Source organism: Tabrizicola sp., from assembly GCF_030694085.1.
Lineage (GTDB): Bacteria > Pseudomonadota > Alphaproteobacteria > Rhodobacterales > Rhodobacteraceae > Tabrizicola.
In genome coordinates this window covers 275968-329988 of the sequence record NZ_JAUXZE010000035.1, presented here as the reverse complement: position 1 = coordinate 329988, position 54021 = coordinate 275968, and the positions used below count along the sequence as shown (strand labels likewise).

Sequence of the window (54021 nt, the reverse complement as noted above, 5' to 3'; positions counted from 1 at the left end):
TTGCCCTCATCGAACAGGTGCTGAAGGCGCTGGCCGGGGGCGCCAAGTGAACGACCTGACCGCCACCCCTTCGGTCGACGGACTGGGCTGCCACGCGGGTGCGGGGCAGATGGCGGAAGCTGCGCGGGCGGCTGGCAATTCGGAAATCCTGGACCAATATGCGGCGGACTATCCGCAAGGGCCGCATGACAAGCCGCAATCCATGTGCCCGGCCTTCGGGTCGCTGCGTGTCGGCCTGCGGATGCGGCGGGTGGCGACGGTTCTCTCGGGTTCGGCCTGCTGCGTCTATGGCCTTACCTTTGTGTCGCATTTCTACGGTGCCCGCCGGTCAGTTGGTTATGTGCCCTTCAACTCGGAGTCGCTGGTGACCGGCAAGCTCTTCGAGGACATCCGCGACGCGGTGCATGAACTTGCCGACCCGGATCGTTATGATGCGGTGGTGGTGACGAACCTGTGTGTGCCGACGGCAAGCGGCGTGCCGCTGCGGCTGTTGCCCAAGGAAATCAACGGTGTGCGGATCATCGGCATCGACGTGCCGGGCTTTGGTGTCCCGACCCATGCCGAAGCGAAGGACGTGCTGGCTGGTGCCATGCTGGCCTATGCCCGGGCTGAAATTCAGGCGGGTCCCGTTGCGGCCCCGGCGCAAGGACGCAGCGACCGGCCGACCGTGACCCTGCTGGGTGAGATGTTCCCGGCTGATCCCATGATGATCGGCGCGATGCTGGCCCCGATGGGTCTGGCCGCGGGTCCCGTTGTGCCGTGCCGCGAATGGCGTGAGCTTTATGCGGCGCTGGATAGTGGCGTCGTGGCGGCGATCCATCCGTTCTATACCGCCTCGATCCGTGAGTTCCAGGCGGCTGGCCGCACCATCGTCGGTTCGGCCCCCGTGGGCCATGACGGCACGATGGAGTGGCTTGCGGCGATTGGGGCGGCTTACAACGTGGCACCCGATCTGATTGCAGCGGCGCAGAATGCGTTTGGTCCGGCGATCAAGGGGGCCCTTGCGGCCAACCCGATCAAGGGGCGGATCACGCTTTCGGGCTATGAAGGGTCCGAACTTCTCGTCGCGCGGCTTTTGATCGAGAGCGGCGCGGATGTGCCTTATGTCGGCACGGCTTGCGCGAAGAATGAATGGTCGGCGGCCGACCGCGCCTGGCTGGAAGCCAAGGGCTGCGTGGTGAAATACCGTGCAAGCCTGGAGGATGACCTTGCCGCGATGGAGGCGTTCAAGCCGGACCTCGCCGTCGGGACGACTCCGGTCGTGCAGAAGGCCAAGGAGCGGGGGGTCCCATCCCTCTATTTCACCAACCTGATTTCCGCGCGGCCCCTGATGGGACCGGCGGGGGCAGGGTCGCTGGCGCAGGTCGTCAATGCGGCGATGGGCAACAAGACCCGGATGGAGGGCATGAAGGCCTTCTTTGAAGGCGTCGGAACCGGCGATACCTCGGGCATCTGGGAAGGTGCGCCGAACCTGCGCCCCGATTTCCGGGCGATCCATCAGAAGAAACTCGACAAGGCGGCGAAGGCTGCCAAGGCGGAGGAGATGATATGACGCTCCGCCAGTTCCACCCGCGCCAAATTCCTTCGAAGGAATTTGCAAATCTTTTCGAAAAGATTTGCGGCCCCCGGCTGGCGGAGGTTGCGCCATGCTGATCCAGGACCATGACCGGGCAGGCGGCTACTGGGGGGCGATCTATGCCTTCTGTGCCGTGAAGGGCCTGCAGGTCGTCATCGACGGACCCGTCGGGTGTGAAAACCTGCCGGTGACCTCGGTGCTGCACTACACCGACGCCTTGCCGCCGCATGAGTTGCCCATCGTGGTGACCGGGCTTGGCGAAGGCGAGATGACGTCGGGCACCGAAGCCTCGATGGCGCGGGCCTGGAAGACTTTGGACCCGGCTTTGCCTGCGGTGGTGGTCACTGGAAGCATTGCCGAGATGATCGGCGGGGGCGTCACCCCTGCTGGCACCAACATCCAGCGCTTCCTGCCGCGCACCATCGACGAAGACCAATGGCAGTGCGCCGACCGGGCAATGACCTGGATCTTCACCGAATTCGGGATGACCAAGGGGCGGATGCCACCCGAGACGGCTCGTCCCGAAGGCTCGAAGCCGCGCGTCAATATTCTGGGGCCAATGTATGGCACCTTCAACATGGCGAGCGATCTGCACGAGATCCGCCGTCTGGTCGAAGGCATCGGGGCCGAGATCAACATGGTGATGCCGCTTGGAGCGCACATCGCCGAAATGCGGAACCTGGTGAACGCCGACGTCAACGTGGTGATGTACCGCGAGTTTGGCCGGGGCCTCGCCGAATGTCTGGGCAAGCCGTATCTGCAAGCGCCGATGGGCCTGGAGTCGACGACCCTGTTCCTGCGCACGCTGGGCGAGATGCTGGGGCTGGACCCCGAGCCGTTCATCGAGCGGGAAAAACATTCGACGCTGAAGCCCTTGTGGGACCTCTGGCGGTCCGTCACGCAGGATTTCTTCGCGACGGCCAGCTTCGCCATCGTCGCGAACGAGACCTACACGCGCGGCATCCGCAAGTTTCTGGAAGACGACCTTGGCCTGCCCTGCGCCTTTGCGGTGCCGCGGCTGGCGGGCAAGAAGACCAACAACGAAGCCGTCCGCGCGATGATGAAGCAGCACCGGCCGCTGATCGTGATGGGGTCGATCAACGAGAAGATGTATCTGGCGGAACTGAAGGGTGGGCATGGCCCGGCCCCCAGTTTCATCCCCGCCAGCTTCCCCGGCGCCGCGATCCGTCGCGCCACGGGGACGCCGTTCATGGGCTACGCCGGTGCGGTCTATCTGTTGCAGGAAGTCTGCAACGGGCTGTTCGACGCCTTGTTCCACATCCTGCCCCTGGGGTCGGACATGGACAGCGCCTCGGCCACGCCCACGACCCTGCGCCGTGACATGCCCTGGGACACCGACGCGCAGCTGGCGCTGGACCGTATCCTGCAGCAGCACCCGGTGCTGACCCGCATTTCCGCTGCCCGCACGTTGCGGGATGCGGCCGAAAAGACCGCGCTCGACCACGGGGCCGAGCGGGTCATCCTGGAATTCGTCGAACCTCTGGCAGGCGGAAGCCCGGCAGCGGTTGAAAGGGGAGAGAGACCATGAGTGACCAGAGCTACATCAGCCACGTCCATCTCAAGTCGCCGCCAAAGCGCACGCCGAAGGCGGAATACGCCACCTACTTCGGGCTGATCCTGATCCTCGCGCTGCCGGTGCAGTGCCTGGTCTGGCTCGGCTCGGCTCTCCGCCACATGCACCTTCCGGCGCAAGGCCCCCTGGCGCGCGCGCTGCGCGACGCCGAGGAGATCACGCCCTCGATCTTCCGCCCCTGAAAGGCGGAGACTTACGACCTGACGAGGTGCGCCCGCCCGTCCGGTGAAGCCTTCGGGGAGGGCGGGGGAAACCCCGGCCTTTCCGGACCAGACGGAGCAGCAGTCCGCTGTCCCGTGAACCCAGCCGCAGGGTATGCGGCGTCAGTCAACCCCTTCGGAGGATAACATGGCTGATAAATCTGACCTGAGTTTCACAGGTCTCACCGACGAGCAGGCGCAAGAACTGCATTCCGTCTACATGAGCGGGCTTTGGCTGTTCACAGTCATCGCCGTGGTTGCTCACTTGGCGGTCTACATCTGGCGTCCGTGGTTCTGAGGAGGAACGAGAAATGTCCAAGTTCTACAAAATCTGGCTGATCTTCGATCCTCGTCGCGTCTTCGTGGCACAGGGCGTGTTCCTGTTCCTCCTGGCGGCAATGATCCACCTCGTGCTGCTCAGCACGCCGGCCTACAACTGGTTCGACATCGCGGCTGCCAAGCATGGCTACACCGCGACTGCCGCTGCCAGCGAATAAGGTCCTACATATCGTCGGGGGCGGCGCAGCGATCTGCCCGCCGCCCCTGGCAACCTGACGTCTGACACACATCCGGCACGCCACCGCCAGCGCCCGACGGCGGCATTGACCGGTAAAAAAGCGAGAGGGAAGCATGGCACTGCTCAGCTTCGAACGGAAATACCGCGTGCCTGGCGGCACGCTGATCGGGGGCAACCTATTCGACTTCTGGGTCGGCCCCTTCTACGTCGGGTTCTTCGGGGTCCTGACCTTCTTCTTCGCAGCTCTTGGCACCATGCTGATCCTTTACGGCGCCGTGCTGCAGGGGACCTGGAATCCCTGGCTGATCTCGATCAACCCGCCGCCCGTGGAAATGGGCATGGCGATGGCACCGCTGCGCGAAGGCGGGCTCTGGCAGATCATCACGATCTGCGCGATCGGAGCTTTCGTGGCCTGGGCGCTTCGGGAAGTCGAGATCTGCCGCAAGCTTGGCATCGGGTATCATGTGCCCTTCGCCTTCGGTGTCGCGATCTTTGCCTATGTGACCCTGGTGGTGATCCGCCCGGCGCTGATGGGCTCATGGGGATACGCATTCCCCTACGGGATCTGGACGCACCTCGATTGGGTGTCAAACACCGGCTACACCTACGGCAACTTCCACTACAACCCGGCGCACATGATCGCGGTGAGCTTCTTCTTCACCAACGCGCTGGCGCTTGCCCTGCATGGCGCTTTGATCCTGTCGGCGGCCAACCCTGAAAAGGGCAAGGAAATGCGCACGCCGGATCACGAGGACACCTACTTCCGTGACCTTATCGGCTATTCGGTCGGCACGCTGGGCATCCACCGCCTGGGCCTTCTGCTGGCGCTGAACGCCGGGTTCTGGTCGGCGATCTGTATCGTGATCTCGGGCACGATCTGGTTCGACCAGTGGGTCGTCTGGTGGGACTGGTGGCTGCAGCTGCCCTGGTGGGCTGGCATCGAGGGAGGCGTAAATGGCTGAGTATCAGAACATCTTCACCCAAGTTCAGGTCCGTGGCGCCCCCGAAATGGGGCTGACCGAAGAGGTCGAGCTGTCGAACCGCACGACGGGGGCCAGCTTCTCGAACCTGGCTGGCTGGTTCGGAAATGCCCAGCTTGGGCCCGTCTACCTGGGCACGATGGGGGTGATCTCGCTGGCCGCAGGGGCAGCCTGGTTCTTCACCGTCGGCATCTGGTACTGGTTCCAGGCGGGCTTCAACCCGGCCGTGTTCCTGCGCGACCTGTTCTGGTTCAGCCTGGAGCCACCGGCCGAGGAATACGGCTTGGGCTTCGCGCCTCTGGCCGAGGGGGGCGTCTGGATCATCGCCAGCTTCTTCCTTCTGGTCAGCGTCTGCGCCTGGTGGGTCCGCACCTACCTTCGGGCGCAGGCCCTGGGGATGGGCAAGCACGTCAGCTGGGCCTTCGCTTCGGCGATCTGGCTGTTTCTGGTGCTGGGCCTCTTCCGTCCGATCCTGATGGGCAGCTGGAGCCACGCCGTGCCTTACGGCATCTTCAGTCACCTCGACTGGACCAACAACTTCTCGCTGCAATACGGCAACCTGTTCTACAACCCGTTCCACGCGCTGAGCATCGTCTTCCTCTACGGGTCGGCACTGCTTTTCGCGATGCACGGGGCGACGATCCTGGCCGTCAGCCGCTTTGGCGGCGACCGGGAGCTTGAGCAGATCGCCGACCGTGGCACCGCGTCCGAACGGGCGGCTCTCTTCTGGCGCTGGACCATGGGGTTCAATGCGACGATGGAAGGGATCCACCGCTGGGCTTGGTGGTTTGCCGTACTGGTCACGCTGACCGGCGGCATCGGCATCCTGCTGACCGGCACGGTCGTCGACAACTGGTACGTCTGGGCACAGGAGCACGGCTACGCGCCGTTGCAATAAGGGGAGGTCGAGATGCCGAACGACTATTTCGAAGAAACCAAGCAGACCAACCTTGTCTTCTGGAGCCTGGGACAGATGCTGAAGGGCGCCGGTTACGCCGCTGCCTTCGTCATCGCGATCTCTCTGGCCTTGTGGGCGATCTACCTGGTCGGTCTGCTTCTGCCTGAGGAAAGCCGCCAGACTCCATCGCCCTACGGGGCGCTGGAAGCCCCCTATGTGGCCGAAGGTCACGACCTGGCCTGAGACAGTCGGGCCCGCGGCGGTGCTTCGGGCCCAGCATGCCGATCCTGACCCTCCCACGGGTCAGGATGTCGGGACCTCCGGGCCCCGGTTCCCTTCCTGTCTGACGACAGGCACTTGTGCCGTGTGGCTTCAACCCACACGGCACCCTTTGCCCGAAAGGAGCAAACCATGACCGCGCCCGGTTCCAATTCCATCTTTGCCGAAAAACCGATGCTTGACCGTGTCGTCAGTCCCGCCGACCTGCGGGCGCTTGCGGACCACGACTTGCCCCAGCTGGCGGACGAGTTGCGCCGCGAGGTGATCGAGGTGGTCAGCCAGACCGGCGGGCATCTTGGATCCTCGCTGGGTGTGGTCGAACTGACCGTGGCGCTGCATGCGGTCTTCGACACCCCCCGTGACAAGCTGATCTGGGACGTGGGCCACCAATGCTATCCGCACAAGATCCTGACCGGCCGCCGTCACCGGATGCTGACCCTGCGTCAGGCCGAGGGCATCAGCGGTTTCACCAAGCGGTCGGAAAGCGACTACGACCCGTTCGGGGCGGCACATTCCTCGACCTCGATCAGCGCGGCCCTGGGCTTTGCGATGGCCCGGGAACTGGGACAGCCCGTCGGCGATACCGTGGCGGTCATCGGTGATGGCGCGATCACCGCAGGCATGGCCTATGAGGCGATGAACCACGCGGGCCACCTGGGCAAGCGGCTGTTCGTGATCCTGAACGACAACGACATGTCGATCGCCCCGCCCGTTGGCGCGATGCAGACCTATCTGAATTCCATCGCCGGCAAGGGGCCGCTGGCCACCCTGAAGGCGATTGCCGAGGGGTTGGAGGACCATCTGCCCTTCCCGCTGCGCGAAGGGGCACGGCGCGCGCGTGAGATGGTCAGCGACCGCCCGGGCGGCGTGACCCTGTTCGAAAAGCTGGGCTTTTCCTACTTTGGCCCGGTCAACGGTCATGACGTGCCGATGCTGCTGCATGCTCTGCGGTCGATGCGGGCGCATGCCGAGGGGCCGGTGCTGCTGCATGTGGTGACCAAGAAGGGCAACGGTTATGGCCCGGCGGAAGGCGCGGACGACAAGTATCATGGCGTGGCGAAGTTCGACATCGCCTCGGGCAAACAGCACAAGACGCCGGCCAACGCTCCGAACTACACTGCGGTCTTCGGCCAGACCCTGACGGACGAGGCCGCGCGCGATCCGCGCATCGTGGCGATCACCGCAGCGATGCCGGGGGGCACCGGCCTTGATACGATGCAAAAGCGCTTTCCGGCGCGGGTCTTCGACGTGGGCATCGCGGAACAGCACGGCGTGACCTTTGCCGCCGGTCTGGCGGCTGGGGGGATGCGGCCCTTCTGTGCGATCTATTCCAGCTTCCTGCAACGCGGCTATGACCAGATCATCCATGACGTCGCCCTGCAGAATCTGCCGGTGCGCTTTGCCATCGACCGGGCGGGCCTGGTCGGGCAGGACGGTGCCACCCATGCCGGCGCGTTCGACGTGATGTTCCTGGCAAACCTGCCGAACATGACAGTCATGGCGGCCGGGGACGAGGCCGACCTTGTCCACATGATCGCCACTGCCGCCGTTCACGACCACGGTCCCATCGCGCTGCGCTATCCGCGAGGCGAGGGGATGGGCGTGCCGATGCCAGACCGGGGCGTCCCGCTGGAAATCGGCAAGGGCCGGACCTTACGCGAGGGCACCGATGTCGCCATCCTGTCCTTCGGCGCGCAACTGTCCGAAGCGCTGGCTGCCGCGATCATCCTGGAGGCTGAGGGGATTTCAGTCACCGTCGCGGATGCGCGCTTTGCCAAGCCCCTGGACACTGCACTGATCGACCGGCTGTACCGCGAACACCGTAGCCTGATCACCGTAGAGCAGGGGTCCACCGGCGGATTCGGGGCGATGGTCCTGCATCATCTGGCGATGAGCGGACAGCTGGATCGCGGCGCTCCGGTGCGGACGATGACCCTGCCGGACCGCTTCATCGACCAGGCCAGCCCGACTCAGATGTATGCCTGGGCCGGTCTGGCCGCCGCGGATATTGCCGCAATGACACGGGGAACGCTGGGCACGGCGGCAACGGCACAGGTTGTCAGATTGCGCTGACAGTCGATGTTCGGTTGGTCCAAAAAAGCTGCATAAGTGTAAACTTCTCGCACCATTCCGTGCAGACCGTGTTATGGTCGCGCTCGGAATGCGTTCGGGAGGACGGCAGCAGTGAAGTTCCAGCAGGTCTACGCCGTTGTAGACAGCGAATTCCGACTGCTTTGGGTGGGCGGAGAATGGGATGAGTTCGCACTGCAGAATGCGGCTCAGCATGCGCTTGCGAACCATGTCCTTTCCACCTCACTGTTGGCACATATCGCCGGGGACGAGACGCGAAGGCTGACGGCGCGGCTGGTCGAGACGGTGCTTCAGACCAAGCGCCCGGTGCGGGTCCAGTATCGGTGCGATTCGCCCAGCATGGCCCGGTCCTACCAGCTGACGATCCAGCCGATGAAGGACGAACGCGCCCTGATGGTGCACGATCTGAAGGACGCCTGGCACTTTTCGCCCCCCCTGAACATCTGGCACTACGATCCCAATGCGCGGGACTGCAAGTGCAGCTTCTGCGGCGACATCCGCTTTGGCGGCGCGCCGGATTGGACCAGCTGCGACGACATCGGCGATCGGCACCCAACCCATGTGGTCTACGAAGTCTGCACCAGATGTCAGGACACCGTGGCCGAGGCGGTCAGACTGGTGCTGGAGGGAAATGCGTTCACTCCTGCACTGGACAGCGAGGAGGTCCCCGCCTCCGGTCAGTCCAGAGACCAAAGGGAATAAAGATCGGGTCCCAGCACCTGGGTTTCGCGCAAGACCGGGCGGGACGCATCGGCAAGTGCGGCAAGGCACAGCTCTCCCAGGGCAGGACGGCCGTCGGCGCCGATCAGGACGGCCCCGGTGAAAAGCGCAAGCTCGTCCGCCAGTCCCGCCTTGACCAATCCGGCCGCAAGGGTGCCACCACCCTCGCCAAGAACGCGCGTGATACCCTTCCAGGCCAGGGCCGACAGGGCTGCAGCAAGATCCAGCCCCCCTTCGCCCTCGGCAACCTCGATCAGCGTCGCACCCGTTGCGGCCCAGGCCGCCCGGCGCGCTTGTTCGGCCAAGGGACCATGCACCAGCCAGACCGGACCTGCGCTGCTGGATCGCCCGAGACGACTGTCGGGATCGTGGCGGAGGAGCCGGTCCAGAACGATGCGAACGGGTTGGCGCTGTGCGCCCAGGTCGCGGACCGTCAGGTCGGGATCATCTGTCAGCGCCGTACCCGAGCCCACCATGACCGCATCATGGGCCAGCCGTAGCGCATGGACCTTGCGGCGGGATTGCGGCCCGGTGATCCAGCGGGATTCACCGCTGGAGGTGGCAATGCGGCCGTCCAGCGTGGCTGCGAGTTTCAGGGTGACGAAGGGTAGCCCACGGGCCACCCGCTTCAGGAAACCGGCGTTAAGGCGCGAGGCTTCGGCCCTCATGACGCCCTCGGTCACCGCGATCCCGGCGGCGCGCAGCATCTGATGCCCTTTGCCCGAGACGCGTGGGTCGGGGTCGGTCAACGCGGTGACGACACAAGCCACACCGGACGCGATCAGCGCCTCGGCGCAAGGGGGGGTGTGACCGTGGTGGGCGCAGGGCTCTAGCGTGACGTAGGCCGTCGCGCCCTTGGCCGCCGTGCCTGCCTGCTGCAAGGCGCGAACCTCGGCATGCGGACGGCCGCCGGGTTGCGTCCAGCCGCGCCCGACCACCAGACCATCCTTGACCAGCACGCAGCCCACCGCAGGGTTCGGCCAGACATTGCCAAGGCCCCGCGCCGCAAGGCGCAGGGCATGGGCCATGTAAGCCGCGTCGGTCACTCTTCGTGGGTCGCGCCGGGCCGCAGCTCGGAGACGAAACCGTCGAAATCGTCCGCGGTCTGGAAGTTCTTGTAGACGCTGGCAAAGCGCACGTAGGCCACGGTGTCGATCCGCGCCAGGCTTTCCATGACGATCTCGCCGATGGTCTTCGACGGGATGTCGGTATCGCCAAGGCTTTCCAGCCGCCGCACGATCCCGCTGATCATCTGGTCGATGCGTTCTGGGTCGATGGGGCGTTTCTGCATCGCGATGCGGATCGAGCGTTCCAGTTTCGACCGATCGAAATCCTCACGCTTGCCCGAGGACTTGATGACGACCAGATCACGCAGCTGGACGCGTTCATAGGTGGTGAAGCGGCCGCCGCAGGCCGGACAGAAGCGGCGGCGTCGGATCGAGACGTGATCCTCCGCAGGCCGCGAGTCCTTCACTTGCGTGTCGATGTTGCCGCAGAATGGGCAGCGCATCGGCCCCCTCCTTGCTTTATTGTTATACCTGCCTCAAGGCCGGGTGTGTTCCCCGGTTTCCCCCACTGACTATAGGAGAGGGGCGCGGATTTGGGGAAGGCATATATTTGCGCCCCAGAATATGGGGCCGGAACTGTGGCGGGCGGGACTCAGCCCCGGCACGTCTTGAACCCCGACACCCCGGATGCGTAGATGCTCGCAGCGAGGGTGGGGCTGCGAAACGCCCGCACAAGGCAAGGGGCGTGATTTGGCAAGTATCGCACTGTGTGGCATCGTTCGAAACGAGATACGGTCGGTTGTGGAGTGGTTGGCGCATTACAAGGCGCTGGGGTTCACCGACTTCGTCATTTACGACAACGACAGCACGGATGGGACCAGCGAGGTCTTGCAGGTGCTTGACAACGCAGGCGAAATCCTGCGACTTGGCTGGCCGCACACAGTTGGCGCGCGACCACAGCGGCTGGCGTATGAGCATATGCGGAAGCACGCTGCCGTGGACTGGATCGCCTATTTCGATGCAGATGAGTTTCTGTTGTTGCGGCAGGACGACAGCATAGCGGACTTTCTTGGCAGGTTCGGCGATGACGTGAACGCGATTGCGATCAACTGGGTTGTCTTCAACAGTGGCGGGCAGGACCAGTATCGCGCGCTGCCGGTCATTGAGCGATTTACCGAATCCCTGCGGCGTCGCGACCCCTACAACCGCAGCATGAAGTCGATCGGCCGCCGCGAGAAACTGGCCGGGACGGGCATCCACCGCCTTGAGGTTGCCGAAGGGCGTTATGTCACGCCTTCTGGCCGCGATGCGCAGTTCTCGACCGGCCAGATCATGCGGTCAATCGACGTCGAGGTGGCGGTGCTGCATCACTACATGGTCAAGTCGCTGGAAGAGTTCGAGGAAAAGCGCAATCGCGGCCACGCCAATTCGCAGGATCCCGAACGCAAGCGCACCAAGCTGGACACCCGCTTCGCCGAGGCGAACGCTCCTGGCAGACGCAACACCGACATGCTGGCCTGGTCGGGCCGGATGCGGGCCGAGGCGATGCGCCTGCGTGGAATTCTGCTGGCGGCTGGCCTGTCCTATCCGGTCTGGCCCTTCGTCGAGGATGCGGGCTAGGCGGAAAATCCGCGTGAAAATCGTCATGCCCGTGTTACGATTCCGTGCATGTGGTTGCGACTCATCCCTTTCCTGGTTCTGGTGACCCCAGCCTTGGCTGAAAGCCCGATTGCCGAGGTGATCTGCGTCCCCCGAGCCGAGCTTGTCCAGCGGCTGTCCGGGGCCCAGGTGTCGGGGTCAGGCCTGCGCGACGCCGAGACGGTGCTGGAGGTCTGGACCAGAGCCTCGGGCGACTGGACGCTGGTGCAAAGCTACGCCAACGGCACCGCCTGCATCCTGGCGATGGGTGAGGCGTGGGAGGCGGTGATCCCTCCGCCCGCCTAGTTGCAGAGGCCCCAGGTGCGGCTATCCATGTCCCAGCACTGTCCGATCCCCGCCTTCAGGTCGTTCAGCCCATCCATCGGCGTGGCGGTGCCGCGGTTGCAGCTGAGTTCGGCCACGATCGCGTCGCCTTTCAAGACACGCACCCCACCCGATCGCGGTTCGGTCGCCTCCGGGTCGCGTTCCACGCTGGTCCAGACCTCGTAAGTGTAGCCGTCATTCTGGAACACCACCGTCTCCCACATGCTGCTCCCGATGCCGGGCCAGGGGGTGAAGTCGACGGTTTCCAGGCGCTCGTTCAGGAAAAGCTCGGGCTTGCCCTGGGGGCCGTAGGCGTAGGTCAGCATGCCTTTCCAATAGCAGACCTCCAGAGTCTTGGTTCCGATCTGGCAGGAGAAGGCCTCGTCGCCCTGGCAGGCGGCGTGCGCAGGGGCGGCGGCGAGAAGGGCGAGGAGAAGGGCTGTGCGCATGGGGACCTCCGGGTCTGGAGGGAGTTTGCGGCGGAGGAGTGGCCGACACAAGGCCAGGATTCCGGCCTGCTGCGGTGCTGGGGCATCTGGTTGCCGGCGCAACGTTGGCGCGCCGGGCAAAGGACAGAGCGGAAACTAGGCCCCTTCGTTTCCATCGGCCGACTTGATCAGCTCAAGCCAGAGAAGAGCTGTCCCCGCATCCGCGATGCGCAAGGTGATTTCGCCACTGTTGGTCAGGCGGGCATCAGGGAAGGTCGCCATCACCATGTCCGGCGTGATCTTGCCTTTGCGTAGCTCGGGCTTGCGAATGTAGGCTAAAACCCACTTCTCGTCGGGAACTACGGAAAAGCAGAACTCTTCGTTCCGCTTGATCCGCAGACTGTTGAGAAAGCCCTGCTCGTGCGCGGCCACAGAGAAATCCCCTGACGTCGAAAACCCCTCGACGATCACGTCAAAGGCAGCTTTCGCGTCAGCGGAGGCGATTTCGTCGCGCAGGTCGGCGATGTTCAAGACCTGCTCGCTCACTGATCCAGGAAGCTGCGCAGTTTGCGCGACCGGCTGGGGTGCTTCAGCTTGCGCAGCGCTTTGGCCTCGATCTGGCGGATGCGTTCGCGGGTGACGCTGAACTGCTGGCCGACTTCCTCAAGCGTGTGGTCGGTGTTCATGCCGATGCCGAAGCGCATCCGCAGGACGCGCTCCTCACGCGGCGTCAGGGACGCCAGAACCCGCGTCGTCGTTTCCTTCAGGTTCTCCTGAATCGCGGAATCCAACGGCAGGATCGCGTTCTTGTCCTCGATGAAGTCGCCAAGCTGCGAATCTTCCTCGTCGCCGATGGGCGTCTCCAGCGAGATCGGTTCCTTGGCGATCTTCATCACCTTGCGGACCTTTTCCAGCGGCATCTGGAGTTTCTCGGCCAGTTCTTCGGGCGTCGGTTCGCGGCCGATTTCGTGCAGCATCTGGCGGCCGGTGCGGACCAGCTTGTTGATCGTCTCGATCATGTGCACGGGAATACGGATCGTGCGGGCCTGATCGGCGATGGACCGGGTGATCGCCTGGCGAATCCACCAGGTCGCGTAGGTCGAGAACTTGTAGCCGCGGCGGTATTCGAACTTGTCAACGGCTTTCATCAGGCCGATGTTGCCTTCCTGAATAAGATCAAGGAATTGCAGGCCCCGGTTCGTGTATTTCTTGGCGATGGAGATCACCAGACGCAGGTTCGCCTCGACCATTTCCTTCTTGGCCTGACGCGCCTCTTTCTCGCCCTTCTGGACCTGGTTCACGATCCGGCGGAATTCGCTGATGTCGACACCGATGTACTGGCCGACCTGCGCCATTTCCGTTCGCAGCTCTTCGACCTTATCGCGTGACCGTTCGATCAGCGCCTGCCAGCCCCGCCCGGCCTTCTGCGCCATCCGGTCCAGCCAGGACGGGTCAAGCTCATACCCCTGGTATTCCTGGATGAATTCCTGACGGTTGATCCGCGCGGCGTCGGCCAGCTTCACCATGCCCGAGTTGATCGACATGATCCGCTTGTTGATGCCGTAAAGCTGGTCGATCAGCGCCTCGATCCGGGAGTTGTTCAGGTGCAGCTCGTTGACCAGCAGCACGATTTCAGACCGCAACTTCTGATAGGCCGCCTCGTCGGTGGTCGAGAAGCGGTGGGTCGAGGACAGCGTCGCGTCCATCCGAAGCTGCTGCATGTCAGCCAGCTTGTCGTAGTCGCGCGCGATCAGGTCCAGCGTTTCCAGCACTCGCGGTTTCAGCGCGGCCTCCATCGCGGCCAGCGACATGTTCGAGGCTTCGTCGTCCTCGTCCTCGTCCATCTCGGCCAGGATCGGGTTGCCGTCGGCGTCCAGTTCCGGCTCGGCGCTGTTGGCCCGGCGGGGTGCAGCTTCGCCAACGCCGACTTCGTCCAGAGCCGCCCCGTCCAGCTCGCCCTCTTCGCCGTCCAGAGACCGCCCGAAGGTGGCTTCCAGATCGATCACGTCGCGCAGAAGGATTTCCTCAGACAGAAGTTCGTCACGCCAGATGATGATGGCCTGGAAGGTCAGCGGGCTTTCGCAAAGCCCCGCGATCATGGTGTTGCGGCCGGCCTCGATCCGCTTGGCGATGGCGATTTCACCCTCGCGCGACAGCAGTTCGACGCTGCCCATCTCGCGCAGGTACATCCGTACCGGGTCGTCGGTCCGGTCCAGCGTTTCCGTCGTGGTGCCTGCAACCGCGATCTCGCGGCTGGTTGAGGTTTCGACCAGCTCGCCCGCCGGGGCTTCGCCTTCCTCGACTTCTTCGTCTTCGATGATGTTGATGCCCATCTCGGACAGCATCGACATCACGTCTTCGATCTGCTCGGACGACACCTGTTCGGGCGGCAGGACCGTATTCAACTGGTCATAAGTGATGTAGCCACGCTCTTTCGCGTCGGCGATCATCTTCTTGACCGCCGCCTGGCTCATGTCGAGCGAGACGTCCGCATCGTCGGTGTCCGGCTTGGCGTCGTCGGTGTCCTTGAGGGCCATGGGGTCTCCATAAGGCGAATCGGCAGGGATGCGAATCGAGTCGGGGCTGTTCGAATCAATAACGCGAATCAGGCCGGGGGAAAGGCCGAATCAGCGGTTTTTCTTGACCCAGACCTGGCTATCGATCAGGGATTGCAGATGTCTTGACAGTGCGGTGCGGTCTTCGCCCAAGTCCGAGCTGTCTCTCGCGCCGCCTTTTTCCGACCGATGGCGGGCTTCGGCGGCTTGGCTCAGCCGCCAGGTCAGGCCCTCGTCGGGCAGGCCGTCCATATCCTCCATCGCATCTTCAATCTCGCGGCGCGCGCCCCGGCGGGCTTCCAGCTTGGCCAGTTCCTCGGCCAGGCAGAGGGCGGCAAGCCCGTCATCGTCACGGTTGCGCACCGGGGGGGCGATGGCGACATGGGGACGCGACAGAAGCGCGTCAAGGGCAGCGGGCGCGGATTGTTCGATACGGTGGTGCAGGTCGGGCCAGTCGGCCCCGCTCAGGATCATCTGGCGCAGGGTGTCGTGATCCTCGCCGGTCAGGTCCAGCCGTTCCAGCGCGGATTCAAAGCGGTGGATCAGCGCCGGGTGCAGGATGCAGGTCGCCAGGATCACCGCTTCGCGCAGGATCTCGTCGACCGGCCCCGAGCCTTGTGCAAGAAGCGAGGACCGGGTCGAGGCCAGCGCGCCGCCGGGGGGCGCATACTTGCCGCGACCACGGAAGGGACCGGGCTGGAACGGGCGGGTCTGGCCGGTGCCGAACAGCTCCAGCCGCAGACGCTTCATCTCCTCGGCGTAGTGGCTTCGGATCGAGGCATCGGCGATGCGCGCCAGGTGCCCGCGCAGGGTCTTGTCCAGCGAGGCGCGGCGTTCGGGGCTGTCGAAGATACGGCCTTCGGTCTCGCGCTGCCACAGAAGCTGGACCATCGGTTTCGCCTGGTCGATCACCGCCTGCATCGCCGGCGCCCCTTGCGCTTTCAGCAGGTCGTCCGGGTCCATGCCGCCGGGCAGGATCGCAAAGCGCAGCGCCTTTCCGGCTTCGAGCAGCGGCAGGGCAAGGTCGATCACCCGCTGTGCGGCCTTGAGGCCCGCGTTGTCCCCATCCAGCGCCACGATGGGTTCATCCGCGATGCGCCAGATCATGCGCAACTGCTCTTCGGTGACGGCCGTCCCGAGGGGGGCGATGGCGGCCGTGAACCCGGCCTCGGACAGGGCAATCACGTCCATGTAGCCTTCGGCCACGATCAGAGGCTTGCCCTTGCCCGCCGCCTCGCGCGCGGGGGAATGGTTGAACAGGCTGCGCCCCTTGTCGAAGAGCTCGGTCTCGGGGCCGTTCAGGTACTTTGCCTGCGCATTCGGGTCCAGGCTGCGCCCGCCAAGGCTGATCGGGCGGCCGCGTGCGTCGTTGATCGGAAAGATGATGCGCGCGCGAAAGCGGTCGTAAAGGCTGCCGTCATCGCCCTTGGCGATCAGGCCCGAGGCGACCATCAGGTCGGGTGAGACGCCCTTGGCGGCGAGGGCGTCCTTCAGCGCGTGGCGGCTGTTCGGGGCCCAGCCGATGTCCCAGCGGTCCCAGGCGGCTTCGGTCAACCGGCGTTTCTGGCCAAGGTAGGTCCGCGCCTCGGCCCCGGCGCTGGTCTTCAACTGCAGGCGGTAGAACTTCACCGCCTCGTCCATCACCTGCTGCAGAAGCGTCCGCCGGTCGGCGCGTTCAGCGGCCTTGGGGTCGCGGGCGGGCATCTGCATGCCCCCTTCGCGCGCCAGGATCTCGACCGCTTCCATGAAGCCCAGGTTCTCTGATTCCTTGACGAAGGTGACGGCGTCGCCCTTCGCGTGGCAACCGAAGCAGTAGTAGAACCCCTTGCGGTCATCGACGTGGAAGCTGGCGGATTTTTCCTGATGGAACGGGCAGGGCGCCCAGAAATCGCCCTTTGCCATGTTCGATTTGCGCATGTCCCATGTGACTTTCCGTCCGACAATGGAGGAAAGCGTGACGCGGGTGCGAAGCTCGTCGAGGAATCCGTTCGGCAGGGACATGGGTCCGCTTATATCAGATCGCGCGCGCTGTGCAGCCCCCGGGGGCGCTTCGCCCCCCGGACCCCCAAAGGATACTTGTGGACAGATGAAATCAGCAGGGGGTCAAAGGCCAAGCCGGTCCCGCATCGCATACCAGGTCATCGCGGTAACGAGGAGCGGCCAGCGCAGGGCCGCGCCACCGGGGAAGCGGTGTTGCGGCAAGCTGGCCATCAGGTCAAAGCGCTCCATCCGGCCCGCGGTCGCCTCGGCCATCAGCTTGCCCGCCAGCGTCGCCATCGCGACCCCGTGGCCAGAGTAGCCGGAGGCCGACAGGACGTTCTGGCCAGGACGGGTAAAGCAGGGCATCCGGTTGACGGTGATCGCCAAGGTGCCGCCCCAGGCGTAGTCGATCCGGGTCTTGGCCAGTTGCGGGTAGACCTGCAGCATGGGTTTCGAGACAGTCTTGATGATTTCGGGAAACCGGTAGCCGTAGCTTTCCCCGCCGCCGAAGAGGAGGCGGTTGTCTTCGGAAAGCCGCCAGTAGTTCACGACAAAGCGGGTGTCGGCGACGGCGACGGGTTCGGACAGAAGGTCGCGCGCCGCTTCACCCAATGGTTCAGTTGCGACGATGAAGTTGTTGATCGGCATGACTTTTGCCGAAACCTTGGGGGACAGTTGACCAAGGTAGCCGTTGCCCGCCAGAACGACCGTGGCGCAATCGACATGGCCCGAGGGCGTGCGGACCACGGGGCGGGGTCCGGGTTCCACGCGGTGCACTTCGGACAATTCATGGATGCGCACACCGGCCTTCGCCGCCGCCTGAGCCAAGCCGATGGCGTAGTTCAGCGGATGCAGGTGGCCCGCGTCGCGGTCAATCTCGCCGCCGACATATTCGGTCGATCCGATCAGGCGGCGGATGCCGGTTCGGTCAAGCGATTCAAGGTGCTGGTAGCCATAGTCGCGGCGCAGCTTTTCGGCGTAAGCGTGGGTGTCGCGGACCTCGGCCTCGGACCGGCAGGCGTGGGCGATGCCGGGGTGGAAGGTCACCGGCATGGCGTGGTCGCGGACCAGTGACTTGACCAGGGTCTTGGCCTCTTCGGCCAGGTCCCAAAGGCGGCGCGCATTTTCGCGGCCCACCGCCTTCTCGATCCAGACCTGATCCTGCCGCTGCCCGCTGCCGACTTGCCCACCGTTGCGGCCCGAGGCCCCGAAGCCGACGCGGTGCGCTTCCAGCAGGACCACGTCAAAGCCCTTTTGCGCCAGATGCAGCGCGGCGGACAGGCCGGTGTAGCCGCCGCCCACCACGCAGACGTCAGCCTTCGTCGCGCCTTTCAGGATGGGAAAGCGGTCCAAGGGCGCAGCGGTCGCGGCATAGTAGCTGGCGGGATATTCACCCCGCCGGTCGTTGATGTGCAGCAGGTTCATCAGACGTTGAGCAGGAGATGCTCCCGCTCCCACGGGCTGATGACCTGCAGGAACTCCTTGTATTCGTTCCGCTTGACCGAGTCGTAGACCCTGACGAAGTCCTGGCCCATCACCTCTTTCAGCGCCTCGTCCTCGTCCAGAAGGTCCAGCGCGTCGCCCAGGTTGACCGGGATGTCCTCGCTGTCGATGTAGGCCGAGCCGGTGAATTCCGGCCGTGCCTGCGTCTTTTTCATCAGACCCAGATAGCCGCAGGCAAGCGTCGAGGCGATGCCCAGGTAGGGGTTGCAGTCCATACCGGGCAGGCGGTTTTCCACCCGGCGTCCGGCTGAACTGGAAATCGGGATACGCAAGCCCGTGGTGCGGTTGTCGCGGCCCCATTCCAGGTTGATCGGGGCGGCGAAGTCGGGGACGTAGCGGCGGTAGCTGTTCACATAGGGCGCAAACAGGGCCACGGCCGCGCCAAGATGCTTCTGCAACCCGCCGATGAAGTGCATGAAGGCTTCCGTCTCCACGCCTTTCGGTCCCGCGAAAATGTTCTTCCCGGTCTTCGTGTCCACGACCGAGGTGTGGATATGCATCGCGCTGCCCGGTTCCCCGGCGATGGGCTTGGCCATGAAGGTGGCAAAGCAGTCGTGGCGCAGCGCCGCCTCGCGGATCATGCGCTTGAAGAAGAAGACGTCGTCGGCCAGACGCACCGGGTCGCCGTGGGCGAGGTTAAGCTCGATCTGCCCCGCGCCGCCTTCCTGCAGGATGCCGTCGATCTCCAACCCCTGCGCCTCGGCATAGTCGTAGATGTCGTCGATGACCTTGCCGTATTCATCGACTGCGGACATCGAATAGGCCTGCTTGCCTGCTGCCCGGCGACCGGAGCGGCCCATCGGCGGCAGGATCGGCTGGTTCGGGTCGATGTTGCGGGCGGTCAGGAAGAATTCCATCTCGGGCGCGACAACGGGCCGCCAACCTTGGGCGGCATAAAGGTCGACGATCCGGCGCAGGACGTTGCGGGGGCTGAACGCAATGAGGTTCCCCTGCTGGTCCTTCGCGTCATGGATCACCTGCAGCGTCACATCCGCCGTCCAGGGAGCGGCGGTGGCGGTGGACCAGTCGGGTTCAAGCACCATGTCGGGTTCGGTAAAGGCGTCGAACGGGTTGTCTGCCCATTCGCCGGTGATCGTCTGCAGGAAGATCGAATTCGGCAGGAAATAGCTGGTCTGCTTGCCGAATTTGGCGGCAGGCATCGCCTTGCCCCGCGCCACCCCGGCGATGTCGCCGATGATGCATTCCACTTCGTCTACCCGGCGGTTGCCGATGTAGTCGCGCGCTGCCTCGGGCAGCTGGTCGGTCCATTTGGACATAAGGTCACACGTCTTTGGGGGGTGGCCCCCGCACCGTCAGGCGCGGAGCTTCTCGGCCCCAGTTTTCGTAGGTCGGGTCAGAAAGAATTCCGCGATCCGGTCGGCCATCGAAGGGCTGTCGAGGGCCGTGTCGAGCCTTTGGGTGGCATCGGCAAGAAGCGCGTCGGGGACCAGACCCGGCCCCCGGTGCTGGATCAGCCCCGCCATGAACTCCTTGCGGAATTCGGGGTGGGGCTGGACGGTGAACATGCGGTCGTCGTAAAGCAGCGCCGCGTTGTCGCACATGGCGGTGGAGGCGAGGACCTTCGCCATCTCGGGCTTCTTCACCACCTGGTCCTGGTGCCAGGCGTTCAAGGTATAGCTCTGGTCGCCAAAGTCGTATTCGGTCGGCCCCACCGTCCAGCCGCCTGCATATTTCTCGACCTTCCCACCCATCGCCTGCGCGATGATCTGGTGGCCAAAGCAGATGCCGACGACGGGGACGTGCTGGGCATAGGCCCGGCGGATGAAATCCTCCAGCGGCGGAATCCAGTCATGCGGTTCATAGGCCCCAAAACGCGAGCCGGTGATCAGCCAGCCGTCGCAGTCGTGCACGTCCGCGGGAAAGTCGTTGTGCAGCACCGCCCAGCGACGGAAGGTCAGGCCCTTGCCGGCCAGAAGCGTCTCGAAGAAATCCGGGTAGTCGCCCTGGTCGCGCAGCGCGTCGGGGCTTTCGCCGGTTTGAAGGATGCCGATCTGCATGGGGATGTCCCTGGGCTTCGTCTGCATGAGTTGGGCGCAAGGCCCCCCTTTGGTCAAGGGGGGCAGGCTTACACGGTGTCGAGGTAAAGCTCGACCCGCTCTTCCGGCGACAGTTCCGCGATATAGTGCAGTTCCTGCCGCTTGGTCTGCACCAGGTTGCGGATCAACTCCTTGGGCAGGAAGCGATACAGCGTGTCGGAATGTTCGAACGCGTCGATCGCTGCTTCCCAGGTGGCGGGAATCTGCGGCAGGTCCATCGCATAGGCGTTGCCGGTGACGGCGGGCGGCGGCTCCATCTCGTCCTCAAGGCCGGTGAGGGCGGCACCCAGGATCGCTGCCAGCATCAGGTAGGGGTTCACGTCCCCGCCCGCGACGCGATGCTCGATCCGGCGCGCGGCCGGGTTGCCGGCGGGGATGCGGATTGCCGCGGTGCGGTTCTCATACCCCCAGGAAATCGCGGTCGGCGCGTGCTTGTCGGGCACCAGACGTTCGTAGCTGTTGGAATGGGGTGCAAAGAGCAGCGTGGAATCGTGCATCGCATTCAGGCAGCCTGCGACGGCGTGGCGCAGTTGTGCGGTGCCCTTGGGGCCGCCAGAGTCGAAGATGTTGTCGCCCTTCGCGTCGATCACCGAGAAATGCGTGTGCAGGCCCGAGCCGGAGTATTCGGCATAGGGTTTGGCCATGAAGCTGGCGGCAAAGCCGTGGCGGCGGGCCAGGCCCTTGACCAGCATCTTGAAAAGCCAGGCATCATCGGCGGCCCTGAGCGGGTCGTCGCAGTGCATCAGGTTGACCTCGAACTGGCCAAGACCCGTCTCCGAGGTGGTGGTGTCTGCCGGAATGTCCATCGCTTCACAGGCGTCGTAGAGGTCGGTGAAGAAGGTGTCGAAGGCGTCCAGCGCGCGGATAGACAGCGTCTCGGCCGCCTTGCGGCGCTTGCCGCTGCGCGGGCTTGCGGGAACCTGCATGGTCTTGCCGCTGTCGTCGATCAGGAAGAACTCTAGTTCCATCGCGCAAACCGGGGTCAGGCCCTTTGCCTTGTACCGCTGGACCACAGAGTTCAGCGCGTGGCGCGGGTCGCCTTCATAAGGTGTTCCGTTCTCGCGGAACATCCAGATCGGCAGAAGGGCCGTCGGTGCCTCCAGCCAGGGCATCGGCATGAAGCCGCGCTCGGTGGGTTTCAACACGCCGTCGGCATCGCCCTGTTCAAAGACCAGCGGGCTGTCGTCGATATCCTCGCCCCAGATGTCCAGGTTCAGGACCGAGAAGGGAAAGCGGGTTCCGCTTTTCACCACATTCTCGGCAAATCGGGCGGGGACGCGCTTGCCGCGCGCCTGCCCGTTCAGGTCGACGGCGGCCACACGAATGGTCCGCACGTCGGGGTGCTTTCTCAGCCAGTCCTTCATCATGTCGTCACGAGGTAAAGGCACGACCCCCGCGCCCGCGACCCGAAGGCCGCCCTCTGCGCAGGATGGGACCATGCCCTTGGTCCTTCCCCTGGTTTCGATCTCCTCTCCCACGCGGGCCTTGTTTTCGGCGTTTCCACGGGGTCCGGGCGGGTGCCCGAATAATTTGATCAAAAGTAGCCTACTACCGGATCAACTGCGGACGCAAGCGGATTCTGCTGCGGATGTTCGAAGGCAGGTGCCGGTTCAGGTGCCGGTTCACCCGGCCGTAGAAGAAAGTGACGGCCAGAGTCAGCAGGATGAAATAGAAGGCGACGATGGGATAGGGGATGAACGGGTTGAAGGTCTTGTCGGCGAAATAGTTCGCGTAATAAAGCGCATCGCCCTTCTGCTGGAAGGCCGGGAAGCCGCTGAAGAAGACCAGCGTTGTCGCGTGGAACAGGAAGATCGCCTCGTTCGTGTAGGCGGGCCAGCCCAGCCGCAGCATGGTCGGCCATTCGATACGGATGAACTTCTTCCAGCCGGTCAGGCCATAGGCCTCGGCCGCCTCGAGATCGCCCTTGGGGATCGACTTCAGCGCGCCGTGAAAGATCTCGGCCGAATAGGCGGCGGTGTTCAGGAACAGGACCAGAAGCGCACCGGCCCAGGCCCGCGTGGTCCAGGCGGTGTTGAGATGGATGCCCAGGATGTCCACCCCGCCCTTCGGCAGCAGGACCAGCGCCTCGTAGGCCAGGAAGAACTGAATGAACAAGGGCGAGCCGCGGAAGATGAAGACGAACCACTCGGCCGGCTTGCGGATCAGCGGGTTCCGGGCGGTCCTGGCCAGTGCGACGGCATTGGCCAGGAAGAACCCGGCGATCAGCGCCAGCAGCCCGAAGTAGAGGTTCCAGAGCATCCCCGACCCGATCAGGGTGAACTGCTGGCAGAGCGTGAAGTCCGACCGGGGCAGAAGGTTCTCGCCGATCCCGATGGACCGCAAGCCGTAGGCCTGGATGGTTTCCCAGCAGGTCATGCTCATGCTGCCGTCTCCCGGCTGGGCCAAATTCCTTCGAAGGAATTTGCAAAAGTCTTCGAAGACTTTTGGCCCTTCATGCCCGCGCCCTCCGCAAGGCTTCGCCGCCCGCCGTGGCCTGGCCGTGGCTTAGCTTTTTCGTCAGCCGCGAGATTCCGATCTCGGATATCCTGGTGAAGACCAGATAGAAGACCATCAGCCCGATGAAATACCACAGGCGCCAGTCGCCGTGCGGGTATTCATAGGCCTGGGTCTTGGACCCGCCCAGTTCCCGCGCGTAGTAGACGATGTCCTTGACGCCCAGAAGGAACAGCAGCGGCGTGGCCTTGATCAGGATCATCCAGAGGTTCCCCAGGCCCGGAAGCGCATAGACCCACATCTGCGGGATCAGCACGCGACGGAACACTTGCCCGCGCGACATACCGTAAGCCTCGGCCGTTTCCAATTGCGCCCGCGGCACCGCGTTCATCGCGCCGAAGATCACGTTCGCCACGAAGGCGCCGAAGACGATGGCAAAGGTCACCACCGCCAGCATGAAGCCGTAAGCCTGATGCCAGAAGGCCGAGGATTTCCCCAGCGGGACCTTGGCCTCGGGGCAGACCCGGAACTCCAGCCCCTGCCAGGGCCAGGCGTGGCTTTCGCAGACGATCAGGCTTTTCGAATATTCGATGACCTGGTCCAGCGCGATGACGAAGAAGAGAAAGAAGATGATGTCGGGCACGCCGCGCACCATCCAGATGTAGATCTTGCCCAGCCAGCTGACCGGCGCGAGATGCGACCGGGCGGCGGTTGCGCCCACAAAGCCCATGGCAAGGGCCGCAGGCGCGGTGATGGCCAGCAGCAAGAGGACGGTCAGGAAGGACCAGTAGAACAGGACATGCTTGGCCGAGGTCAGGTAGCAGGCGGCCCAGATCAGGCCCTCGATGGCTTTCGGATCGGCGCAGGCTTCGAACATTCGCGGGTCCCGTCATGAAGGGGGCGGGCCCGAAGGCCCGCCCGGGTCAGGCTCAGCAGCCTTCCTTGCCGTCGTCGCCCCAGGTCTTCGCCTCGGGTCCGAAGTATTCCGGCCGGGCGATCATCGCGTCCAGCGTGCCGTCGCACTTCATCGACTTGATCGCCGCGTCGAACTTGCCGCGCAGGTCGTCGTCGCTGTCGCGGAAGCCAAGGCCCACGCCGCCACCGATCGCCTCTTCGCGTTCAAGCAGGACCAGACTTCCGCCCGATTCATTGGCCATCGGCACCAGATAGTCCTTGTCGGCCAGCACCGCGACCGCTTCGCCGTTCTTGACCGCAGCCACGGTTTCCTCGGGCGTTGCATATTCGACCAGCGTCATCCCGTTCTCGGCCACGAACGAGGCCTGGATCGTGCCGGTCTGCGCCGCGACCGGGCCGGACATCAGGTCGGTGTCCGCCGACAGCGCGAGATAGGCAGACGAGGCCGGGGGAAGATAGCCCTGGCTGAAGTCGATGACTTCCTCGCGCTCGTCGGTGATGCTCATCCCCGCGATGATCACATCGTAGTTGCCGGACTGCAGGTTCGGAATGATCGAATCCCAGTCGTTCGTGACCCACTCGCAGGTCAGGCCCGCGCGGTTGCACAGCTCGTCGCCGAACTCGCGCTCGAAACCGGCGACCTCGCCGGCGTCGTTGATGAAGTTGTAGGGCGGGTAGGCGCCCTCGGTCCCCAGGCGCACGATGTCCTGCGCTTGGGCCGCCCCGGCCATGGTCACCAGGGCGGTCGCGATCAGCAGTCGTTTCATCCTTTGTCTCCCTTAACGTCGGATGGGTTGGTGGTTCATTCGAACCAGCGTGCTTCCAGGCTTGCAAGCGTTCCGTCGCGACGCATCGCGTCGAGGGCGCCATTCAGCGTGTCCAGAAGGTCGGTGTTGCCCTTGCAGACGGCCATTGCCACGCCATCATCCGGGATCATCTCGGAGTAAACATAGTCCAGCCCCTTCGCCGCGACGAAGGCATGTATGTCGGACCGGGTCTGGAACGGACCAAGGGCCAGATCGACCTCGCCCTCTGCCAGCGCAGCCAGCACCTGCGGCTCGGTCGGATACGACGTGTGGCGGTAGCCCATCCGCCGCAGATGCGCCTCATGCACCGTCCCTGACTGCACCCCCACCAGCGCCACCGCTGGCACGGGCGCGCCCGGCGGACCGATGTACCACTCCTCGGGATCGGTGCCGTGATAGGTCTGGCTGAAATCCACCAGCGCCCGGCGGTCGTCCGTCACCGCCATCCCGCCCAGCACCACGTCGAAACGTCCCGACATCACCCCCGGGATCAGCTGGTCAAAGTTCGCCAGTTCCCAGTCGCAACGCAAGGCGGCACGGGTGCAGACCTCGTCCATCAGGTCCTTCTCGAAGCCGGTGATGAGGCCCGTGGCATCAAGGTAAGTGTATTCGGGAAAGGGCGCGTCCGTTCCGATGGTCACCGGCTCGGAGGAGGCCAGGACCAGTCCGGTCACGGCCGCCGCGATCGCGCCCAGGCAGACCATCAGGCCGCCGTCGCCGAGAGGAACCCGCGCAACCGTTCGCTGCGGGGATTGCCGAACAGGCTTTCCGGCGGGCCCTGCTCTTCAATCTTGCCCTTGTGCAGGAAGATCACGTGGTCCGAGCAATCCGCCGCCAGCTTCATGTCATGGGTGACCAGAAGCATCGTCCGCCCCTCGTCGGCCAGCGCCTTGATCACGCGGACGACCTCCTGCTCCAGTTCGGGGTCCAGCGCGCTGGTCGGCTCGTCGAACAAAAGCGCGCGCGGCTCCATGCACAAGGCGCGGGCAATCGCCGCCCGCTGCTGCTGGCCGCCCGACAATTGCGCCGGCCAGGCGTCGGCCTTGTCGCCGATCCCGACCTTGGCCAAATAGTGCCGCGCCTTTTCCTCGACCTCTTTCGGGTCGCGCTTCAGGACGGTGACGGGGGCTTCCATCACGTTCTGCAGGATGGTCAGGTGGGACCACAAGTTGAACTGCTGGAACACCATCGACAGGTTGGTGCGGATGCGGGTTACCTGGTCGCGGTCGGCCGGGTGGCGGTTATGCCCTTCGCCCTTCCAGCGCACGGCCTCGCCTTCAAAGCGGACCTCGCCCTGCTGGCTTTCCTCCAGAAGGTTGCAGCAGCGCAGCAGGGTCGATTTCCCCGACCCGGAGGATCCGATCAGCGACACGACATGCCCGCGCGGCGCGACCAGGTCGACGCCCTTCAGCACCTCGAGCGGACCATAGCTCTTGTGCAGGTCGCGGATCTCGATGACCGGGGTGTCGGCGCTGGGGTCGGGCATGGGGTACACGTCTGAAGCGATTTGGTCAGGCAGTAGGGAGCAGAATTTGCGTCAATGCAACGGCGATTTGGCCGGTTGGCATGCCCTTCGCCGGTGATTTGATCACATTGGCACGGCAATCTGCTCGGGTGCGGGTGGATTGGGCACGGCGAGGTAGTCCGCGACCGGCAGCCGGACGAAGCCTTTCAGACGCAGGGTGTCACGGTGCACCGGGTCCAGCGCCGCGATGGCTTCGCTGACCGCGTCGAAGATCGGTTGCGGGTCGCGCCCTTGCGCGGTGATGTAGGGCAATCCCGGTGTCGGATCGGTCAGGCCGACAACGCGCAGGGCGGCGGCCTCGGGATCGACGGTCTGCAGCAGCGCATGGGTCACCGCATCCAGTGCCGCGATGTCGGCCCGACCCTCGGCCACAGCCTTCGCCGACAGACGGTGTCCCCCGGTCTGGACGACGGGCACCAGCCGGATCCCAAGCCTGGCCGCATGGGTCTGCGGCGCGGCCCAGCCGGATTGCGACAGAGGCTCGTTATAGGCAAACCGCGCTGCGTCGAACTCGACAAGGGTCCGGCGTGGATCGTCCGCGCGGGCCACGAAAACCGACCGGTAATGGCCCGGAGCACAGCCCTCCACCCCGTAGTCCGGCGTCCCGACATAGGTCACCTGACCGTGCAGCCGGGCGCGGAACGGATAGCCGCAGGTCTGCGACAGCAGCAGGTCGGGCGACTGCCATGCATCCCAATAGGCATGTTCACCCCGGATCAAGGCCTCGGGTGCCGCGATCCCGCGACCGCGCAAGCCGGTGCGGATCAACGCCCAGAGCCGGTCGTTCGCGGCCTGCGCCGGCCCGAAGTCGTACATCGCCAGGCTGGCGATCATTCCTGTTCCGCCTTCTGCCGCGCCAGCGCCGAATCCACGTCCGTCAGCCCCAGAAGGCTTGCCACCAGCCGCATCAGCCGATCCTCATGCGCCTCGCGCAGACCATCCGCCAGCGCCACCGACCAAAGCGCGGTCATCAGTTCGGCCCGGTCCTCCAGCGGGACCGCGTCCTTTAGCGCGCGGGTAAAGCGGACGGTGTCCGGTGCCTCGTGCTCCAACTCCTCGGCTTCGGTCCGCAGCTTCGCCGTGGCAAAGGGGTCAAGGCCGTAACGGCGCGACAGAACTCGGTCGATACGCTCCACCTCCTCGACGGCGTAAAGCCCGTCGGTGCGGGCGATGCGGACCAGAAGCGTCGCCAGTGCCAGCTGGGCGTCGGGTTCGGGAAGGCGGGCGGGTTCGGGGGCCAGAAGCCGGCGGAGAAGATCGATCATGCGGTGAACCTAGGGCTTCATTGCAGGCTTGGAAAGTCGGGCAAACCGGGATGTGAGCGCCTGAAGCTCCTCGGCCAGCCCATAAGGCGGGTTGACGACGAAAAGGCCCGACCCTTCCATCCGGTGCCCCTCGCGCACGGGCGGGAAGCGGACCTCGTGGCGCAGACCCTCGGGGAACGCGGTTTCCAGAGCCTTCAGCATCGGGCCATGCGCACCGCCCTTCAGGATTGGATACCACAGGATCAGGATGCCCACGTTCCACTTGCGTTGGATGTTCGCCATGTGGCGGGGGATCGTTTCGTAATCCGCCTTCACCTCGTAGGACGGGTCGATCAGCATCAACCCGCGCCGCGGAGTGGGGGGCGTCAGGGCCAGCGCCAGTTCGAACCCGTCCTGCTGGTGGACATGCGCGCCCCAGTCCTTTGCGACCGCTTTCAGATGGGTGGCCTCCTGGGGATGCAGTTCAGCCAGATGAAGGCTATCCGTCTCGCGCAGCCCCAGCGCCGCGATCAGGGGCGATCCGGGATAGGCCATCGGCCCATAGGTCGCCCGCGCCTCGTCCAGCCGGTGCCGGTAGGGGTGGTCGGGCGGGAACAGCCTCTCGGCCAGCGCGATCCCCGCCGCCGCCTCGCCCGTCTTGACCGCCTCATCGGCCCCCAGGTCATAGACCCCGCGCCCGGCATGGGTCTCGATATAGGTCAGCGGCTTGTCCTTGCGGGTCAGATAATCCAGCACCCAGGCCAGTGCGGCGTGCTTCTGCACGTCGGCCAGGTTTCCGGCATGGTAGAGATGCTGGTAGGAAAGCATGGTCCTGCCTACCCGCCCCGCCGCCCCGCTGCAACCGGGTTGAACCCGCTGCGTTGTAGGCGTAGCACCGGGGAAAACCGATTGGGACAGTCATGGAAATCTTCACCTACGAGGGCATGATCGCCCTGTTGCAGGTCATCGGCATCGACCTGGTGCTTGCCGGCGACAATGCCATCGTGATCGGCCTGGCCGCTGCGGGCCTGCCAAAAGAGCAGCGGGCGAAGGCCATCCTGGTCGGCATCGCGGCCGCCACGATCATGCGCATCGGTTTCGCACTGGTCACCACCCAGCTCCTTGCCATCGTCGGGTTGCTGCTGGCTGGCGGTATCCTGCTGCTTTGGGTCTGCTGGAAGATGTGGCAGGAGCTGCGTGCCGGGGCCCATGAGCATGACATCGAGGCCGTCGAGGCGCTGACGAACGTCGACATCGACAAGGATGGCGCCATCGCGGACGACGCGCCGAGGAAGACCTTCCGGCAGGCTGCGACGCAGATCGTGGTGGCGGATGTGTCGATGTCGCTCGACAACGTGCTGGCCGTGGCGGGGGCGGCGAAAGACCACCCCACCGTGCTGATCATCGGCCTGGTCCTGTCGATCGCGATGATGGGGCTGGCTGCAAGCTATATCGCCAACCTGCTGAACAAGTACCGCTGGATCGCCTACATTGGCCTTCTGATCATCCTCTACGTCGCGCTGAAGATGATGTGGGAGGGCTGGCACGAGGTCGAGCCGGTCCTGCTGGGGGCGCTGGGCTGACCACGGAGGACAGCCTTGCCACACCTAGAAAGATCAATGGCTTGGCTGTGGGCGTTCAGGTGGTGTTTACCAAGGGTCGGGGCCGCAAAGGCCTCGGCCCTTTGCCTTCGGGGTGGGGAAGCCCCACCTTGCCAGAGCTCCGCCTGGCCGTCAGGCTTGACGGACCACTTGCCGGAGGCCCGCCGATGCTTCGCCTTACGCTTGCCACCGCACTTGCGCTGCACCCGTCCCTGACCCTGGCCTGCGCCCGACCCGAGCCGCCGCGCTTCGACGGCGGGTCGACAAGCGGCGTCTCGGTCTCGGTCGGGCAGATGGCCGATTTGGTCTGGGTGCCGCTGGTGCTGGACGGACTGCCCATCGCAGCGGAGGCGGGGCTCTGGCTGCAGGTCAGCTTCGATGGTCGCGTCGACGGCGGGACCGGCTGCAACCGCTTTACCGGCATTGCAGAGCTTGACGCGGGGGTGATGGAGTTTGGCCCGCTTGCTGTCACCGAAATGGCCTGCGCCGACCCCGCAGCGATGAGGCGAGAGGCGGCCTACTTGGGGGCCTTGGCGGAGGTGGGCGGCTTCGTCGTCAGCGCCGACGGGATGTGGTTGACCCGCGAGGACGGGTCGGTTGCGATGTGTCTGTGGTGAGCGGCGTCAGCCTGCCCTGAATAAGTATGGCGCGCCCCAGCAGGGACGCGCCACCTAAGAAATTTCCGTGCGGATCAGCACTGCTCGTTGTTGCAGGGGGTTGTTTCAACGTCCTTGCCGGTCGTCGTGCCCGTGACTTCGCGGGTGCTTTCGGAGACGGTCTCCGTGCTGGTGCCCATCAGTTCTTCCGAGGTCGAGGTTTCCACGTCGACGACAACGATGTCTTCGGGCTGTCCTTCGGGAGCCTGGTTCACGCTTTGCGAGCGGCCGGGATCGATGTCGTAGATGTCGGTCGTGGTGGTGGTGGTCTTCTTGGTTTCGGTGACGAGGTAGGTCTCGGTGGTCTTCACCGTCTCGGTGCCCGTCGTGGTGTAGACATCATAGGTGACCAGATAGGTCGTCTGAAGGTTGCACTCTTTGCCTTTTCCACAGCCAACCAGCTTCGTCGACTCGACGACGCGATCCGTTTCGACGGTGGTCTTGGTCACCGAAACGACAACCGGCTCTCCTGTCGTGACGTCCGTCACGGTGGTCTGCGAGGTCGAAGTCTGAACGTCCACGGTGGTTCCACCAACCTGATCTTCAGTTCCGTTGCCGCCGCCGGCGTTGGACTTGATCCCGGTCTTGCCCGCGTTCAGGGGCTTGGTCTTTTCGGCGAAGGCCATGTCCGCCGAGGTAAACGAGACGCCGAGTGCAAGCACGGCGAAAAGCGCGGTTAGTTTGAATTTGGATTTCATTCTGCTTCCTGTAACTTCTGGTCCGTCACAGGGCATGTGGTCACAAGAAATAGTCAAAATTTTGTTAAACGCAGTGCAATTTCTATTCGCTTGAGGCCAAGCAGCGATGATTTGCATCCTGAAGAAGATGAATTGGATAATTGAACAACTTTGGGTTGCAACTCAAAACCCGCGAATGGCGTGAATTGCAGTCTTGATCGGAGGGGCAAGGAAAAACCTAGACCAACCTCGACACCTCGACCGCCGCCCTGACGAAATCTGCGAACAGGGGATGCGGCGCGAAGGGCTTCGACTTCAACTCGGGATGGAACTGGACGCCGATGAACCAGGGGTGGTCCTTGACCTCGACGATCTCGGGCAGCTTGCCGTCGGGGGACATGCCAGAGAAGATCAGCCCGCATTTTTCCAGTTGGTCGCGGTACTGGATGTCGACCTCATAGCGGTGGCGGTGGCGTTCCTCGATCACGGTCGTGCCGTAGATGCGGGCGACGGCCGAGCCTTCTTTCAGGTTCGCGGTATAGGCGCCAAGCCGCATCGTGCCGCCCTTGGCGTCGTCGGCCTTGCGGCGCACGGTGTGGTTGCCCTGGACCCATTCCTTGAGGTGATAGACGACCGGGGTGAATCGCTTTTCGCCGGCCTCGTGGTCGAACTCCTCGGACCCGGCATCCTTGAGGCCGACAAGGTTGCGGCTGGCCTCGATCACGGCCATCTGCATGCCCAGACAGATGCCCAGGTAGGGGATCTTCTTTTCGCGCGCGAAGGTCGCGGCGCGGATCTTGCCTTCGGTTCCACGCTCGCCAAAGCCGCCGGGAACAAGGATGGCATGGAAGTTCTGCAGGTAGGGGGCGGGGTCTTCGCGTTCGAAAATCTCGGCGTCGATCCATTCGGCGCGGACTTTCGTCCGGTTCGCCATGCCGCCGTGGGTCAGCGCCTCGGCGATGGATTTGTAGGCGTCTTCCAACTGGGTGTACTTGCCGACGATGGCAACGCGGACCTCGCCTTCCGGGTGGGTCATGCGGTCCATGACATCCTCCCAGCGGGCAAGGTTGGGTTTTGGCGCAGGCGTAATGCCGAAGGCGTCCAGCACCGCCTGGTCGAGGCCCGCGTGGTGGTAGGCCAGCGGGGCCTGGTAGATCGTCTTCAGATCATAGGCGGGGATGACGTGCTCTTTGCGGACGTTGCAGAAGAGGGCGATCTTTTCGCGCTCACGGTCCGGGATCGGGTGTTCGCTGCGGCAGACCAGGACGTCCGGGGCAAGGCCGATGGACTGGAGTTCCTTGACGCTGTGCTGGGTGGGCTTGGTCTTCAGCTCTCCGCTGGCGGCGAGGTAGGGCAGCAGCGTCAGGTGCATCAGGATCGACTGGCCGCGCGGGCGTTCATGGATGAACTGGCGGATGGCTTCGAAGAAGGGCAGCCCCTCGATGTCGCCGACGGTGCCGCCGATCTCGCAGAGCATGAAGTCGACCTCGTCGTCGCCGATGCGCAGGAAGTCCTTGATCTCGTTGGTGACGTGGGGGATGACCTGGATGGTTTTGCCCAGGTAGTCTCCGCGGCGTTCCTTTTCCAGCACGTTGGAATAGATCCGGCCGGAGGAAATGCTGTCGGTCGTGCGGGCGGAAACGCCGGTGAAACGTTCGTAGTGGCCAAGATCGAGGTCGGTCTCGGCGCCGTCGTCGGTCACGAAGACCTCGCCGTGCTCGAAGGGCGACATCGTGCCGGGATCGACGTTCAGGTAGGGGTCAAGCTTGCGCAGGCGGACAGTGTAGCCGCGGGCTTGCAGAAGTGCGCCCAACGCGGCGGAGGCGAGGCCCTTGCCGAGGGAGGAGACTACGCCGCCGGTAATGAAGATGTAACGCGCCAAGGCGGACTCCCGTGATTGAGACGGCGATTCGGGTAGGGTGGAATCGCGGCACCACGGGAGTCGAGGTATAACGACTCCCGCAGGGGTTCGCAACGCCTCACGCTAGATCATGCGGGCATTGCCTGGGATCGGGGCAATCTGTTGTGGATCAGGGATTGGTGGCCGGCGCCGGCTCGTCCGCGCGGGGCGGGGTCGCGGGGGCGTCGGTCGCGGTGCCGGGCAGCGTCAGGTCGGTGCCGGCGAGGCCGCCGCCAGGGGCGGGCGTCTCGGTAGGTGGCTCGGTCACGGTGTTGGTGGTGGTGGCTGCATTGTCCACAACCGAGCCACTTTCGCGGCCCCGTGTGGCAAGGATGGTCAGCGTGATCGACGTGATGATGAAGGCCACAGCGAAGAGCCAGGTCAACTTGGTCATGGCGGTGGCCGCGCCGCGGGCCGACATGGTCCCCCCGCCGCCGCCGCCGATGCCAAGGCCGCCACCCTCGGAGCGCTGCAAGAGCACCACGCCAATGAGGAGAAGCGCGAGGATCAGGTGGATGGTGAGGATGACGTTTTCCATTGGGCTTCCCGAACGCTGACGCGCCTATCTAGGCGGAAGGGGCCCCGGGTGCAAGGGTGTGGCGCAAGGGTTCGCGCACGGGTTCGCGGACGGGGAAGCCGCCTCGGGGGGCATCGAGCCCCCGCTTGGCGGCGCTGCCGCGGACGGTGGCCGGGGCGGGATCGCGTGTGGAGTGCGCTGGAGCCTCCGGCGGGGATATTTTGGCAAAGATGAAAGCGGGATCAGCCTTCGTGCACGGCAGAAAGCTTGTTGCCGTCGGGGTCACGGACGAAGGCGGCAAAGAAGGCGGGGCCGTAGGGTCGCAGGCCGGGGGCGCCTTCATCCGTGCCACCGTGGGCGAGGGCTGCCGCGTGGAAGGCGGTGACGGCCTGCTGGTCTGGAGCGATAAGCGCGGGCATCGAGCCGTTGCCGATCGTGGCTGGCTTGCCGTCGAACGGGAGCGTGACCCAGAGCCGTGTGCGGGTGTCGTCGGCCAGCCCGTAGCCGACCTCGGTCGCTTCGGTGGCGCGACGGATCAAGCCCAGGGGCGCGAGCGCCGCGTCGTAGAAGCGGGTGGCGCGGGCAAGGTCGTTGGTGCCGAGGGTGAGGTAGAGGAAGGTCTCAGCCATCGACTTCGTCCGTGGTCTGCTGGCCCGACAGGCGCTGGCGCAGGATCGACCAGCTCATGCCGACGCCGAGGATCAGCGAGAGGACGAGAAGGCCGAGCCAGGTGTTCAGCGCCGAATTGTCGAGGCCGAGGAGCCCCCAGTCCGTCAGCACCCAAAGCCCGGCGGCGAAGACTGCAGCGATGACGGCGGCCCCCAGGACGCCGATCGAGCGCAACGTGGCGACCAGGTAAACCATCGCCGCGACGGCAAGGATCAGTCCAAGGAAGACGATCAGCGGCGTCTGCTGCCCCCAGGCCGCGCGCGCCCAGGTGACGTAGTTCCATGACGTCGGATTGAAGATCGCGGCGAGGAGGAGGAAGGCACCAAGCCAGCGGAGGAGGAAGCCCATGGTCATGCCCTTCGAAGTTGTCGTCAGTCCATGCTAGCCTTGAAGCGATGGTCAGGCCAAGGGGGCTGAATGGACGCGCTGTATCAGGACCCCGCACTGGCGGCGTTCTATGACTGGGACAACCCCTGGCCTGCGGATTTCGACTGGTTCCTGTCGCTGGTCGAAGGGGCGGGATCGGTGCTGGATCTGGGCTGCGGGACCGGCATCTTCGCGGCGGCGCTCGCGGCGCGGGGGGCCGAGGTTGTCGGCGTCGATCCGGCGGCGGCGATGCTGGAGGTGGCGCGGGCGTGCCATGCGCCGGTGACATGGATCGAGGCCCGGGCGCAGGGGCTGGACCTGGGGCGGCAGTTCGACGCGGTGGTGATGACCGGGCATGCGTTCCAGACGCTTCTGACGCCGGAGGATCGGGCGACCTGCCTGGCGACCATCGCCCGGCATCTGGTGCCGGGGGGGCGGTTCTTCCTGGACAGCCGCAACCCCGAAGCGCGCGCGTGGGAAAGCTGGACGCCAGAGGTCACGCGCGAGGTGCGGGCGCATCCCAGGTTCGGGCTGGTCGAGCGCTGGAACGACGCGGCCGAGACCGGCGTGCCGGGGGTGGTCGAGTATCAGACGCACTACCGGCTGGAGGACGGGCGGCATTTCGCGGCACGGTCCCGGATCGCATTTCCGGGCCTTGACGCCCTGTCCCGGGCGATTGCTGCGGCGGGGCTGGCTGTGGACCAATGGTATGGCGATGCCGCGGGCGGGCCGTTGCGGCCCGGTTGCGCCGATTTCATCCCGCTGGGTCGGCTGGCGGATTGACCGTCCATCGCCCCGGACGGCACGACGCGGCGGCCGGGTGATTTGCAGGGTTTCCCCCCCGCCTGCCGGTCGCTATACCCGGCGTGGTTTGACGCGTGACTCGGGGGAATGAATGGCCAACGTCGTCGTGGTGGGCGCCCAGTGGGGCGATGAAGGCAAGGGCAAGCTGGTCGACTGGCTCTCCGAGCGCGCCGACGTGATCGCGCGGTTCCAGGGCGGGCACAATGCCGGGCACACGCTGGTCATCGGGAACACGGTCTACAAGCTGTCGCTTTTGCCCAGTGGCATCGTGCGCGGCGGTAAGTTGTCGGTCATCGGCAACGGCGTGGTGGTGGACCCCTGGCATCTGGTGGCCGAGATCGAGAAGCTGCGCGGCCAGGGGGTCGAGATCAGTCCCGAGAACCTGATGCTCGCCGAAAACGCGTCGCTGATCCTGCCGATCCACGGTGAGCTGGATCGGGGCCGCGAGGCGCAGACGACTGTGGCGAAGATCGGCACGACGGGGCGCGGGATCGGTCCTGCCTACGAGGACAAGGTCGGCCGCCGGGCGATCCGGGTCGCGGATCTGTTCGATGCGGCAACGCTGGACACCCGGATCGGGCGGCTGCTGACGCATCACAACGCGTTGCGGGCCGGACTGGGGCTGGAGCCGGTGGACCCTGTTGCGCTGAAAGCATCGCTTCTGGAGATCGCACCGAAGATCAAGCCCTATGCCGGGCCGGTCTGGAAAGTGCTGAACGAGGCGCGGCGGGCGGGCAAGCGGATCCTGTTCGAAGGCGCGCAAGGGTCGCTGCTGGACATCGACTACGGGACCTATCCCTACGTCACCTCGTCGAACACCATCGCCGGGCAGGCGGCGACCGGGACGGGGGTGGGGCCGACAGCCATCGACTTCGTGCTTGGGATCGTCAAGGCCTATACGACGCGGGTCGGCGAAGGCCCGTTCCCGGCCGAGCTGCACGACGAAGACGGGCAACGGCTGGGTGAGCGGGGTCATGAGTTCGGCACTGTCACCGGGCGCAAGCGTCGTTGCGGCTGGTTCGATGCGGTGCTGGTGCGGCAAACCTGTGCCACCAGTGGCGTGTCGGGCATCGCGCTGACCAAGCTGGACGTGCTGGACGGGTTCAAGACGCTGAAGATCTGCGTCGGCTATGATCTGGACGGCAAGCGGATGGATTATCTGCCCATCGCGGCGGACGAACAGGCGCGCTGCACGCCGATCTATGAGGAAATGGAAGGCTGGTCGGAAACGACCGCCGGTGCGCGCAGCTGGGCGCAATTGCCGGGGGCGGCGATCAAGTATGTGCGGCGGATCGAAGAGTTGATCCAGTGCCCGGTCGCGCTACTTTCCACATCGCCCGAGCGGGATGACACCATCCTGGTGACCGACCCCTTCGCGGACTGATGACGCGGCGCGACGTGTCACTGCGCTCTCTCCTTCCAGGGGGGGGCGCTGGAAAGGATGGACAATGCCACTTAGCTACAAGGCCCGCAGGCGCTGGGCGCTGGTGATCCTGCTGATCGGGCTGCCGCTGTACGTGGTGGCGGCAGTAAACGTGATCGATCTTTTCGAGCGGCCTTCGGTGCTGATGGAACTGGCGGTCTATGTGGCCCTGGGCTTCCTCTGGATAATGCCGTTCCGCTTTGTGTTCCGGGGGATCGGCCAGGCTGACCCGGATGCGGAAAAGACGAATGGGCAGGGCCCATCCGTCTGAAATTGCTGAAAAAGGCTTCGAAAAACGCTCAGGACAGGCGGCGTGCCTCGGCCAGGTAGGGCGAGTTGTCGGCCAGGCAGTAGTGGCCGCGGGTGACCTTCTCGATCCGGCCGGTCCGCAGAAGCGTGCCGAAGCTGCGCAATCCGTCCTCGCGGCTGACCGACTTGCCACCGGCCGAGGCCATCATCCGCCGCATCAGCTGCGGACGGGTGAACTGGCTGCGGTTCTCGACGCAGGTGGCGTAGGCCGCGGCGGCTTCCAGCATCTCGGCCATCGAGCGCGCGCCGACCATCTCGGCGAAGGAGGCAAGACCGGCTTCGTTGATTTCCTTGGCGTCCTCGGCCAGATCCTCGTCTTCCTCGGTCTCGGCAGCGGTGCCGTAAGACGGCTTTTCCAGGACCAGGTTGCGGGCGGGCAGGCTGGAGCTGGCAACGGCTGCGCCGGCGCCGATTGCGCCCGACAGGCGTCCGGTGCGCAGCGCAACCATCGGCTGCCCGTCCGAGTGGCCAATCCCCGGGGACGTCGGCGCCGACTGCGGGGCGGCTGCCGGAGCAGGGGCGGCAGTCGGGGTCGCAGTCGGAGCGAGAGCGACGGCAGGGCCAACGCGGTCAATGCGCTGCTCAGAGACCAGGACCAGCGGTGGCGGGCTGATCATGCCGGGGCGGATGGTGCCGGGGCGCGGGTCCGCAGAGGGTCGGATCGTCACCGATTTGCGCCGCGTCGGCTTCACCTCGGGCTCGGGCTGCAGGTCGGTCTCGGGCGGGGGCTGGATCGCCTCGGCCAGATCATCGCGATAGGGGTCAAGGTTGGCGTCCGCCTTTGGCGCCTCGTAGTCGATGTCGGCGCGGTCGGCTTCGGTCGCGACCACAGCGGCTTTCAGGCGCGACAGAGCCTCGTGGCGGCGACGGTTTTCCACGTCGGCCATCACTTCGTCGGCCTGCTGCATCAGTCGGGCGACTTCGTTCGCTTCTTCGCCCTGGTCAAGGACCCGGGTGGCGCTTGCATCACGGGCATCCTGGCTGGGATGGATGCGCACGACGCGGGAATTGACCCGGCGCGAGCGGGCACCGGACTTGCCGGGCAGGTCTGCGGGCGCTTCCGCCTCTGCTGCGGGAGCGTCGGCAAGAGCGACCTCGTCAGCAAGCTCTTCGGGAAGAACGTCGGTTGATACATCCAGGCTGACGGATTCGGGCAGCGGGTCCTGCAGGGCGGCATCGGCCAAGTCCAGCGCTACGGGTTGGTCTTCCGGCAGGGTTTCGTCAAGTGAAGCGGCCAGGCTGGTTTCGTCGAAGACGGTGCCGTCGAGCTGGGCCAGAAGGGCGACATCTTCGGATGTGAAGTCGGATTCAACAGGATGATCTGGCAGGGTCGCAAGCGCGGCATCATCCAGGTCGTCCACGATCGAAAGGGCCGGAGCGGCCGCTTCGACCACGGGATCGACAGCCAGGGCCACCAGATCCTCGTCCTCTTCGACCGGAAGCGGGGCTTCGTCGATCAGCGCAGCACCGTCTGCCGCCAGGGGCATAGCCGCGTCGGCGTCGGCATCGACGTCGGCAAAGCGGGCGTCGTCAGCAGGTGCGTCGGTCTCGGCCTCTGCGGCCTCGCTGGTCCAGGGGTCGGTCGGATCGGCAGCAAACGCGACCGTATCCTCCACGGCAACCTCTGCCGCAGAAGCGGGCAGCGGGTCCGACGAAGGGTCCGAAGAAATCAGGGCGCCCAGGCGCTCGGCAACGTCGCCAGCGTCATTCGGGCTGGTTTCGGCAAGAGCCGCTTCGGCGGTTTCGGCAGCGTTAAGGGGGGCCGAAACTTCGGGATCGGCGCGGAACGGCGCTTCGGCCAGCGGGACCGAGGGGTTCACGGCACGGCGGATGCGGGCAAGCTTGGCCGCAACACCGTCGGGGATCACATCGGTCAGCGAGGGTGCGGGGGCTTCGGTCTCTTGCGGCTCGGGCTCTACCGGCGGGGCGGGGCGGCGCAGCACGGGATTGATCTGGATGCGTGGGGCGGGACCTTCGACCGCGTCAGCGCTGTTGAGACGCGCGGCGTCGTCCAGCTTGCCGGCGGCAAGACGCGCGACCTCACGTTCGGCCAGGCGGTGCAGCATGGCGGCATCCGGTGGCGGCGGTTCGGCCCCGAAGTGGCGATCCTGCGCGGCAAGGTCGCGGAAGTATTCGGCAATCGCCTTCATCGTGTCGAAAGGATCATCGAACCCCTCCAGCGTGCAGCTGAAGGTCCCGTATGAAACGGTCAGGATCTTGCTTTCACTGGTCATCGCTGGACAGCCTTTCGCCTTGCTCGCTACTACATACTACTCCGAGACGGTCCTAATGCATGGACAGACAGGGGTAATTTGATGGATTGATTGTGGCCGGACCCCAGGAATCCTGCCTTAATTGGATACAGTCTTACATGAATTCGCCGATTGTCCAGTCAACCCACGGTGTAACCCTGGCCGGGGGTGGACCGTTTTCCGCACGTGACCTTAAGCTTGCACTGGCGCGTGCGCCCCTGGTCGTGGCGGCCGACAGCGGGGCGGACCGCCTGCTGCGCTTTGGCGTCGCGCCCCAGGCCGTGATCGGCGACATGGATTCGATCTCGGCTGCGGCGCGGGCCGAGATTCCCTTGGAACGTCAGTATCTTGTGCCAGAGCAGGCGACAACCGACTTTGACAAGGCGCTGCGGTCCATAGACGCGCCGCTGATCCTGGCGCTGGGCTTTGCCGGTGCGCGGCTGGACCACGGACTTGCGGCGTTTTCCACCCTTGTCGCGCGGGCAGACCGCGGCTGCATCCTGATCGGCCCGCAGGACCTTGCCTTCGCGGCTCCGCCCCGCCTGACGCTGACCGTCGCCCCCGGAGAGCCGGTGTCACTGTTTCCGATGTCGCAGGTCACCGGGCGCAGCGCGGGCCTGGAATGGCCGATCGAGGGAATCAGTTTCGCCCCGGACGGGATGATCGGCACCTCGAACCGCGCGGTGGCGCGGCGGGTGGTGCTGGAGTTCGACCGGCGCGGGATGCTGGTGATCCTGCCGCGCCGCAGGCTGGACGCGGCAATCAGAGCGCTTCGGGAAGCACGGTGACCGGGGCGGACCGCTTGGCCCGGGCGGCCAGCCGCTCGCGGTGGATGATGTAGAGGCCGGAGGAGACGATGACGGCGATCCCGGCCCAAGTCATCGCATTGGGGAAGTCGTCGAAGATCAGGTAGCCCAGGATCACGGCGGTCACGATCTCGAAGTAATGCAGCGGCGCAAGCGTCGCGGAGGGTGCGAATTTCAGCGCATATGTCATGCACATGTGGCTGACCGCAGCCCAGAACCCGACCATGAACAGCCAGAGCCAGTTCCAGCCCTGCGGCCAGATCGGGTCCAGCGACACGATCCCGGACCCATCGGCCAGGACCATCACCGGCAGGCACAAGAGAAGCCCGGTCCAGGAGGTGTGGAACTGCATGGTGACGGGGTGCATCCAGCCGGAAATGGCCCGTGTGACCAGCATGTAGAGCGCGAAGAGGACGGCGGTGGCCAGGGGCCAGAGCGCCACGAGGCCGAAGGCGGCGAGCGAAGGCTGGATCACCAGAAGCGCGCCGCAGAAGCCCACGACGCAGGCCGCGATCCGGCGGGGGCCGACCTGGTCGCCGAAGATGATACTGCCGAGAATCAGCAGGATGAACGGCTCGACGAAGACGATGGCCAGGGCGTCGGCGATGGGCATGACCTGGATGCCCGACACGAAGGCATAGGTCGAAACGAGAAGGAGGGCGGCACGCAGCGTGGTGTAGCCCAGCGCCCGGGCGTCCAACCGGACGGAGAGGCGCATCAGCAGGACAACGGGCAGCATCAGCGCGGTCTGCACGACGAAGCGGGCGGCGGTGACCTGGCCGACCGGCACGCCATTCTCGGCGGCCAGTTTCGCGCCCACGTCCAGCAACGGCGCAAGTGCGCAGAAGACGAGCATCAGCAGGACGCCCTGAAGGGTCGTGTCGCGGGTCATGCGGCAGGGCTAGCCTGTGGCGAGGGCGGATGCCTGCCTGAAAGCGACATCGCCCGGGTTCGGGCGGTTTTCAGATTGAGCGCTGACGCGCAAGTCTTTTGTCTCGCCCATTGCGCGTGAAGGACGCGCAAAGGGCTCGGGCGTGCGCGCCGCGCGGGGATATTTGTGCAAATGTGAAAGGCTTGTCAGCAGTTCGGCACGTTCACGGCAAGGCCGCCGAGCGAGGTTTCCTTGTATTTCTCATGCATGTCGCGGCCGGTCTGGCGCATGGTTTCGATGCAGACGTCAAGGGAGACGAGGTGCTGGCCGTCGCCGCGCAAGCTGAGGCTGGCGGCGGAGACGGCCTTGATCGCGCCAAGGCCGTTCCTCTCGATGCACGGCACCTGGACCAGGCCCTTGACCGGGTCGCAGGTCATGCCAAGGTGATGTTCCAGCGCGATTTCGGCCGCGTTTTCCACCTGTTCCGGCGTGCCGCCCAGCACGGCGGCCAATCCTGCGGCGGCCATTGCGGCGGCCGATCCGACCTCGGCCTGGCAGCCACATTCGGCGCCGGAGATGCTGGCGTTATGCTTGCAAAGCCCGCCGATGGCCGAGGCGGTGAGGAGGAAATCGGCGACCTTGGCCTGGGATGCGCCCGGCACATGGTCGAGGTAATAGCGGATCACGGCAGGGACCACGCCAGCGGCGCCGTTGGTGGGGGCGGTGACGACCTGGCCACCGGCGGCGTTTTCTTCGTTCACCGCCATCGCGTACAACGACATCCAGTCGTTGATCGTGTGCGGAGGCGTCAGGTTCAGCCCGCGTTCGGCCAGAAGCGCGTCGTGGATGCCCTTGGCCCGCCGGCGCACCTTCAGCCCGCCGGGCAGGATGCCCTCGCCCAGCATCCCGCGCGAGATGCAGTCGTTCATCACCTGCCAGATGCGGTTTATTCCGGCCTCCAGCTCGGTATTGGTGCGGAACTTCACCTCGTTGGCGCGCTTCATCTGGGCGATGGTCAGACCGGATTTCTGCGCCATTTCCAGCATTTCTGCCGCCGTCTCGAACGGGTAGGGCACGTCGGCCCTGGCCTTCGACCTGGCGCCCCCGGCCTCGGCCAGTTCCGCCTCGGTCAGCACGAAGCCGCCGCCGATGGAATAGTAGGTCTCGGTCAAGATCACGTCGCCTTGGGCATCCGTGGCCCTCAGGATCATCCCGTTGGCGTGGCCGGGCAGCGCCGGGCCGTAGTCGAAGACCAGGTCACGGCCAGGATCGAAGGCCAGGGGGCCAAGGCCGGGGGCCTCGATCACCTGCGTTTCCTTGATCTTCGCCAGCGCCGCATCGGCCCTATCGGCGTCGTAGGTGGCGGGTTCGAACCCGGCGAGGCCGAGGATCGTCGCGCGGTCCGTGGCATGGCCGACCCCGGTGAAGGCCAGCGATCCGTGCAGCGAGGCCTTCAGCCCGCGGAAATTGAAGGGCGAGGCGCGCATCGTGTCAAGGAAGCGGGCGGCGGCGACCATTGGGCCCATCGTGTGGGACGAGGATGGGCCGATGCCGACCTTGAACATGTCGAAAACTGAGAGGAACATCAGGTACCTGGATGAGTGAAAGGGGTGAGGCCGAGGCCGTCCGAGGCCGCAACACGCTGTGCTGCGGGCAGCGTTTCATGCGCGGCAAGGACGGCTTTGAGGTGCGGGAAATGGTCGAGGTCGATACCGTAGGGTGCGGGCGGCAGAAGGATCAGCCAGCGCACCAGCATCCCGATGTAGTAGCCCAGCACACCGGGATGATCCGGCGACAGCCAGCGCGGGGCCTGGGTCGCGATCATCGCCTCGATCAGCCCCAGCCGCGCGACGATCTGGTCGTGGGCGGCGGCCTGGGCGGCGGCCGAGTTCGCCTCTCCGGCCGGACGGTGCGGGTAGAACATCGCCAGGGCCGCCTGGTGCAGCGCGTTCGAGGTGAAAAAGAGCCAGGACAGGAACGGCCCCCGATCAGGGGCGGTCGGTCCGGGGCCAAGCCGCCCGGTCCGGTCCACCAGCCACAAGAGGATCGCCGCCGTCTCGAACATCGGGCCTTCGTCGGTTTCCAGCGCCGGGATCAGCCCGACCGGGTTCACCCGGCGGTATTCGGGTGACGCCAGCGTCCCGCCGTCGATGTCGACGATGGCAAGCGTGTGCGGCAGTTCCAGCTCTTCCAGCGCGAAGCGGACGATGGTCGAGGCGAAGTCGGGTGCATGGTGCAGGGTCAGGGTCACAGGACACTTCCTTCCGGCGGGTTCGGAAGTTCGGGACGGGTAAAGGGATGCGGACCCAACCCCTCGGCCCGGGCGATGACCCGGGTCTCGACGCGGGCCTCTTGCGCGCGGGCCAAAGCCGCCAGCGTCGGGAAGTCGGCCATGTCCAGCCAGCGCGACCCGTCGACCGGGTAAAGTGCGGCCCAACGGGTCAGAACCAATATGTAAACACCCAATGGCCGCCCAGGGGCGAACAGCTTCGGCAGCGCGCTTGCCGCCGCATCGAGAAGTGCGAAATGGCGCTTTATTCGGGCCGACACGATTTCATAATGCGCGCGATGGCCGTCGGCTGGGGCATATAGGTGCGGGTAGAAAATCTGGCGCAGCTCGGCTTGGACGGTGTTCGACAGGAAGAAGAGCCATTTCAGGAAGACCGGGCGGTCGGAGTCTGCCGGAGCGGGACCAAGCCGATGCGTATCCACCAGCCACAGAATGATCGCGCCGGTTTCCGAGATCGGGCCGTTCGGGGTCTCCAGCGTCGGGATCAGCCCGGTCGGATTCAGCGCCCGGTAAGCCGCGCTGTCCTGCTGCCGCGTCGCCCGGTCGACCAGCGCCGTTCGATAGGGAATGCCCGCCCCGTCCAGCACCAGTCGGATGATCAGCGAGGCGTTGTCGGGGGCGTAGTGCAGCGTGTACATCGTCGGTCCTCTGACGGAAGCCTTGCGCAAGTCTAGCGTCGCCGCAGGGCGAAAAGCGACTCCTTCTCGGCCCTTTGTCGTCCGGTTGTGCCGCCGGGTCGCCGGAAGATCCCGGTCGTGGTTAACCAGCCGTCAACCATTTCCCCGCCAGACTGTCGCGCGACATCCGAAGGAGGGGATTGATGGCACGGGCACTGGTGATCCTGGCACTTCTGGTCTGGCCGCTTGCGGCGATGGCGCAAGAGACTGCGACCGAAGCGACGGCGCTGCAGAAGGCGATGCAGAAGGACCCCGAACGGTTTGCGGGCCGGGTGACCGACCTCATTGCGGGCTTCGGCGGGCCCGAGGGGCTGACGCTGGCGGGGATCGACGAACATATCGCGCTGGAACGCGCTGCGGCGCGGGCCTCGGCCCTGCGGCGCTTCCTGGCGATGGACCTTGATGCCGACGGGACCGTCACCCGGTCTGAGCTGCAGGTCAGCCAGCGTGCCGCCAGTTCTGACGCCCGTGGTCGGATGGAGCGGCAGTTCCTTGCGGCGGATGCGGATGGCGACGGCCGGGTCGATGTGGCCGAACTGGCGGCACAGGGCCGACTTGCCGGCCTGCGCGCGCTGGGCGAAGACGAGGCCGGGTTCCTGCGCGGGCTCATGTCGCTGGATGCCGATGGCAACGGTGCGCTGACCGGGGCCGAGGTTGCAAAAGCCGTAGTAGGGCAAGAGGGGGCGGGACCGGAAAAGGCCGACTAGCGCAACGGTCTGTCGCCATTCAAGCCTCTCGCCCTTTCTGGCCGATTGCGCTATTCGGGGTTGGAAAAACAGGGGGACTGTCATGGCTGCAGAGCTTTCGCCGATCGATCAGGCCAAGTTCGTCGCCGCGCGCAGGTCAGTGGATTTCGTCGAGGACGGAATGAAGCTGGGGCTTGGCACCGGATCGACTGCGGCCTGGATGGTGCGCTGCCTGGCCGAACGGGTGCGGGACGAAGGCTTGCAGGTGACTTGCGTTGCGACCTCGGCGAGGACTGCGGATCTGGCGCGCGGTGTCGGTCTGAAGGTGGTGGGCCTGGACGAGACCCGGTGGCTTGACCTGACCATCGACGGCGCGGATGAGTTCGACCAGAACCTCAACCTCATCAAGGGCGGTGGTGCCGCGCTGTTGCAGGAAAAGATCGTGGCAACGGCCAGCGACCGGATGATCGTGATCGCCGACGCGGCCAAGGAAGTGGCCCAGCTTGGGGCCTACCCATTGCCGGTCGAGGTGATCCCCTTCGGCTGGCAGACGACCAAGGCCCTGATTGAAGAGACGCTTTACAGCCTGGACGTGATGGCCCGCGATGTGGCGTTGCGGATGGCCAAGGATGTACCGCTGATCACCGACGAGGGGCATTACATTCTGGACCTCAACCTCAAGCGGATCGGCAATCCCCGGCAACTTGCGCTGGTGCTGAACCAGATCCCCGGGGTGGTCGAGAACGGACTTTTCATCGACATCTGCGACGTGGTGGTCATCGGCCACGGTGACGGGCGGGTGACGGTGCGCGACATCAACTCGGGCAAGGTCGAGACCGGGTCGGTCGACATCACCGAAAGCCGCAACATCTTTGCCGATCTGGACTAGTCGCCTCCGGCTCGGTAACGCAAAAGCGCGCCTTTAGGTCTTTCGTCCCGGCGCGGGACGGAATAGCTCTGTCGCACGGCAATGGCACAGGGGCCTGGCATGACGTTCGACTATGATCTCTTCGTCATCGGCGGTGGCTCCGGCGGTGTGCGGGCGGCGCGGATCGCTTCGGGCGAGTATGGCGCGAAGGTTGGTCTGGCCGAGGAAAGCCGGATGGGCGGCACCTGCGTCATCCGGGGCTGCGTGCCGAAGAAGCTGATGGTCTTCGCGTCGGCCTATCCCGAAGCCATCGCCGAGGCGCGCGAATATGGCTGGGACGTGACGGCAGGCGGTTTCGACTGGACCCATTTCCGCACCCGGCTTGAGACTGAACTGGACCGCCTGGAAGGCGCCTACCGGAATACACTGAAGTCCGCGGGCGTCATCATCCACGACGAACGCGCGGTGATCGTCGATGCGCACCGCGTCCGCCTGGCTTCGGGGGCTGAATTCACCACAAAGCACATCCTGGTCGCCACCGGCGGCTGGCCCTTCGTGCCGGATTTCCCTGGGCGCGAGCTTGCCATCACCTCGAACGAGATGTTCCACCTGCCGGTGCTGCCAAAGCGGGCGCTGGTGGTGGGGGGCGGCTACATCGCCAGCGAATTCGCCTGCATCCTGAAAGGCTTGGGCGTCGAAGTCAGCCAGTACTACCGGGGAGCGCAGATTTTGCGCGGCTTTGACGACGAAGCACGGGGCCACGTGGCCAACGCCATGCGGCAAAGCGGGGTGGACCTGCACTGCGGCACCGACGTGATGCGGCTGGAGAAGACGGCGCCGGGCATCCGCGCCGTCGCCACCGACGGGACCGAGCGCGAATTTGACATGGTGCTCTACGCCACCGGCCGGCGGCCCAACACCGCCGGCCTGGGGCTGGAGGCGCTGGGCCTGACGCTTGGCCGCAACGGCGAGATCCCGGTGGACAAGTTCAGCCAGACTGCCGTCCCGTCGGTCTTTGCCGTCGGCGACGTGACCGGTCGGGTGAACCTGACCCCCGTCGCGATCCGCGAGGGGCACGCCTTCGCCGACACCGTCTTCGGCGCCAAGCCGACCGCCTTCGACCATACGCTCGTCGCCTCGGCCATTTTCACCCAGCCCGAGATGGGCAGCGTGGGTCTGTCCGAGGAAGCCGCGAAGGAGCAGGAGCCGATCGAGGTCTACTCCACCGCCTTTCGTCCGATGCGGACGCTCTTTGCGGGCAAGCAGGACCGGGTGCTGATGAAACTCATCGTCAGCCAGTCCAGCCGCAAGGTCCTGGGTTGCCACATCGTCGCACCCGAAGCGGGCGAAATGATCCAGCTTGCGGCCATCGCGATCGGCATGGGCGCCACCAAAGAGGATTTTGACCGCACTTGCGCGGTCCATCCCACGATGGCCGAAGAGCTGGTCACGATGCGAAAACCGGTCAGAACGGCCTGACATCTGGCTTGGATGGGTTGATTTCCGGCTGGATATGACCAGCTTAGGGCAAAGGTAAGAACAAGGGGTTTTCTTAAATGGCAGGAAGTGGCGGTCCCTGGGGCGGCGGTGGCGGCTCGGGTGGAGACGGCAACAGGGGCGATAAAGACGACGAGGACCGCCGCGGCGGTCGTCGTGGCGAGCCTGGACCCCAGATCCCCGAGATCGACCAGTTGATGAAACGCGGCCAGGAACAGCTGCGCGTCCTGATGGGCGGACGCGGCAACCGTGGCACCAGTGGTCCCGGCGGCGATCCCGGCGGACCGGTCTTCACCAAGCAAAGCCTGGGCCTTGGCGTTCTGGCGCTGATCGCCGTGTGGTCGTTCATGTCCTTCTACACCGTCCGGCCGGAAGAACGCTCGGTCGAGCTTTTCCTTGGCGAAAGCTCTGGCGTGGGCAATCCCGGACTGAACTTCGCGCCCTGGCCCGTCGTGACCTACGAGAAGGTCCAGGTCACCGGCGAACGCACGACCGAGATCGGCACCCGTGCTGGCAGCAACGACGTCGGGCTGATGCTGACGCGCGACCAGAACATCGTCGACATCGGCTTCCAGGTGGTCTGGAACATCTCGGACCCCGAGAAGTACCTGTTCAACCTCGTCGACCCGGAAGAGGCGATCCGCGCCGTCAGCGAAAGCGCGATGCGCGACATCATCGCCAGATCCGAGCTTTCGCCGATCCTGAACCGCGACCGGGGCGTCATCGCCGCGGACCTGCGGACGGCGGTGCAGTCAACGCTGGACAGCTACAACGCCGGGATCACCGTGATCCGGGTCAACCTGCAAAGCGCCCAGCCCCCGCGTGAGGTGATCGACGCCTTCCGCGCCGTGCAGGCCGCCCAGCAGGAACGCGACCGGCTTGAGAAAGAGGCCGACGCCTATGCCAACCAGGTCACCGCCGGTGCCCGAGGCGAGGCCGCGCGGCTGCTGGAAGCTGCCGAAGGTTATCGCGCCCAGGCGGTGAACAGCGCCCAGGGTGAATCGGCGCGGTTCCTGTCGATCTACAACGAATACGTGAAGGCGCCCGAAGTGACCCGGCGGCGGCTTTACATCGAAACGATGGAACGGGTGATGGGGGGCATGAACAAGGTGATCCTTGACGGCGTCTCGGGCGGTGAAGCGGGGCAGGGCGTCGTGCCCTTCCTGCCGCTGAACGAGCTTGGGCGGACGACGCCCGGCCAGGGTGCCGCTACGACCGGGGGGACCAACTGATGCGTGCGATATACATCATTCCGGCCTTCGTGGTCCTTCTGGTGCTGATCCTGTCCTCGGTCTTCATCGTGGACGAACGCAAGCGCGCGCTTGTGCTTCAGTTCGGCCAGGTCATGCAGGTCAAGGAAGACCCCGGTCTTGGGTTCAAGATCCCGCTGGTGCAGGACGTGGTCCTGTATGAGGACCGCATCCTGGGCCTGCAAACCCAGCCGATCGAAGTGACCCTTCTGTCCGACCGCCGCCTGGTGGTCGACGCTTTCGCCCGCTGGCGCATCGTCAACCTGATCGAGTTCCGCCAGTCCGTCGGCACCGCCGGCGAGGACCGCGCCCAGCAGCTTCTGGGCAACATCCTGTCGCAGGCGATCCCGGAAGTCCTGGGTAACGCCACGCAGGAACAGGTGCTGAGCCAGGACCGTGCCGGGCTGATGAACCAGATCCTGACCATCGCCAAGCGTGAAGGTTCGGCATTGGGCATCGACGTGATCGACGTGCGCCTGACGCGCACCGACCTGCCCGAGCAGAACCTGGAAGCCACCTTTGCCCGAATGCGTTCCGAACGCGACCGCGAAGCCGCGGACGAACGGGCGCGCGGCGGCGAAGCGGCGCAGCGGGTGCGGGCCTCGGCCGACCGGACGGTCATCGAGCTGACCTCGGACGCCCGGCGTCAGGCCGAAGTGATCCGCGGTGAGGCCGATGCCGAACGGAACCGCATCCTGGCCGAAGCCTATGGGCAGGACCCGGAGTTCTTCGCCTTTACCCGGTCGCTCACGGCCTACGAGGTCAGCCTTCAAGGCGGAAACTCGTCCATCGTGATGCAGCCGGACAGTGAGTTCTTCGACTACCTGCGGTCCGATGCCGGACGTCCCAGCGGCGCCTCGGTCGGCCCGACGACGGCGGCCCCTGCGGCTGACGCGTCAGCTCCAGCGGTAGCTCCGTCGGACGTCGTTCCGGCGGAACCGGCGGCGGAAGAGGCTCCGGCCAATCCGTGAGCCATCTGGTCCTGGCACTGGGACTGGTTCTTGCAATCGAGGGGCTGGTGCTTGCACTGGCCCCTCGGCGGATCGAAGATGCTCTGCGGTTTCTGGCCAGCCTTGGCCTGGACCAGCGCCGGATGATCGGGCTTGCCTCTCTGGCTTTCGGGGTCGCGCTGGTCTGGCTGGCCCGGGTTTGATGACATATTCCTTCACATCACCTTGATACACCGCGACTGGGTTTGCATTGCTTTCGGCGTTCCCTAACTGTTTCTTCAGTTCCGACACGGCAGGGAGGATCCCCGATGCCGTTGCCGCCACATCCGCCGCCATATCCGATTGAACAGGAGTTCGCATCGTGCCCGACCTCACCCCGTCCATCCGCAACGCCCTGCGGTCCAGCACGCTTCTTGCGCTGGTCCTGGGATTTGGTCTCAGCGTCGCGCCCATCCATGAGGCGCAAGCCTTTGGCGCCCCGGAAAGCTTTGCCGAACTGGCGCAAAAGATCAGTCCGGCCGTCGTGAACATCACCACTTCGGCAATGGTCGCCGCCCCCACCAATGGGGCGCCGATGGTGCCCGAGGGCAGCCCCTTCGAGGATTTCTTCGATGACTTCGGTGGCCCGGGGCCGGGTGGCCCGCAGCGGTCCGAGGCCTTGGGCTCGGGTTTCGTCATCTCCGAGGACGGCTATATCGTCACCAACAACCACGTGATCGAAGGCGCCGACGAGATCGAGATCGAGTTCTTCTCGGGCGAACGGCTGAAGGCCAAGCTTGTCGGCACCGACCCCAAGACTGACATCGCGGTTCTGAAGGTGGAAAGCGACAAGCCCCTGCCGTTTGTCAGCTTCGGCAACTCCGACCTGATGCGCGTCGGCGACTGGGTCATGGCGATGGGTAACCCGCTGGGCCAGGGTTTCTCGGTCTCGGCCGGGATCGTTTCGGCGCGTGGGCGGCAGCTTTCCGGCAGCTATGACGACTTCATCCAGACTGATGCCGCGATCAACCGGGGCAACTCGGGTGGACCACTGTTCAACATGGACGGGCAGGTCGTGGGTGTGAACACCGCGATCCTGTCGCCCAACGGTGGCTCCATCGGCATCGGTTTCTCGATGTCGTCGAACGTGGTGACCAAGGTCGTCGACCAGTTGAAACAGTTCGGTGAAACGCGGCGCGGCTGGCTTGGTGTGCGCATCCAGGATGTGACCCCGGACATCGCTGAATCGATGGCTCTGGCCGAGGCCAAGGGTGCGCTTGTGACCGACGTGCCGGATGGCCCGGCGAAGGAGGCGGGCATCCGCTCCGGTGACGTGATCACCCGCTTTGCCGGGGCTGAAGTCGCCAGCGCCGGCGACCTGACCCGCCGCGTGGCCGACGCCCCCATCGGCGAGGCGGTCCCGGTGATCGTGCTGCGCGACGGCAAGACTGAAACGCTGGCCGTCACGCTTGGCCGCCGCGAAGAGGCCGAGGCCGCGACGATGCCTGCCTCAGCGCCCGCGCCCGAGGCGCCGAAGGAACTTGAGACACTGGGCCTGACGCTTGCGCCCCTGGACGACGAGACGCGCGGTCGCCTGGGCCTTGAGGCCACGGCCGAGGGTCTGCTGATCACCGCCGTCGACCAGGCCTCGGAAGCCTTCTCCAAGGGCCTGGCCGAGGGTGATCTGATCACCGAGGCCGGTCAGCAGAAGGTCATGCGCCTGCAGGACCTGGAAGACCGGATCAAGGAGGCCAAGGATGCCGGCCGCAAGTCGATCCTGCTTCTTGTGCGCCGTGGCGGCGACCCGCGCTTCGTGGCGCTGTCGATCGAATAGGGCTGGCGGATCAGATGACTTCCTGGCGGTGGGGCTCTCTCGCCGCCAAATTTCTTGAGTAAGGAATTTGGGTCCCGGCCCTACGGTTGGTCCCCCGCCCGCACCCCGTCATAGCGGAACCCGGGGTCCAGCAGCCGGTCCAGAAGCGGCGACAGATCCTCGATCAGCTCTGCGACCACATGCACCACCCCCGCCTCGCGCTGAAGCTTCCCCGTCACCCGCAACAGCCGCCCCGCGATCACCGCCCGGCGGAAGCGTTCGTAGACCTGCGCCCAGACCACCACATTGGCCGTCCCTGTCTCATCCTCAAGCGTGACGAAGATCACCCCCTTCGCCGTCCCAGGTCGCTGCCGCACCAGCACCAGCCCCGCCACCGTCACCCGCGCGCCTGCGGGCGGCTCGCCCAGGCGGGCGGCCGGCAGAGCGCGCGGGGGGCGCGGCCAGGCACCGGACTGCGAAGAAGGGGACAAGACGACAGCCATTGGAACAATAGTAGAACATCCTCGCCGCAGGGCAAGCCCGCACCCTCTGGCAAAACGCGCCGGACTGGCCTATGTCACGTCTGACGATCCCGGGAGAGCTGAAGAATGGCGAAAATCACTTACGTCGAACACAATGGCAAGGAACACGTCGTCGAGGTCGCGAACGGCCTCACGGTGATGGAAGGCGCGCGCGACAACGGCATCCCGGGGATCGAGGCCGATTGCGGCGGCGCCTGCGCCTGTTCGACCTGCCATGTCTATGTCGACCCGGCCTGGGTCGACAAGCTGCCGAAGAAGGACAACATGGAAGCCGACATGCTGGACTTCGCCTGGCATCCCGACCCGGCCCGGTCGCGCCTGACCTGCCAGATCAAGGTCTCGGACGCGCTGGATGGGCTGCGCGTGCAGATGCCGGAAAAGCAGATCTGACCGAACCGCTTATCGGGGACGTCGTCCCGCTTCGACGACGGGACGCAGTCGAACGAGGAGCGGTCAGTCGGCAGACTTGCCCAGCCGGTCGGCCTTGCGCTTGACCAGCATCGTCCGCAGGTCGTGCATCGCCAGCAAAAGCGCGTCCGTAACCGCGTCAAGCTGGCCATCGGTCGCGCGCGACTGCGCCCATTGCGTCGTCAGGTTCAGGTGATCGACCGTGCGCAGGATGTCGTCGACCTCGCGCGCGGCAAGTTGGGCCTGGCGTGCCACCAGCCAGTCTTCGATGGCGGCCCGGTCGGCCTTGGTCAGTTCGACCTCGCCATGCGGCTTGATGTTGCCGTTCTTGACGTTGACGGCGGCGATCTCGACCATCTCGATCCGGCGCTGGCGGTTCTCGGTCCCGATACGGAACACGGCCGCACCGTTCTCGCGCACCCGGAAATAGTAGTCGGGAAGGTCTGCGCCCATCGCCCTGCCTGATCCAATCCTGCCCGGCCGCAGTGGCCCGTCCCGCCATTCCTTCCCGAGTGCCGCAGCTTCGTCAACCCGCAAGCGGTCCCCGGTCAGACAAGCGAGGCGCAGAAGCGCTGGATACGGGTGCAGGCCTCGCGCAGCACCTCGTCCGACGTGGCATAGCTCACCCGGAAGTTCGGCGACAGTCCGAAGGCCGCACCAAAGACCACGGCGACCCCGGTCTCTTCCAGCAGCGCGGTCGCAAAGACCTCGTCATTGCTGATGACCGTGCCCGCCGGCGTGGCCTTGCCGATGCAGCCGGAAATGTCGGGATAGACGTAGAACGCCCCTTCCGGCTTCGGGCAGCGGATACCACGGGCCTGGTTCAACATGCCCACCACCAGGTCGCGGCGGCCCTGGAACACCTTCCGCCAGTCGGCCAGAAACTCTTGCGGGCCGGACAAAGCCTCCAGTGCCGCCCACTGGCTGACCGAACACGGGTTCGAGGTCGATTGCGACTGGATCGTCCCCATCGCCTTGATCAGCGACACCGGGCCGCCCGCATAGCCGATCCGCCAGCCGGTCATCGCATAGGCCTTGCTGACGCCGTTGCAGGTCAGCGTGCGGTCATAAAGCCCCGGCTCGATCTCGGCCGGCGTGCAGAACTCGAAATCATCGAAGACCAGGTGTTCGTACATGTCGTCCGACATGACCCAGACCTGCGGGTGGCGCATCAGCACATCGGTCAGCGCCTTCAGTTCCGCCCTGGTATAGCCCGCACCCGTCGGGTTCGAAGGCGAGTTGAAGATGAACCACTTGGTCTTCGGCGTGATCGCGGCCTCAAGCTGTTCCGGCGTCAGCTTGAACGCGGTCTCGATCCCCGCCACCACCGGCACCGGGGTCCCGCCTGCAAGCAGCACCATGTCGGGGTAGCTGACCCAGTAGGGCGCGGGGATGATCACCTCGTCGCCGGGGTTCAGCGTGGCCATCAGCGCGTTGTACAGGATCTGCTTGCCGCCCGTGCCCACCGAAATCTGGCTTGGCGTGTAGGTCAGGCCGTTTTCGCGGAGGAACTTGGAACAGATCGCCGCTTTCAGCTCGGGTATCCCATCGACTGCCGTATAGCGCGTCTTGCCATTGTCGATGGCGCGCTTTGCCGCGTCGCGGATGTTTTCGGGCGTGTCGAAATCCGGCTCGCCCGCGCCAAGGCCGATCACGTCCTTGCCTTCGGCCTTCAGCTGCGCGGCCTTGGTGCTGACTGCGATGGTGGGCGAGGGTTTCACCCGCGCCAGCGTGTCGGACAGGAAGGCCATCGTTGCACCTTTCGGGGAGGGTGGAGTTTCGGGCACGCCTGTCTTAGGGTCCGCCCCTACGGGGTTCAAGCGAGAACGGTGGCAGAATGGGCGAGACGGCTGAAGCGCGCCTGAAGCGCATGGCAATGCGGTCCTGGCGGCGCGGCACCAAAGAGATGGACCTGGTGCTGGGTCCGTTCGCCGACGCGCACCTGGCCGGGTTGTCCGAGGCCGAGTTGGAGACCTATGACACTTTGCTGGAAGAGAACGACCAGGACCTCATGGCCTGGATCCTGGGCCAGTCCGCCCCCCCGCCTTTGCTCTCCGGGCTTCTGGCCCGGATCACCGCCTTTGCGGAAACGCGACTTTCGCGCGGGAAATAGCGGAAGTTCTCTGCAAGTTTACGGAATGTTTGCGCTTTGTGCCGATTCTACCCCCGTCCGAACGGTGGAGAAACGGTATGACAATCTATGCCCCGCTGCTGGATGGGTCGCAAAAAGCGTTCCTGTCCTGCTACCTTGACAACCTTGCTCTGGTCGAACGGCTGCATCGCCTGCTTCTGGACGTCATCAAGGACGAATTCGAACGGTTGAACATTCTGGAAATCAACTCGGTCCAGGCGCTTTTGCTGTTCAACATCGGCGAGAACGAGGTGACGGCGGGTGAACTGAAATCACGCGGCTACTACCAGGGGTCGAACGTCAGCTACAATCTGAAGAAGCTGGTCGAACTCGGTTACATGCACCACCAGCGGTCCGAAATCGATCGTCGGTCTGTGCGGGTCCGCCTGACCGAGAAGGGCCGCCATGTCCGCGGTCTGATCGCCGATCTCTTTGCCCGCCATTCCGACGGCATCGAAAAGCGCGGGCTGATCGACGCCTCCGGCATGGACGAGATCAACATGTCCCTCAAACGGATGGAACGGTTCTGGACCGAACAAATCCGCTACATCTACTAGACCTGGCCGTCTGATCTGGTGCTGCGATGGGGGCGGGCAACCGTTAACAATTCCTGAACGCGCGCGGCCAGGCCATTGATTTTAAAGACGTTCGGCGTTTTGTCCACCGTGGACGGATTTCAGTTCATCTTCCGGGTTGGCAGAAAGGGCAGGGGGGCGACCGGCAGGCCCTCCTCGATCATCGCGCGGGCTTCGTCCGGCTTCGCCTCGCCGTGGATCGCGCGCTCCGGG

The 54021-nt window shown here is 65.1% G+C and carries 60 protein-coding genes (1 of these 60 only partly in view); 28 read left to right on the top strand and 32 right to left on the bottom strand.

The window, feature by feature from the left end:
- The first annotated feature begins 109 nt into the window (after positions 1-109).
- From bchY to Q8M85_RS06530, 10 genes are all read left to right on the top strand, one after another.
- Positions 110-1552 carry a chlorophyllide a reductase subunit Y gene (bchY, locus tag Q8M85_RS06575; RefSeq protein ID WP_305542991.1) on the top strand — a complete coding sequence of 481 codons (1443 nt, stop codon included), beginning with the start codon at positions 110-112 and terminating at the stop codon, positions 1550-1552.
- Between the two features lie 94 nt (positions 1553-1646).
- Complete coding sequence (gene bchZ, locus Q8M85_RS06570; protein WP_305541869.1) at positions 1647-3125, top strand: chlorophyllide a reductase subunit Z; 1479 nt, start codon at positions 1647-1649, stop codon at positions 3123-3125.
- Positions 3122-3352 carry a cytochrome PufQ gene (gene pufQ, locus Q8M85_RS06565; protein WP_305541866.1) on the top strand — a complete coding sequence of 77 codons (231 nt, stop codon included), beginning with the start codon at positions 3122-3124 and terminating at the stop codon, positions 3350-3352. The genes bchZ and pufQ overlap by 4 nt, the downstream gene beginning before the upstream one ends.
- Before the next feature lie 166 nt (positions 3353-3518).
- The gene (gene pufB / locus Q8M85_RS06560; RefSeq protein ID WP_137110521.1) at positions 3519-3668 is read left to right on the top strand and encodes a light-harvesting antenna LH1, beta subunit; all 150 of its coding nucleotides are present in this window, start codon (positions 3519-3521) and stop codon (positions 3666-3668) included.
- A 13-nt stretch (positions 3669-3681) separates the two neighbouring features.
- A complete protein-coding gene (pufA, locus tag Q8M85_RS06555; RefSeq protein ID WP_305541857.1) occupies positions 3682-3867 on the top strand; it encodes a light-harvesting antenna LH1, alpha subunit in 186 nt (61 codons plus the stop codon).
- Between the two features lie 133 nt (positions 3868-4000).
- On the top strand, positions 4001-4849 hold the full coding sequence (gene pufL, locus Q8M85_RS06550; protein ID WP_305541855.1) for a photosynthetic reaction center subunit L: 849 nt from the start codon (positions 4001-4003) through the stop codon (positions 4847-4849).
- Complete coding sequence (pufM, locus tag Q8M85_RS06545; protein WP_305541852.1) at positions 4842-5765, top strand: photosynthetic reaction center subunit M; 924 nt, start codon at positions 4842-4844, stop codon at positions 5763-5765. The genes pufL and pufM overlap by 8 nt, the downstream gene beginning before the upstream one ends.
- A 12-nt stretch (positions 5766-5777) precedes the next feature.
- A complete protein-coding gene (gene pufX / locus Q8M85_RS06540) occupies positions 5778-6008 on the top strand; it encodes an RC-LH1 core complex protein PufX (protein WP_305541849.1) in 231 nt (76 codons plus the stop codon).
- 168 nt (positions 6009-6176) lie between these two features.
- A complete protein-coding gene (gene dxs / locus Q8M85_RS06535) occupies positions 6177-8117 on the top strand; it encodes a 1-deoxy-D-xylulose-5-phosphate synthase (protein WP_305541846.1) in 1941 nt (646 codons plus the stop codon).
- Positions 8118-8228: 111 nt separating this feature from the next.
- The gene (locus Q8M85_RS06530; RefSeq protein ID WP_305541843.1) at positions 8229-8837 is read left to right on the top strand and encodes a hypothetical protein; all 609 of its coding nucleotides are present in this window, start codon (positions 8229-8231) and stop codon (positions 8835-8837) included.
- Here the strand turns inward: Q8M85_RS06530 and ribD are convergent.
- On the bottom strand, positions 8813-9883 hold the full coding sequence (ribD, locus tag Q8M85_RS06525; RefSeq protein ID WP_305542988.1) for a bifunctional diaminohydroxyphosphoribosylaminopyrimidine deaminase/5-amino-6-(5-phosphoribosylamino)uracil reductase RibD: 1071 nt from the start codon (positions 9881-9883) through the stop codon (positions 8813-8815). The two genes, Q8M85_RS06530 and ribD, sit on opposite strands and share 25 nt — an antisense overlap.
- 14 nt (positions 9884-9897) lie before the next feature.
- On the bottom strand, positions 9898-10365 hold the full coding sequence (gene nrdR, locus Q8M85_RS06520) for a transcriptional regulator NrdR (protein ID WP_305541840.1): 468 nt from the start codon (positions 10363-10365) through the stop codon (positions 9898-9900).
- 247 nt (positions 10366-10612) lie between these two features.
- On the opposite strand from nrdR, the gene Q8M85_RS06515 reads away from it, so the two are divergent.
- Positions 10613-11482 (top strand): glycosyltransferase family 92 protein, encoded by an 870-nt coding sequence (locus Q8M85_RS06515; protein WP_305541837.1) that lies wholly within the window; start codon positions 10613-10615, stop codon positions 11480-11482.
- A gap of 48 nt (positions 11483-11530) precedes the next feature.
- Positions 11531-11806, top strand: coding sequence for a hypothetical protein (locus Q8M85_RS06510; protein WP_305541834.1), 276 nt, complete (start codon positions 11531-11533; stop codon positions 11804-11806).
- On the opposite strand, the gene Q8M85_RS06505 is transcribed toward Q8M85_RS06510, so the two are convergent.
- The 16 genes from Q8M85_RS06505 to Q8M85_RS06430 all read right to left on the bottom strand — a co-directional run bounded on the left by Q8M85_RS06505 (position 11803) and on the right by Q8M85_RS06430 (position 28119).
- Positions 11803-12273 (bottom strand): hypothetical protein, encoded by a 471-nt coding sequence (locus Q8M85_RS06505; RefSeq protein WP_305541832.1) that lies wholly within the window; start codon positions 12271-12273, stop codon positions 11803-11805. The two genes, Q8M85_RS06510 and Q8M85_RS06505, sit on opposite strands and share 4 nt — an antisense overlap.
- Positions 12274-12408: 135 nt before the next feature.
- On the bottom strand, positions 12409-12798 hold the full coding sequence (locus tag Q8M85_RS06500) for a hypothetical protein (RefSeq protein ID WP_305541829.1): 390 nt from the start codon (positions 12796-12798) through the stop codon (positions 12409-12411).
- Positions 12795-14789, bottom strand: coding sequence for an RNA polymerase sigma factor RpoD (gene rpoD, locus Q8M85_RS06495; RefSeq protein ID WP_305541826.1), 1995 nt, complete (start codon positions 14787-14789; stop codon positions 12795-12797). Before rpoD ends, Q8M85_RS06500 begins: the two co-directional genes overlap by 4 nt.
- A gap of 90 nt (positions 14790-14879) precedes the next feature.
- Positions 14880-16808 carry a DNA primase gene (gene dnaG, locus Q8M85_RS06490; RefSeq protein ID WP_305541823.1) on the bottom strand — a complete coding sequence of 643 codons (1929 nt, stop codon included), beginning with the start codon at positions 16806-16808 and terminating at the stop codon, positions 14880-14882.
- A 102-nt stretch (positions 16809-16910) separates the two neighbouring features.
- Positions 16911-18212 carry an FAD-binding oxidoreductase gene (locus tag Q8M85_RS06485; protein ID WP_305541820.1) on the bottom strand — a complete coding sequence of 434 codons (1302 nt, stop codon included), beginning with the start codon at positions 18210-18212 and terminating at the stop codon, positions 16911-16913.
- Positions 18212-19567, bottom strand: coding sequence for a glutamine synthetase family protein (locus tag Q8M85_RS06480; RefSeq protein ID WP_305541819.1), 1356 nt, complete (start codon positions 19565-19567; stop codon positions 18212-18214). The genes Q8M85_RS06485 and Q8M85_RS06480 overlap by 1 nt, the downstream gene beginning before the upstream one ends.
- Before the next feature lie 36 nt (positions 19568-19603).
- The gene (locus Q8M85_RS06475) at positions 19604-20308 is read right to left on the bottom strand and encodes a type 1 glutamine amidotransferase (protein ID WP_305541817.1); all 705 of its coding nucleotides are present in this window, start codon (positions 20306-20308) and stop codon (positions 19604-19606) included.
- Positions 20309-20376: 68 nt separating this feature from the next.
- Positions 20377-21711 (bottom strand): glutamine synthetase family protein, encoded by a 1335-nt coding sequence (locus tag Q8M85_RS06470; protein ID WP_305542985.1) that lies wholly within the window; start codon positions 21709-21711, stop codon positions 20377-20379.
- A 184-nt stretch (positions 21712-21895) separates the two neighbouring features.
- On the bottom strand, positions 21896-22723 hold the full coding sequence (locus tag Q8M85_RS06465; protein ID WP_305542982.1) for an ABC transporter permease: 828 nt from the start codon (positions 22721-22723) through the stop codon (positions 21896-21898).
- Between the two features lie 76 nt (positions 22724-22799).
- Positions 22800-23678: an ABC transporter permease gene (locus tag Q8M85_RS06460; protein WP_305541815.1), complete on the bottom strand. Its 879-nt coding sequence runs from the start codon at positions 23676-23678 to the stop codon at positions 22800-22802.
- Positions 23679-23730: 52 nt separating this feature from the next.
- Positions 23731-24483 (bottom strand): transporter substrate-binding domain-containing protein, encoded by a 753-nt coding sequence (locus Q8M85_RS06455; protein ID WP_305541814.1) that lies wholly within the window; start codon positions 24481-24483, stop codon positions 23731-23733.
- Between the two features lie 35 nt (positions 24484-24518).
- Positions 24519-25226, bottom strand: a complete 708-nt coding sequence (locus tag Q8M85_RS06450; protein WP_305541812.1) for a transporter substrate-binding domain-containing protein — start codon at positions 25224-25226, stop codon at positions 24519-24521.
- Positions 25226-26008 carry an ABC transporter ATP-binding protein gene (locus Q8M85_RS06445; RefSeq protein WP_305541811.1) on the bottom strand — a complete coding sequence of 261 codons (783 nt, stop codon included), beginning with the start codon at positions 26006-26008 and terminating at the stop codon, positions 25226-25228. The genes Q8M85_RS06450 and Q8M85_RS06445 overlap by 1 nt, the downstream gene beginning before the upstream one ends.
- Positions 26009-26110: 102 nt before the next feature.
- Positions 26111-26881 (bottom strand): phosphate/phosphite/phosphonate ABC transporter substrate-binding protein, encoded by a 771-nt coding sequence (locus tag Q8M85_RS06440; RefSeq protein ID WP_305541808.1) that lies wholly within the window; start codon positions 26879-26881, stop codon positions 26111-26113.
- Positions 26878-27312: a TerB family tellurite resistance protein gene (locus Q8M85_RS06435; protein ID WP_305541805.1), complete on the bottom strand. Its 435-nt coding sequence runs from the start codon at positions 27310-27312 to the stop codon at positions 26878-26880. The genes Q8M85_RS06440 and Q8M85_RS06435 overlap by 4 nt, the downstream gene beginning before the upstream one ends.
- Positions 27313-27321: 9 nt before the next feature.
- On the bottom strand, positions 27322-28119 hold the full coding sequence (locus Q8M85_RS06430) for a 23S rRNA (adenine(2030)-N(6))-methyltransferase RlmJ (protein ID WP_305541803.1): 798 nt from the start codon (positions 28117-28119) through the stop codon (positions 27322-27324).
- A gap of 92 nt (positions 28120-28211) precedes the next feature.
- Here Q8M85_RS06430 and Q8M85_RS06425 point away from each other — a divergent pair, with 92 nt between their 5' ends.
- Entirely contained in the window at positions 28212-28874 is a 663-nt protein-coding gene (locus Q8M85_RS06425; RefSeq protein WP_305541801.1) for a TerC family protein, read from the top strand.
- A 185-nt stretch (positions 28875-29059) separates the two neighbouring features.
- On the top strand, positions 29060-29509 hold the full coding sequence (locus Q8M85_RS06420) for an META domain-containing protein (RefSeq protein ID WP_305541799.1): 450 nt from the start codon (positions 29060-29062) through the stop codon (positions 29507-29509).
- A gap of 74 nt (positions 29510-29583) precedes the next feature.
- Here Q8M85_RS06420 and Q8M85_RS06415 read toward each other — a convergent pair whose 3' ends face one another.
- The 5 genes from Q8M85_RS06415 to Q8M85_RS06395 form a co-directional block, all read right to left on the bottom strand.
- Complete coding sequence (locus Q8M85_RS06415; RefSeq protein WP_305541797.1) at positions 29584-30246, bottom strand: hypothetical protein; 663 nt, start codon at positions 30244-30246, stop codon at positions 29584-29586.
- A gap of 217 nt (positions 30247-30463) precedes the next feature.
- Positions 30464-32107: a CTP synthase gene (locus tag Q8M85_RS06410; RefSeq protein WP_305541795.1), complete on the bottom strand. Its 1644-nt coding sequence runs from the start codon at positions 32105-32107 to the stop codon at positions 30464-30466.
- Between the two features lie 148 nt (positions 32108-32255).
- Positions 32256-32663 carry a preprotein translocase subunit SecG gene (secG, locus tag Q8M85_RS06405; RefSeq protein ID WP_305541793.1) on the bottom strand — a complete coding sequence of 136 codons (408 nt, stop codon included), beginning with the start codon at positions 32661-32663 and terminating at the stop codon, positions 32256-32258.
- A 221-nt stretch (positions 32664-32884) separates the two neighbouring features.
- A complete protein-coding gene (locus tag Q8M85_RS06400) occupies positions 32885-33271 on the bottom strand; it encodes a VOC family protein (protein ID WP_305541791.1) in 387 nt (128 codons plus the stop codon).
- The gene (locus Q8M85_RS06395) at positions 33264-33659 is read right to left on the bottom strand and encodes a DUF6524 family protein (RefSeq protein ID WP_305541789.1); all 396 of its coding nucleotides are present in this window, start codon (positions 33657-33659) and stop codon (positions 33264-33266) included. Before Q8M85_RS06395 ends, Q8M85_RS06400 begins: the two co-directional genes overlap by 8 nt.
- A gap of 69 nt (positions 33660-33728) precedes the next feature.
- Here Q8M85_RS06395 and Q8M85_RS06390 point away from each other — a divergent pair, with 69 nt between their 5' ends.
- From Q8M85_RS06390 to Q8M85_RS06380, 3 genes are all read left to right on the top strand, one after another.
- Positions 33729-34460 carry a trans-aconitate 2-methyltransferase gene (locus tag Q8M85_RS06390; RefSeq protein ID WP_305541786.1) on the top strand — a complete coding sequence of 244 codons (732 nt, stop codon included), beginning with the start codon at positions 33729-33731 and terminating at the stop codon, positions 34458-34460.
- A gap of 112 nt (positions 34461-34572) precedes the next feature.
- Positions 34573-35865 carry an adenylosuccinate synthase gene (locus Q8M85_RS06385; protein ID WP_305541785.1) on the top strand — a complete coding sequence of 431 codons (1293 nt, stop codon included), beginning with the start codon at positions 34573-34575 and terminating at the stop codon, positions 35863-35865.
- 64 nt (positions 35866-35929) lie between these two features.
- Positions 35930-36175 carry a DUF2842 domain-containing protein gene (locus tag Q8M85_RS06380; protein WP_305541784.1) on the top strand — a complete coding sequence of 82 codons (246 nt, stop codon included), beginning with the start codon at positions 35930-35932 and terminating at the stop codon, positions 36173-36175.
- Between the two features lie 28 nt (positions 36176-36203).
- On the opposite strand, the gene Q8M85_RS06375 is transcribed toward Q8M85_RS06380, so the two are convergent.
- Positions 36204-38447 carry a hypothetical protein gene (locus Q8M85_RS06375; protein WP_305541783.1) on the bottom strand — a complete coding sequence of 748 codons (2244 nt, stop codon included), beginning with the start codon at positions 38445-38447 and terminating at the stop codon, positions 36204-36206.
- A 137-nt stretch (positions 38448-38584) separates the two neighbouring features.
- Between Q8M85_RS06375 and Q8M85_RS06370 the strand changes: the two genes are divergently transcribed.
- Positions 38585-39253, top strand: a complete 669-nt coding sequence (locus tag Q8M85_RS06370) for a thiamine diphosphokinase (protein ID WP_305541781.1) — start codon at positions 38585-38587, stop codon at positions 39251-39253.
- On the opposite strand, the gene Q8M85_RS06365 is transcribed toward Q8M85_RS06370, so the two are convergent.
- From Q8M85_RS06365 to Q8M85_RS06350, 4 genes are all read right to left on the bottom strand, one after another.
- Positions 39228-40163, bottom strand: a complete 936-nt coding sequence (locus tag Q8M85_RS06365) for a DMT family transporter (protein ID WP_305541779.1) — start codon at positions 40161-40163, stop codon at positions 39228-39230. The two genes, Q8M85_RS06370 and Q8M85_RS06365, sit on opposite strands and share 26 nt — an antisense overlap.
- Before the next feature lie 185 nt (positions 40164-40348).
- Positions 40349-41728 carry an L-serine ammonia-lyase gene (locus Q8M85_RS06360; RefSeq protein ID WP_305541776.1) on the bottom strand — a complete coding sequence of 460 codons (1380 nt, stop codon included), beginning with the start codon at positions 41726-41728 and terminating at the stop codon, positions 40349-40351.
- The gene (locus tag Q8M85_RS06355) at positions 41728-42393 is read right to left on the bottom strand and encodes a glutathione S-transferase family protein (RefSeq protein ID WP_305541774.1); all 666 of its coding nucleotides are present in this window, start codon (positions 42391-42393) and stop codon (positions 41728-41730) included. Before Q8M85_RS06355 ends, Q8M85_RS06360 begins: the two co-directional genes overlap by 1 nt.
- On the bottom strand, positions 42390-43070 hold the full coding sequence (locus tag Q8M85_RS06350; protein WP_305541771.1) for a glutathione S-transferase family protein: 681 nt from the start codon (positions 43068-43070) through the stop codon (positions 42390-42392). Before Q8M85_RS06350 ends, Q8M85_RS06355 begins: the two co-directional genes overlap by 4 nt.
- A 182-nt stretch (positions 43071-43252) precedes the next feature.
- Here Q8M85_RS06350 and Q8M85_RS06345 point away from each other — a divergent pair, with 182 nt between their 5' ends.
- The 7 genes from Q8M85_RS06345 (at position 43253) to Q8M85_RS06315 (ending at position 50173) form a co-directional block, all read left to right on the top strand.
- Positions 43253-43816, top strand: coding sequence for a hypothetical protein (locus Q8M85_RS06345; RefSeq protein WP_305541768.1), 564 nt, complete (start codon positions 43253-43255; stop codon positions 43814-43816).
- Between the two features lie 82 nt (positions 43817-43898).
- On the top strand, positions 43899-44684 hold the full coding sequence (rpiA, locus tag Q8M85_RS06340; protein ID WP_305541765.1) for a ribose-5-phosphate isomerase RpiA: 786 nt from the start codon (positions 43899-43901) through the stop codon (positions 44682-44684).
- 99 nt (positions 44685-44783) lie between these two features.
- The gene (gene gor / locus Q8M85_RS06335; RefSeq protein WP_305541763.1) at positions 44784-46142 is read left to right on the top strand and encodes a glutathione-disulfide reductase; all 1359 of its coding nucleotides are present in this window, start codon (positions 44784-44786) and stop codon (positions 46140-46142) included.
- Between the two features lie 77 nt (positions 46143-46219).
- Complete coding sequence (hflK, locus tag Q8M85_RS06330; protein WP_305541762.1) at positions 46220-47392, top strand: FtsH protease activity modulator HflK; 1173 nt, start codon at positions 46220-46222, stop codon at positions 47390-47392.
- On the top strand, positions 47389-48381 hold the full coding sequence (hflC, locus tag Q8M85_RS06325) for a protease modulator HflC (RefSeq protein WP_305542980.1): 993 nt from the start codon (positions 47389-47391) through the stop codon (positions 48379-48381). The genes hflK and hflC overlap by 4 nt, the downstream gene beginning before the upstream one ends.
- The gene (locus Q8M85_RS06320) at positions 48378-48563 is read left to right on the top strand and encodes a DUF2065 domain-containing protein (RefSeq protein ID WP_305541761.1); all 186 of its coding nucleotides are present in this window, start codon (positions 48378-48380) and stop codon (positions 48561-48563) included. Before hflC ends, Q8M85_RS06320 begins: the two co-directional genes overlap by 4 nt.
- A 155-nt stretch (positions 48564-48718) precedes the next feature.
- Positions 48719-50173, top strand: coding sequence for a DegQ family serine endoprotease (locus Q8M85_RS06315; RefSeq protein WP_371135217.1), 1455 nt, complete (start codon positions 48719-48721; stop codon positions 50171-50173).
- 80 nt (positions 50174-50253) lie between these two features.
- Here Q8M85_RS06315 and Q8M85_RS06310 read toward each other — a convergent pair whose 3' ends face one another.
- Entirely contained in the window at positions 50254-50655 is a 402-nt protein-coding gene (locus Q8M85_RS06310; protein ID WP_305541759.1) for an OB-fold nucleic acid binding domain-containing protein, read from the bottom strand.
- Positions 50656-50760: 105 nt separating this feature from the next.
- On the opposite strand from Q8M85_RS06310, the gene Q8M85_RS06305 reads away from it, so the two are divergent.
- A complete protein-coding gene (locus Q8M85_RS06305; RefSeq protein WP_305541758.1) occupies positions 50761-51084 on the top strand; it encodes a 2Fe-2S iron-sulfur cluster-binding protein in 324 nt (107 codons plus the stop codon).
- 63 nt (positions 51085-51147) lie between these two features.
- Here Q8M85_RS06305 and Q8M85_RS06300 read toward each other — a convergent pair whose 3' ends face one another.
- Complete coding sequence (locus Q8M85_RS06300) at positions 51148-51555, bottom strand: hypothetical protein (RefSeq protein ID WP_305541756.1); 408 nt, start codon at positions 51553-51555, stop codon at positions 51148-51150.
- A gap of 95 nt (positions 51556-51650) precedes the next feature.
- Entirely contained in the window at positions 51651-52853 is a 1203-nt protein-coding gene (locus Q8M85_RS06295; protein ID WP_305541753.1) for a pyridoxal phosphate-dependent aminotransferase, read from the bottom strand.
- An 86-nt stretch (positions 52854-52939) separates the two neighbouring features.
- Here Q8M85_RS06295 and Q8M85_RS06290 point away from each other — a divergent pair, with 86 nt between their 5' ends.
- Positions 52940-53215: a succinate dehydrogenase assembly factor 2 gene (locus Q8M85_RS06290; RefSeq protein WP_305541751.1), complete on the top strand. Its 276-nt coding sequence runs from the start codon at positions 52940-52942 to the stop codon at positions 53213-53215.
- Between the two features lie 77 nt (positions 53216-53292).
- A complete protein-coding gene (locus Q8M85_RS06285; protein WP_305541750.1) occupies positions 53293-53790 on the top strand; it encodes a MarR family winged helix-turn-helix transcriptional regulator in 498 nt (165 codons plus the stop codon).
- Between the two features lie 119 nt (positions 53791-53909).
- Here the strand turns inward: Q8M85_RS06285 and Q8M85_RS06280 are convergent, their stop codons facing one another.
- Positions 53910-54021 carry the 3' portion of a DUF1178 family protein gene (locus Q8M85_RS06280; protein WP_305541748.1) on the bottom strand. Its footprint extends 317 nt past the window's final position, so only the last 112 of its 429 coding nucleotides appear in the window; its start codon lies off the right edge, out of view; the stop codon is at positions 53910-53912.

Bases quoted from the DNA above. Each gene is read 5' to 3' on its own strand.
- pufX (WP_305541849.1), top strand. From the start codon at position 5,778: ATGCCGAACGACTATTTCGAAGAAACCAAGCAGACCAACCTTGTCTTC.
- bchY (WP_305542991.1), top strand. From the start codon at position 110: ATGGCGGAAGCTGCGCGGGCGGCTGGCAATTCGGAAATCCTGGACCAA.
- Q8M85_RS06285 (WP_305541750.1), top strand. From the start codon at position 53,293: ATGACAATCTATGCCCCGCTGCTGGATGGGTCGCAAAAAGCGTTCCTG.
- bchZ (WP_305541869.1), top strand. From the start codon at position 1,647: ATGCTGATCCAGGACCATGACCGGGCAGGCGGCTACTGGGGGGCGATC.
- Q8M85_RS06295 (WP_305541753.1), bottom strand. From the start codon at position 52,853: ATGGCCTTCCTGTCCGACACGCTGGCGCGGGTGAAACCCTCGCCCACC.
- Q8M85_RS06435 (WP_305541805.1), bottom strand. From the start codon at position 27,312: ATGATCGATCTTCTCCGCCGGCTTCTGGCCCCCGAACCCGCCCGCCTT.
- Q8M85_RS06350 (WP_305541771.1), bottom strand. From the start codon at position 43,070: ATGTACACGCTGCACTACGCCCCCGACAACGCCTCGCTGATCATCCGA.
- hflK (WP_305541762.1), top strand. From the start codon at position 46,220: ATGGCAGGAAGTGGCGGTCCCTGGGGCGGCGGTGGCGGCTCGGGTGGA.
- Q8M85_RS06425 (WP_305541801.1), top strand. From the start codon at position 28,212: ATGGAAATCTTCACCTACGAGGGCATGATCGCCCTGTTGCAGGTCATC.
- pufM (WP_305541852.1), top strand. From the start codon at position 4,842: ATGGCTGAGTATCAGAACATCTTCACCCAAGTTCAGGTCCGTGGCGCC.
- Q8M85_RS06485 (WP_305541820.1), bottom strand. From the start codon at position 18,212: ATGAACCTGCTGCACATCAACGACCGGCGGGGTGAATATCCCGCCAGC.
- Q8M85_RS06505 (WP_305541832.1), bottom strand. From the start codon at position 12,273: ATGCGCACAGCCCTTCTCCTCGCCCTTCTCGCCGCCGCCCCTGCGCAC.
- Q8M85_RS06450 (WP_305541812.1), bottom strand. From the start codon at position 25,226: ATGGTCTGCCTGGGCGCGATCGCGGCGGCCGTGACCGGACTGGTCCTG.
- Q8M85_RS06475 (WP_305541817.1), bottom strand. From the start codon at position 20,308: ATGCAGATCGGCATCCTTCAAACCGGCGAAAGCCCCGACGCGCTGCGC.
- Q8M85_RS06300 (WP_305541756.1), bottom strand. From the start codon at position 51,555: ATGGGCGCAGACCTTCCCGACTACTATTTCCGGGTGCGCGAGAACGGT.
- Q8M85_RS06455 (WP_305541814.1), bottom strand. From the start codon at position 24,483: ATGAAACGACTGCTGATCGCGACCGCCCTGGTGACCATGGCCGGGGCG.
- Q8M85_RS06305 (WP_305541758.1), top strand. From the start codon at position 50,761: ATGGCGAAAATCACTTACGTCGAACACAATGGCAAGGAACACGTCGTC.
- Q8M85_RS06430 (WP_305541803.1), bottom strand. From the start codon at position 28,119: ATGCTTTCCTACCAGCATCTCTACCATGCCGGAAACCTGGCCGACGTG.
- Q8M85_RS06380 (WP_305541784.1), top strand. From the start codon at position 35,930: ATGCCACTTAGCTACAAGGCCCGCAGGCGCTGGGCGCTGGTGATCCTG.
- Q8M85_RS06370 (WP_305541781.1), top strand. From the start codon at position 38,585: ATGAATTCGCCGATTGTCCAGTCAACCCACGGTGTAACCCTGGCCGGG.
- Q8M85_RS06390 (WP_305541786.1), top strand. From the start codon at position 33,729: ATGGACGCGCTGTATCAGGACCCCGCACTGGCGGCGTTCTATGACTGG.
- rpiA (WP_305541765.1), top strand. From the start codon at position 43,899: ATGGCTGCAGAGCTTTCGCCGATCGATCAGGCCAAGTTCGTCGCCGCG.
- Q8M85_RS06360 (WP_305541776.1), bottom strand. From the start codon at position 41,728: ATGTTCCTCTCAGTTTTCGACATGTTCAAGGTCGGCATCGGCCCATCC.
- Q8M85_RS06420 (WP_305541799.1), top strand. From the start codon at position 29,060: ATGCTTCGCCTTACGCTTGCCACCGCACTTGCGCTGCACCCGTCCCTG.
- Q8M85_RS06290 (WP_305541751.1), top strand. From the start codon at position 52,940: ATGGGCGAGACGGCTGAAGCGCGCCTGAAGCGCATGGCAATGCGGTCC.
- Q8M85_RS06310 (WP_305541759.1), bottom strand. From the start codon at position 50,655: ATGGCTGTCGTCTTGTCCCCTTCTTCGCAGTCCGGTGCCTGGCCGCGC.
- Q8M85_RS06375 (WP_305541783.1), bottom strand. From the start codon at position 38,447: ATGACCAGTGAAAGCAAGATCCTGACCGTTTCATACGGGACCTTCAGC.
- Q8M85_RS06385 (WP_305541785.1), top strand. From the start codon at position 34,573: ATGGCCAACGTCGTCGTGGTGGGCGCCCAGTGGGGCGATGAAGGCAAG.
- dxs (WP_305541846.1), top strand. From the start codon at position 6,177: ATGACCGCGCCCGGTTCCAATTCCATCTTTGCCGAAAAACCGATGCTT.
- dnaG (WP_305541823.1), bottom strand. From the start codon at position 16,808: ATGTCCCTGCCGAACGGATTCCTCGACGAGCTTCGCACCCGCGTCACG.
- pufL (WP_305541855.1), top strand. From the start codon at position 4,001: ATGGCACTGCTCAGCTTCGAACGGAAATACCGCGTGCCTGGCGGCACG.
- rpoD (WP_305541826.1), bottom strand. From the start codon at position 14,789: ATGGCCCTCAAGGACACCGACGACGCCAAGCCGGACACCGACGATGCG.
- secG (WP_305541793.1), bottom strand. From the start codon at position 32,663: ATGGAAAACGTCATCCTCACCATCCACCTGATCCTCGCGCTTCTCCTC.
- Q8M85_RS06395 (WP_305541789.1), bottom strand. From the start codon at position 33,659: ATGGGCTTCCTCCTCCGCTGGCTTGGTGCCTTCCTCCTCCTCGCCGCG.
- Q8M85_RS06415 (WP_305541797.1), bottom strand. From the start codon at position 30,246: ATGAAATCCAAATTCAAACTAACCGCGCTTTTCGCCGTGCTTGCACTC.
- gor (WP_305541763.1), top strand. From the start codon at position 44,784: ATGACGTTCGACTATGATCTCTTCGTCATCGGCGGTGGCTCCGGCGGT.
- pufA (WP_305541857.1), top strand. From the start codon at position 3,682: ATGTCCAAGTTCTACAAAATCTGGCTGATCTTCGATCCTCGTCGCGTC.
- Q8M85_RS06365 (WP_305541779.1), bottom strand. From the start codon at position 40,163: ATGACCCGCGACACGACCCTTCAGGGCGTCCTGCTGATGCTCGTCTTC.
- Q8M85_RS06345 (WP_305541768.1), top strand. From the start codon at position 43,253: ATGGCACGGGCACTGGTGATCCTGGCACTTCTGGTCTGGCCGCTTGCG.
- ribD (WP_305542988.1), bottom strand. From the start codon at position 9,883: ATGGCCCATGCCCTGCGCCTTGCGGCGCGGGGCCTTGGCAATGTCTGG.
- Q8M85_RS06460 (WP_305541815.1), bottom strand. From the start codon at position 23,678: ATGTTCGAAGCCTGCGCCGATCCGAAAGCCATCGAGGGCCTGATCTGG.
- Q8M85_RS06400 (WP_305541791.1), bottom strand. From the start codon at position 33,271: ATGGCTGAGACCTTCCTCTACCTCACCCTCGGCACCAACGACCTTGCC.
- nrdR (WP_305541840.1), bottom strand. From the start codon at position 10,365: ATGCGCTGCCCATTCTGCGGCAACATCGACACGCAAGTGAAGGACTCG.
- Q8M85_RS06440 (WP_305541808.1), bottom strand. From the start codon at position 26,881: ATGATCGCCAGCCTGGCGATGTACGACTTCGGGCCGGCGCAGGCCGCG.
- Q8M85_RS06510 (WP_305541834.1), top strand. From the start codon at position 11,531: ATGTGGTTGCGACTCATCCCTTTCCTGGTTCTGGTGACCCCAGCCTTG.
- pufQ (WP_305541866.1), top strand. From the start codon at position 3,122: ATGAGTGACCAGAGCTACATCAGCCACGTCCATCTCAAGTCGCCGCCA.
- Q8M85_RS06465 (WP_305542982.1), bottom strand. From the start codon at position 22,723: ATGACCTGCTGGGAAACCATCCAGGCCTACGGCTTGCGGTCCATCGGG.
- Q8M85_RS06445 (WP_305541811.1), bottom strand. From the start codon at position 26,008: ATGCCCGACCCCAGCGCCGACACCCCGGTCATCGAGATCCGCGACCTG.
- Q8M85_RS06480 (WP_305541819.1), bottom strand. From the start codon at position 19,567: ATGTCCAAATGGACCGACCAGCTGCCCGAGGCAGCGCGCGACTACATC.
- Q8M85_RS06470 (WP_305542985.1), bottom strand. From the start codon at position 21,711: ATGAAGGACTGGCTGAGAAAGCACCCCGACGTGCGGACCATTCGTGTG.
- pufB (WP_137110521.1), top strand. From the start codon at position 3,519: ATGGCTGATAAATCTGACCTGAGTTTCACAGGTCTCACCGACGAGCAG.